A 57054-nucleotide genomic window follows, 5' to 3' on the forward strand; every position below is an offset into this window, starting at 1 on the left:
CCACTTCCCGGCTCTCGCGGCTCGGAGCCGCCTCTCTGCTCACCGCAGCGGCCGTCGCCGTCCCGATCCTGCTGCCGGGCAACGCCCAGCGGGCCCGCGGAGGCAGCGGCGACAGCGTGGGCAGGTGGGAGAGGAAGCCCCCGTCGACCGGCAGCACCTGACCGGTGATGAAGGACGCCGCCGGAGAGGCGAGGAACGCCACCAGCTGCGCGACGTCGTCCGGCGTGCCCAGGCGCGGGATCAGGTTCGCGCTCTGGAACATCTGCTGCACCGGCACCGGCATGTCCGCTTCCAGCGCCGGGGTGCGGACCAGCCCGGGCGCGACGGCGTTGCAGCGGATGCCGTCGGCACCGTAGGCGGCGGCGACGAAGCGGGTCAGCGAGACGAGCCCGCCCTTCGAGCTGCCGTACGCGACCATGACCCGGTCGCCGGACAGGCCCTGCCCGCTGGTGATGTTGATGATGGAGCCGCCGCCGCGCTCGATCATCACCGGCACGGTGTGCTTGCACAGCAGCATCGGGCCACGCAGGTTCACCGCGAGCACCTGGTCCCACAGCTCCACCGACATCGACACCACGTCCCGGTCGGCCCGGATCGCCGATGTCAGGGCCGCGTTGTTGTCCAGCACGTCGATGCCGCCGAACGTGTCCACGGTGAAGTCCACCAGGGCACGGACACTGTCCTCGGAGGCGACGTCGACCGTGCGGCCCACCACGGAGAGCCCCTTCGCGGCCAGCCGGCCGGCGATGTCCTGGACGGGGGCGTCCTCGACGTCGGCCAGCACGACGTCCGCACCCGCCGTCGCCAGCGCCTCCACGGTGGCGACACCGATGCCTCCCGCGCCGCCGGTGACCACGGCCACCTTGCCCGCAAGGGACTGCGTTCCGTTGCCCATCGATGGACCACCTCTCGTTCGAGCCGGGATGTGCTCCCGATCCTGGCGGACACGTGTGACGGCGGCGCTGCGGAGTTGTGTCGGGATCTCGGTCAACGCGCCATCATGTGAAGGAATATGACGGTCCGTCACATAGGGTGAAGCGCAGACCCGAACTCGGACCTCGACCCCGACTTCCGGTCATCCGGTCATCCGGTCATCCGGTCATCCGGCGACCGGCTCCCCGAGGCCGAACAGGTCCGCGTAGCGGCCCACCAGGAGGTCGCCGCCCTTGTAGCGCGCCGTGTCCTGCGCGCCCAGGACGACCGGTCCGTCCGGCCCCGGCACCTGCGACGCGCCCCCGGTGGAGCCCAACGGGACCAGGACGCCGTCCCCGCCCGGCTGGTAGACCCGCTGCGGGGGGCGCCCGGCGGCGAGCGCCGCGATGTTGTCGGCCACCACGGCGGCGTGCTCGGAGGCGGCCTTGGACCGCTTGGGCTCGGGCACCGCGGTGACGTCGCCGACGGCGAAGACGTTCGGCGCCCCGGGCACCCGCAGGTGCTCGTCCACCTCCACGAAACCGTCGGGCCGGCGCGCGGCGGCGAGGGCGCCCCGGAGCATGTCGCTCAGCGGCGAGACGCCGTAGCAGCGGAACCACAGGTCCGCCTCGATACGGACGCCCGCGAGGGTGTGCACGGTGAACGGCGCGTGCTCGCCGGAGGGCACCGGCGGGGGCGAGGCCAGCGCGCTGCCCAGCACGAGTTCCACGCCCAGCGCGGTGAGTTGCTCGCGCAGCGCGTCGCGCAACCGGGGCAGGTAGCGTCCGCCGAGCACGTCGTCGGCCGGGTCGACCAGGACGACCTGCCGACCGGGCCAGCGCTCGGTGATCTCGCCGGCCAGTTCCAGCCCGACCGGCCCCGCGCCGAGCAGCAGGACCCGCTCGGCGGCGGCCAGCGCGTTCCGCGTCGCGGCGTGCCGGGCGCGCGCGACCGCGGAGTCGTCGGTCTCCGGTTTCGCCGGATACGGGTAGGAGGAGCCGGTGGCGAGCACCACGTAGTCCGCGTCCAGCCGTACCCCGCCCGCGGTGGTCACCCCGCGCTCGTCGACCGCCACGGCCCGGTCGCGCAGATGGCGGCCCCGCCGCAACAGCCCGTCGAAGGGGAAGTAGATCCGCTGTGACCAGTCCTCGTCCACCAGCCCGCGCAGGGCGGCGACCGTGTGGACGAAGGCGTCCTTGGGGTCGACCAGCACCACATCGAAGTCCGCGTCGAGTTGACGGGCCAATGCCGCCCCGCCGTATCCGCCGCCGACGACCACGACCGTGCTTGCCATTCGCTGTGCTCCTTGTCCGTGTCGCCCGCCGCCGGGAATCGCGCCGGTACGGCCGAGGGGGCTCGCCGGGCGCGCGGCGCGGGCCGAATGCCGTGCCTTCGACGGAGAACTGAGGCTCCGTCGTACTTCGGTGGAGCCTAGCCAGCGCCTTAGGTAAAATGCAATCTGCATGGCATTTTCGCGGGAGTCGCGGACGAACGGAGTCTTCGTTGCCGGGAACCCGCACGGATCGGTGGTGGATCGGTCCTGGATCGGTCATCGTTCAGCCGCCGATCGGCAGAAGGAATCGCCCTGCAGGGGAAGTCGTCGGACCGGTTTCCGTATGGCGCGGAAACCGCTTGGGAAGACCGGGGAAACACATGCCGTTGGCCTATGTACACGCTCGCTTCGGGGGCCCGGAGGTCGAGCACTTCGCGGACCTGCCGCGCCCCGCGCCGGGGCCGGGGCAGTTGCTCGTCGCGGTCCGCGCGGCCGGCGTCAACCCGGTGGACTGGAAGCGCCGTTCGGGCCGCCGGCCGCGCGGGGCGCCGGTCGTGCGCCTGCCGGCCGTGATGGGCGGCGAGGCGGCCGGTGAGGTCGTGGCGGTGGGGTCGGGGGTGGCCGGGTTCGCGGTCGGCGACGCGGTCCTCGGCGGTCCGCTGACCGGCGGGTACGCCCGGTTCACGCTGTTCGCCGCGGACGCGGTGGTACGCAAGCCCCCCGAGGTGGCCTGGACGGACGCGGCGGTGCTGCCGATAGCGGCGGCGACCGGGTACGGCGCGGTGCGCCAACTGGGGCTGCGGGCCGGGGCGACGCTGCTGGTGACCGGGGTCGGCGGCGGGGTGGGGGTGGCCGCCGCGCAGGTCGCCGCCCATCTCGGCCTGACGGTGGTGGGCTCCGCGTCCGCCGGCAAACGGGAGTTCGTCGAGTCGCTGGGCGTACGGCACGTCGCCTCCGGGCCGGGGCTCACCGCGAGGGTGCGGGCGGCCGCGCCCCAGGGCATCGACGGCGTGCTCGACCTGGTCGGTGGCGAGGTGCTGCGCGAGGCCGCGGCCCTGGTGGCGGACCCGGCGAAGGTGGTCAGCGGGGCGGACCGGGAGGCGGTCGGCGCGCTGGGCGGCGCGCCGGTGGGACCGGTTCGCGACCCCGCGCTGCTCGGCGCGGTGGTGGAACTGGTGCGCGCCGGCTCGCTGGACCCGAGGGTGACGCGAGTGGTGCCGTTCGCTCAGGCGCCGGAGGCGGTACGGGTGGTGGAGGGCGGTCACACCGTGGGGAAGGTGGTGCTGGAGATGCCTCCCGCACCGTGAGTCGCGCCGGGCCGCGGCGGGGCCGCGAGGGAACCACGGCGGGGCGACGGCGGCGCGACGTTGGGGCGGGGCTTGGGGCGGGGCTTGGGGCGGGGCTTGGGGCGACGGTTGAGGCGGCGGTTGGGGGCGGCGGTTGGGGGCGGCGGTTGGGCGTCAGGAGCCGCCACTCCGGGGGTCCGGCAACAGCGGAGACCGCACCTGTGAGGGCGTCTCGCCGTAAAGGGGAATCCGCGGGCGCGGGCGTTCCGCGAAATACCGCTCAGGAACCCCTCGCACCCGGCGGCGCGACGCGCACTCACCTCTCACCGGCAGGCGCCGCAGTCGACTTCTCCACGGAGGCCGTCCTCGATATGCGTATCGGATGCTCCACCGATTTCATCTCCCTCGGATACGCGGTCTTCCGAGGGATTGTCAGCCGGAATTTCCCGATTGCCGCCATCGGCCAGTTCGAAGAGTTCGTCGAGGTCGTATTCCGCGCGCTGCGGAGTTCCGTACCGGGTGATCTTCCCGCGGCTCGCCCATTTCCTTATGGTCGCCTCGGAAACGCCCATCGCGAGTGCGGCGAGTTCCGTGGGCACGGTGCGCGCGCGACGCCGGTCGGCGCTCACCGCACGGCGCCTTCCCGGGCCGGGCGGCCGGGGCGGGCGGGCGTGGCGGGTCCCGGTCGCCGGTCGCCGGGCCCGCGGCGTATCCGCTCGGCCAGCAGGAACCACTGGCGCGGAGGGATGGCGTGGCCGTGCTCGCAGCGGACCTGATCGGCGGCGGGCAGCGCGTCGCCCGCGGCGGTGGCCGGTCCGCGCAGCGTGCCGCCGCAGCCGGGCTGCGAGCAGGGTCCCAGCGGCGCCGACGCCTGCGGCGCCGGGCCGGCGGGCACGCCCGCGGACGCCAGCAGCTCGGCCACCTCGTCGGCGAGGTCCTGCGCCGCCGGGTGGCCGCAGAGCCAGTCCAGATGGCACACCAGGAACCGGAGCAGCCCTCTGACCTCGGTGTCACCGGCCCCCGGCACCCCCCGCTCGTCGGCGACCAGCCGCGCCCACGACTGGAGCACGGAGCGGATCGCCGAGCGCACCGCCACCGTCTCGTCGTCGAGCACGATCCCGACCGAGCGGCTGCCGCTGACCCGCTGCCGCAGTCCCACCGGGGAGCGCACCAGGGCGCGTTCGGACTCCTCGTAGAGGGTGAGCACCCGGCACAGGTCGGTCCGCAGCCGCTCCACGCACCGCCCGCACAGCCGTCGGCCCGAGGGGGAACCAGGTCTGCCCGGCCGGGCCTCGCCGCCGCAGCGCGCACACGCGGCGACGCGGTCGGCGGGCGTGGCGGGTGCATGCCGCGGTGCACGGGCCTGCGTCACGAGCGGGGGCGGGCACATGAGGACACCCTTTCTGGTCGGCCGGCCGGGTGGTCGAAATTCTCGTCCCGGCCGGAGGGGTGAATCGAAGGGCTGTTCGCAGCTGAGTCCGGCAGAACACTAGGCAGTCCTGCGGCGGGACGTCAAGGAAATAGGGGCGGGGCGGGCAGCGGCCGACCGGGGGAAATGTTTCGCCCAATGACATGCGGATGAAGGACGTGTGTGGAGACCCCGCCGGGCAGCGATCACCGGCGCGGCAACCGGCCGCCGACCGGCTTTGCACGGTCGCGCCAACCGGTCGCCGTCCAGCTTTGCGCCGGGCGTATGATCGCGATTCAGATCGGCTATTGACATTGCCGGAAGGGCACTGTCACACTTTTTCCGCGGCACACCTGTGCCCACATCGGGAAGCCTTCCTGGCTCCCGCGGGAGACCCGGAGCGCTCTCCTCGCCCCGAGCGCGACGCCGCGCCCCGGGCGGTCCCCCGCCCCTTCCCTTCCCTTCCGGTCCGGCCCGGCGCCCTGTCCGCCCGGCACCCTTGCGCCCGGCGCCCTTTCCCTGCCGGCCCCGGTGCGCCCGGAACCTCCCGGCGGTCCGCGGCCCGGCTACGGCTGCGGCCCGGCTACGGCTGCGGCTGCGGCTGCGGCTGCGGCACGACCGTCGCCCCGATCCCTCCCCCGTCGCCCCTTCGCTTCCACCTGCCGTGGAACACACCGAGAGGAGGCACCACCATGGACGCTGCCGTCATCGTCGTCGGCGCGGGCCCCACAGGACTGATGACCGCCGGCGAACTGCGGCTGGCCGGCGTCGACGTCCTCGTGCTGGACCGGCTGCCCCGGCCCAGCGGCGAGTCGCGCGGGCTCGGCTTCACCCCGCGCACCATGGAGGTCTTCGACCAGCGCGGGCTGCTGCCGCGCTACGGACCGCTCGACACCAGCCCGCTCGGCCACTTCGGCGGCGTGCCGGTGGACTTCGGCGTGCTCGACGGCGCGCACTTCAGCGTGCGGGGCGTGCCCCAGCACCGCACCGAGGCGGTGCTCGGCGACTGGATCACCGAACTCGGCGCGCGCGTGCTGCGCGGCACCGCGGTGGTGGGGCTTCGCGCGGACCCCGACGGCGTCAGCGTCGACGTGGACGGGCCGCGGGGCCGCCGCACCCTGCGGGCGGCCTGGCTGGTCGGGTGCGACGGCGGCCGCAGCACCGTACGCGGGCTCGCCGGATTCGCCTTCGACGGCACCGAGTCCACGATGGAGATGTTCCTCGCCGACATCGGCGACTGCGACATCGCGCCGCGCCCCATCGGCGAGTCGCTGCCGGGCGGCATGGCGATGTCGGTCCCGATCGGCGACGGCGTGCACCGGATCATCGCCTGCGAGCGCGGCGCCCGCCCCCGTGCCCGGCCGGAGGGACTGCGGTACGGCGAAGTGGCCGCCGCCTGGCAGCGGTTGACCGGCCAGGACATCGCCGGGGCCACGCCGCTGTGGATCAGCGCCTTCGGCGACGCCGCCCGGCAGGCGACCGAGTACCGCCGCGGCCGGGTGCTGCTGGCCGGCGACGCCGCCCACATCCACCTGCCCGCCGGGGGCCAGGGCATGAACACCGGCATCCAGGACGCCGTCAACCTCGGCTGGAAGCTCGGCGCCGTCGTACGCGGCGACGCCCCCGAGACCCTGCTGGACACCTACCACGGCGAGCGCCACCCGGTCGGGCGCCGGCTGCTCACCAACACCCGCGCGCAGGGCCTGCTCTACCTCAGCGGCAGCGAGGTGCAGCCGCTGCGCGACGTGCTCACCGGCCTGGTGGTCCACGACGAGGTGGGCCGGCACCTGGCCGGGATGGTCAGCGGCCTCGACATCCGCTACGACGTCGGGCCCGGCACGCACCCGCTGCTGGGCCGGCGCCTGCCGCACCAGGAACTGGCCACCGCCGGCGGCACGGTGGGCACCACCGAACTGCTCCACCCGGCCCGCGGCGTGCTTCTCGACCTCGCCGACGACCCGGGGCTGCGCCGCCGCGCCGCCGCCTGGCGCGACCGGCTGACGATCGTCACCGGCACGCCCCGGCACGGCGGTTCCGCTCCTCCGACCGGGACGAGGGCCGTCCTGGTCCGCCCGGACGGCCACGTGGCCTGGACCGCGCCGGGCACCGGCGTCCGGCTGGACGAGGCGCTGACCCGGTGGTTCGGCCCCGCCCACCGGCCCGTCCGCGCCGCCGCGGCCTGACCCGTACCCGAGGCCGCGGCCGCCGTATCCGAAGTCCGCCCCCCGAGCACCCGTCGCAGCCTCCCCCCGGGCCGGCCCCGTCACCGAACCCGCCCGACCGGCCGACCCCCTCAACCCGCCGCTCCCGTAAGCGACTTCGCCCCCGTCACCGGCCCCGTCCGCCCGACCAACCGTCCCCTCAACCCGCCGCTCCCGTAAGCGACTCCGCCCCCGTCACCGCGCAACCCGTAAGCGGCTCCGCCCGACCGACCGTCCCCGTAATCACCCCGCACCGCAGGGCCCGACGACGTGCCCCCCGCTCTCCTGTCACCCCGCCAACGGAACGACCGAGAGAAGGCCCCATGCACAGCACCCTGATCGTGGCCCGGATGGAACCCGGCCACGCCGCCGACGTCGGCGCGCTCTTCGCCGACTTCGACCGCACCGACGTGCCGCACCGGATGGGCACCCGGCGCCGCCAGCTGTTCTACTACCACGGCCTCTACTTCCACCTTCAGGACTTCGACGACAACGACGGCGGCACCCGGATCGAGGAGGCGAAGACCGACCCCCGCTTCGTGCGGATCAGCGCCGACCTCAAGCCGTTCATCGGCGCCTACGACCCGGCGACCTGGCGGTCCCCCTCCGACGCCATGGCCACCCGGTTCTACGACTGGGACGGTTCGGCATGAGCGGGCGGCGCGTCGTCATCACCGGTATCGGCGTCCTCGCCCCCGGCGGCGTGGGCGTCAAGAACTTCTGGAGCCTGCTCAGCGAGGGCCGCACCGCGACGCGGGGCATCACCTTCTTCGACCCCGCGCCCTTCCGTTCCCGTATCGCGGCCGAGATCGACTTCTGCCCCGAGGCGCACGGCCTCGGCCCGCAGGAGATCCGCCGGATGGACCGGGCGGCCCAACTGGCGGTGGCCGCCACCCGCGAGGCGCTCGACGACAGCGGCCTCGACATCGGTGCCCTGGACCCGCACCGGGTCGGCGTCACCGTCGGCAGCGCGGTCGGCGCGACCACCGGGCTCGACACGGAGTACCGCGTCGTCAGCGACGGCGGCCGGCTGGCCGAGGTCGACCACACCTACGCGGTGCGGCACCTGTACGACTACCTCGTCCCCAGTTCGTTCGCCGCCGAAGTGGCCTGGACCGCGGGCGCCGAGGGGCCCTCGGCCGTGGTCTCCACCGGTTGCACCTCCGGCATCGACTCGGTCGGCCACGCGGTCGAGCTGATCCGGGAGGGCAGCGCCGACGTCATGGTGGCCGGCTCCTCCGACGCCCCCATCTCCCCCATCACGGTGGCCTGCTTCGACGCCATCAAGGCCACCACCCCCCGCAACGACGACCCCGCGCACGCCTCCCGCCCCTTCGACGGCACCCGCAACGGGTTCGTGCTCGGCGAGGGCGCGGCCTTCTTCGTCCTGGAGGAACTCGGCAGCGCCCGCAGGCGAGGCGCCCGGGTCTACGCCGAGATCGCCGGCTACGCCTCCCGCTGCAACGCCTTCCACATGACCGGACTGCGGCCGGACGGCGCGGAGATGGCCGAGGCGATCCGGGTCGCCCTGGACGAGGCCCGGCTCGACCCCTCCGCCGTGGACTACGTCAACGCCCACGGTTCGGGGACCAAGCAGAACGACCGGCACGAGACGGCCGCGTTCAAGCGCAGCCTCGGCGAGCATGCCCGCAGGGTCCCGGTCAGCTCGATCAAGTCGATGGTGGGCCACTCGCTGGGCGCCATCGGCTCCATCGAGATCGCCGCGTCGGCGCTCGCGATACGGCACGACGTGGTGCCGCCCACCGCGAACCTGCACACCCCCGACCCCGAGTGCGACCTCGACTACGTCCCGCTCACCGCCCGCGAGCACCGCACCGACACCGTGCTCACCGTCGGCAGCGGCTTCGGCGGCTTCCAGAGCGCCATGGTGCTCGCCGAGCCCGACCGGAGCGCGGCGTGACCGGGGCAGCGGCGACCGGGGCCGTGGCGACCCGGGCGCCGGTGACCGGGGCGGTGGTCACCGGTCTCGGCATCGTGTCGCCCACCGGCCTCGGCACGCGCGAGTACTGGTCCGCGGCCGTCGAAGGGCGCAGCGCCATCCGGGCGATCACCCGCTTCGACGCGGACCGTTATCCCGCCCGGCTGGCCGGGGAGATCTCCGGCTTCGTCGCCGAGGACCACCTGCCGGGCCGGCTGATCCCGCAGACCGACCGTATGACGCGGCTGGCCCTGGTCGCCGCCGACTGGGCGCTGGACGACGCGGGGATCGACCCGTCGCAGCACGCCGCGTTCGACATGGGTGTGGTCACGGCCAGCACCTCCGGCGGCTTCGAGTTCGGGCAGAACGAGCTGCGGAAGCTGTGGAGCCAGGGCGGGCAGTACGTGAGCGCGTACCAGTCCTTCGCCTGGTTCTACGCCGTCAACAGCGGCCAGATCTCCATCCGCCACGGCATGAAGGGGCCCTCCGGCGTGGTCGTCAGCGATCACGCCGGCGGCCTGGACGCGCTCGCGCACACCCGGCGGCTCATCCGCAAGGGCACCCCGGTGATCGTCTCCGGCGGTGTGGACGCGGCGCTGTGCCCCTGGGGCTGGGTGGCCCAACTCGCCAGCGAGCGGCTCAGTACGAGCGACGACCCGGCCGGCGCCTACCTGCCCTTCGACGCCTCCGCCGCCGGCCACGTCCCCGGCGAGGGCGGGGCCATCCTCCTGGTGGAGGACGCCGCCTCGGCGCGCCGCCGCGGGGTGCCCGGCTACGGCGTCATCGCGGGCTACGGCGCCTCCTTCGACCCGCGGCCGGAGACCGGCCGGGAGCCGGGGCTGCGGCACGCCATCGACACCGCCCTCCGCGACGCGCGGGTGACGGCCGAGCAGATCGACGTGGTCTTCGCCGACGCCGCGGGCCTGCCCGCGCTGGACCGGGTCGAAGCGGACGCCCTCGCGGCGGTGTTCGGCCCCGGCGGCGTCCCGGTCACCGCCCCCAAGACCGCCACCGGCCGGCTCGGCTCCGGCGCGGCCCCGCTGGACCTGGCCGGTGCGCTGCTGGCCCTGCGGCACGGCGTGATCCCGCCGACCGTCCACGTCCGGCCCGACCCCGCGTACCGCATCGACCTGGTCACCGGCGCGGCCCGTGAAGTCCCGCTGCGCACGGCCCTGGTCCTGGCGCGCGGCTACGGCGGCTTCAACTCGGCCGTGGTGGTCCGCGCGGCGGAGCCGATCTGAACCGATCCGAGCCGATCCGAGCCGCTCGGATCTGAACTCGTCCGAGCCGGTCCGAGCCGGTCCCGGCGGCGCCCGGCGCGTGGCCGTCCCGCCGCGGTCCGGGCGCCCCGGAGCCCTCGGCCCCGGCCGGCACCGTGCCCCCGCACCCCCACTCCCCCGCACCGATGAGAGGACGTCATGCCCCAACTGCCCTTCCACCTCGATGACCTGCGCCGAATCCTGCGGGAGGGGGCCGGCGCCGACGAGACCGTCGACCTCGACGGCGAGATCCTCGACACCGACTTCGACGCGCTCGGCTACGAGTCGCTCGCCCTGCTGGAGACCGGCAGCCGGATCGAGCGCGAGTACGGCATCGCGCTCGCCGACGACGCGCTCGCGCCGGACACCACCCCCCGGGCGCTGATCGCCGCCGTGAACGGCGAACTGGCCGCGGCCCCGCCCGCGTGACCCGCATCCCCCGCGTACCCGGGCCCGGGTACGCCTCGACACCCGTCGCCCGCGAGGGCGCCGCCAGGACCAAGGAGCAGGACGTGGCACCAAGCGAACAGCCGGACCGGCAGGGCCGGTCCCAACAGGCCGAACGCAGCGAACGCACCGAAGGACCCGAAGGACCCGACCGTGACGAACGCGTCGCCGTCGTCACCGGCGGAACCAGCGGCATCGGCCTGGCCGTCGCCCGCCAACTCGCCGAGCAGGGGCACCGGGTCTTCCTCGGCGCACGCACCGGCGAAGCGGTCACCACCACCGTCAAGGAACTGCGCGCCGCCGGGCTCACCGTGGCCGGTGCCGAGGTCGACGTGCGCGCCCCCGGCTCGGTGCGGCTCTTCGTCGAGGCCGCCGTCGCCGCGTTCGGAAACGTCGACATCCTGGTCAACAACGCCGGGCGCTCCGGCGGCGGCGTCACCGCCGACATCGCCGACGAGCTGTGGTACGACGTGATCGACACCAACCTCAACAGCGTCTTCCTGGTCACCCGGGAGGTGCTGACCACCGGCGGCCTGCGGGACCGGCCGTGGGGCCGGATCGTCAACATCGCGTCCACCGCGGGCAAGCAGGGCGTCGTCCTCGGGGCTCCGTACTCCGCGTCCAAGCACGGCGTGGTCGGCTTCACCAAGGCACTCGGCAACGAGCTGGCCCCCACCGGCATCACCGTCAACGCCGTCTGCCCCGGCTACGTGGAGACGCCCATGGCCCAGCGGGTGCGGGCCGGTTACGCCCAGGCGTGGGACGTCAGCGAGGGCGACGTCCTCACCCGCTTCCAGGCGAAGATCCCGCTCGGCCGCTACTCCACCCCGCAGGAGGTGGCCGGCCTCGTCGGCTACCTGGTCTCCGACGCGGCCGCGTCGGTCACCTCGCAGGCCCTCAACGTCTGCGGCGGCCTGGGCAACTTCTGACCCGGCCCCGTACCCGCCCCGTACCCGGGCCACCCGACCCCTCACGGAGGTTCCCATGCCGCCGAGCGGCACACACGAGACCGAGCACACCGTCACCGTCGCGGCCCCGGCGGCCGCCGTCTACCAGTTGCTCGCCGATGTCGAGAACTGGCCGCTGATCTTCCCGCCCACCATCTACGTCGACCACCTGGAGCGCTCCGGAGACCAGGAGCGCATCCGTATCTGGGCCACCGCCAACGGCGAGGCGAAGAGCTGGACGTCGCACCGCTCGCTGGACCCGGACGCCCGCCGGATCGACTTCCGCCAGGAGGTCTCCGCCCCGCCGGTCGCGCGCATGAGCGGCACGTGGATCGTCGAGGAGGCGGGCGAGGGCTCCCGGGTCCGGCTGCTGCACGACTACCGCGCCGTGGACGACAGCCCGCAGGGGCTGGAGTGGATCGACCGCGCGGTGGACCGCAACTCCCGCACCGAGCTGGCCGCGCTGCGCGAGAACGTCGAACGCGCGCACGGCGCCGCGGAGTTGACGTTCACCTTCGAGGACGTGGTGCAGATCGACGGCTCGGTGAAGGACGTCTACGACTTCGTCAACGAGGCCGACCAGTGGGAGCACCGGCTGCCGCACGTCGCCCGGGTCCGGCTCACCGAGCACACCCCCGGCCTCCAGACGCTGGAGATGGACACCCGCGCGAAGGACGGCAGCACCCACACCACCGCGTCCCACCGGGTCTGCCTGCCCCCGCACCGGATCGCCTACAAGCAGGTCACGCTGCCGGCGCTGCTGTCGCTGCACACCGGCCTGTGGACGTTCACGGACACCGGCCGCCGGGTCACGGCGGCGTCGCGGCACACGGTCGTCCTGGACCCCGGGGCGATCCGCGGCGTCCTGGGTCCCGAGGCGGACGTGGCGTCGGCCCGCGAGTACGTCCGCGGGGCGCTGAGCGCCAACAGCCTGGCGACGCTCGGCCTCGGCCGGGACTACGCGGAAAGCAGGCGCTGAACGATGACCACCGTGAACGGCACCTCCTCCCCGAAGCGCACCCCCGCGACCGGCACCGCCGCGAACGATGCCCCCGGCCTCGACGCCGACGCCGACGTCGTCGTCATCGGCGCCGGCCCCGTCGGGCTGCTGCTCGCCGACGAACTGCGGCTGGGCGGCGCCGACGTGCTCGTACTGGAGCGGCTGGCGGAACCCACCACCGAGTCCCGCGCCTCCACCCTGCACGCGCGCACCATGGAACTCCTCGACAGCCGGGACCTGCTGACCCGGTTCGGCGTCCTCCCCCAGGACCCGCGCGGCCACTTCGGCGGCATCCCGCTGGACCTCACCGTGCCGGGCCCCTACCCCGGCCAGTGGAAGGCGCCGCAGACCGTGACCGAGAAGCTGCTGGCTTCCCTGGCCGCGGACCTGGGCGTGCGGGTGCTGCGCGGCCACGACGTGCACGCCGTCGAACCCGGCGCCGACCACGTCGCGTTGCTCGCCCGGACCCCGGACGGCACCGACACGCGGATACGGGCCCGCTACGCCGTCGCCTGCGACGGGCAGGACAGCGCGCTGCGCGGCCTGCTCGGGGCGGACTTCCCCGGCCGGCCCGCCGAACGCGAACTGCTGCGGGCCGACGTCGCCGGCCTCGACATCCCCGACCGCCGCTTCGAACGGCTGGATCGCGGACTGGCCATCGCCGCCCGGCGCGGCGACGGGGTGACGCGGGTGATGGTCCACGAGTTCGGCACGCAGCCCTCCCCCGGCCGCGCCACGGACTTCGCGACCGTCGCCGACGTCTGGAAGCGGGTCACCGGGGAGGAGATCGGCCACGGCACCCCGCTGTGGTCCGGGTCCTTCGACGACTCCGTCCGCCAGCTCACCCGCTACCGGCACGGACGCGTGCTGTTCGCCGGCGACGCCGCCCACCGGCAGCTCCCGGTCGGCGGGCAGGCACTCAACCTCGGCCTCCAGGACGCCTTCAACCTCGGCTGGAAACTCGCGTCGGCCGTCCGGGCCGAGGCCGCCGGGCCGGGCACGTTCGCCGACGCGCTCCTGGACACCTACCACGCCGAGCGGCACCCGGCCGGGCAGCAGGTGCTCACCTCGATCACCGCGCAGGCGCTGCTGCTGCTCGGCGGCCCCGAAGTGGGCCCGGTGCGGGCGGTGTTCGAGGAGCTGATCGCCCTGGCCCCGGCCCGCCGGCACCTCGCGGGCGCGGTCAGCGGCCTCGACACGCGCTACGACCTGGGCGGTGGCCACCGGCTGACCGGCGCGCTGCTGCCGCACGTCCCCCTGCACACGTCCGAGCGCGCGGGCGAGGATACGGGCACGGGCGGCGGCGCGGCCCCGTCGCGAACGGTCACCCACAGCGCCGCGCTCCTGCGCGACGGGCGCGGCCTGCTGCTGGACCTCACCGGCGACGACGCGCACGGGGAGCGGCTGGCCCGCGCCGTCGCGCCCTGGCTCCCGCGGGTGCGGCACGTCCGCGCGCGGACGGCGGGGCCCGGGGCGGTCCGGCTGGACGACGTCGGAGCCGTGCTGGTCCGCCCGGACGGCCACGTGGCCTGGGCGACCGGCCCCGACGCCACGCCGGCCCGGGCGCTGGCCGGCGCGCGGAGAGCCCTGCGCCGCTGGTTCGGCCCGCCGGCCCGTTGAACCCCCGGCCCGCCGACCCGCCGACCTGCCGGCCCGCTACCGAAGAGGCGGTACCGCCATGACCCGTCCCCTCCGCGCCACCACCCGCGCCGCCGCCCCCGGCACGCCCGGCGCGCCCTCGCACGAGGACGCCGCCGGCCTCGCGGACCTGCTCGACCGCGCCGAGATCGGCGGTCTCCTCGACCGCTACCTGCTGGACTTCGACAGCCGCCCGGACCCGCCGCGCGACGACTCCTTCTACCGCTCGCTGTTCACCGAGGACCTGGACCTGCGGTTCCCCGTGGGCGGTCACCGCGGGCTGGCCGGCCTGGCGCAGTTCCAGCACGCCGCCAAGCGGAACTGGGCGCGCACCCACCATGCCAGCACCAACCACGTGGTGGAACTCCTCGGCGACAGGGCCGAGGTGTCCGCCAAGCTCCTGGTGACCCATGTGCACCCGCCGCTGTCGGGCCGGGCCGACCTGCGGACCGGCAGCCGGATCGAGGCGGAGGCGGTCCGTACTGCGGACGGCTGGCGGTTGCGCGCCTTGGCGATCCACCTGGTGTGGAGCCGCGGCGACCTGCCGTCGGGTGCGGGCCGGCGGTGAGCGCCGCCTCCGCCGCGGCGGTCGCACGGGGCCCTCCCGCCTCCGGCGTCACCTCGCTCCCACGCGCTGCCGGGCCTCGCCGGACCGCTCCATGTCGCCTGTCGACGGCGCGTGTTGACGCTCCGCTTCGGCATGTGTCACGCTTTCCAGGCGGCTTCGCCCTGCCCGGAAAACGACGGTTCGTCGACGACCTGCCGAGCAGCGCCTCTCGGAATCTCGGAATCTCCCACTCCGCACCTTGCCGCAGTCCACCCCGCCCGGTGCCCCCGCGTCTCCTCGTCGTGCGCTCTCGCGCGAACGCCGCAGGCGCGGACGGTTCCGGACGCGGTGCGCCGCCATCCGCCCCGCGCGCCGACAGCGCGCCGGTGGGGCGGTGCGCCGGTGGACCGGCAACCCCATCTTGGAGGCAGCTTCGCCATGTCCGCTCCGCTTCCACCCCCCGTCCGGATACTCCAACTGGCGACCGCCGGCTGGATGTCCCAGGTCGTCAGCGCCGCCGCCGAGCTCGGAGTCGCCGACGCGCTGGCCGCCGGCCCCCGTACCGTCGAGCAGATCGCCGTGGACATCGACGCCCACGCCCCCACGCTCTACCGGCTGCTGCGTGCCTGCGCCGACATCGAGCTGTTCGAGGAGCGACCGGACCGGGTCTTCGCGCTCACCGAGCTCGGCGACGCGCTGCGCAGCGACTCACCGGTCTCCCTGCGCGACTTCGCCATCTGGACCGGCCTGCCCGCCGAGCGCCACACCTGGACCCAACTGGCCCGCAGCGTCCGCACCGGCGCACCCGCCTTCGAGGGCGTGCACGGCGTGCCGGTGTGGGACCACATCCGTGAACACCCCGACGTGCTGGGCGTGTTCGACCGGGCCATGACGCAGACGTCCCGGCAGATCATCGGATCGATCGTCGCGGCCTACGACTTCGGCGGGCTGCGCACGCTTGTCGACGTCGGCGGCGGGCGCGGCGCCCTGCTGTCGGCGATCCTGGCGGCCAACCCCGATCTGCGCGGGGTGCTGTACGACCAGCCGGAGGTCGTCGCCGAGTCCGGGCCGGTGCTGAAGGAGGCCGGTGTCACCGAGCGCAGCACGACCGAGGGCGGCGACTTCTTCGACTCCGTGCCCGCCGGCGGCGACGCCTACCTGCTCTCCAACATCATCCACGACTGGGACGACGAGCCGTCGGTCCGCATCCTGTCGCACGTGCGCGCGGTGCTGCCCGCGCACGGACGGGTGCTGCTGGTCGAGGCGGTGCTGCCGACCGACCGTCCGGCGCTGAACGTGAAGCTGATGGACCTGGACATGCTCGTGCTGTGCGGCGGACGCCAGCGCACCGAGGCGGAGTTCGCCGCCCTGCTGGCCCGCGCCGGACTGCGGCTGACCCGGGTCGTCCCCGGCGGCCACTGCAGCGTGGTCGAGGCCGTTCCCGCCTGACCGCGGCCCCGGCCCGACCCGCCCGCCCCCGAGCACGTCCCGCGCCCGACCGCGCCCCGACCCCACGGAGACACCATGCCTTTGCTCTCGCCCGACGACGGCTATCTGACCGTGTTCAACCTCTTCCGCACCGAGACCGAGCAGGGCCAGGACCGGCTGCTCGACGCGATGCGGGACATCATCGACCACGCCGACTACCCCGGGTGGATCTCCTCGACCCTCCACGCCGGCCGGGACGAGCGCGGCACCGCCAACGTCATCCAGTGGCGCAGCCTCGAAGACCTCCAGGCCCGCTACGCCGGCGAGGGGTTCAAGCACCACACCGTGCCGCTCTTCAACGAACTCGCCACCTCCATCCGCCTGTTGCAGACCGAGGTGGTCGCCTCGCAGCTGCACCCGGACCTGGAGCAGGTGGAGTTCTCCACCCGCCGCGACGACTACACGGTGATCATCGTCTTCGACGTCGACCCGCAGAACCAGAAGGACCTGGTCGACACCCTCGCCCAGCCGGAGGAGTGGGTCCGCACCCGGCCCGGGCACCGCTCCCACACCATCCTGCGCGGCCTCGACGGCACCACCGTCGTCAACTACGCCCAGTGGGAGAGCAAGGAGGCGTACGACGCCTTCCACCGGCTGCCGGAGGAGGACCGCCCGGTCAGCGTCCGGCAGGGCCGGGAGCACGCCCGCTCGCTGATCACCGCACGCGACGCCAACACGTACACCGTCGTGCACGACCGGTCGGCGGCCGGCTGACCCGGGCGCCACCGCAGCACCGCACCACCCGTCCACGAACGAGGAGAACGCACCGATGCCGCAGCACACCACGTTGTTCGGATTCGCCCCAGGGACCGAGACCGCCCGGGCGGCCGAGATCGTCCGGCTCGGCGTGCAGGCCGACCGGGCCGGCCTCGACCTGTTCTCCACCTCGGACCATCCGTACTACGGGCACCGGCTGGACGCGTACTCCACGCTGGGCTTCGTCCTCGGTGCCACCTCGGGCATCGCCGGGCTGGCGAACGTGACCAACCTGCCCAGCCGGCCCGCGCCGGTGCTCGCCCGCGCGCTCACCTCCCTGTCGGCCCTGTCCGGCGGCCGGATCGTGCTCGGGATCGGCGCCGGCGGGCTGTGGGACGACATCGAGCGGTTCGGCCGGCCCCGGCTCGGCCCCGGCCAGGCGGTGCGCGCGCTGGAGGAGGCGATCACGCTGGTGCGCGCGCTGTCCGGCGGGGGCGAACCGGTCACCTTCCTCGGCGAGTTCAACGAGGTGCGCGGGATCGAACCGGCCGACGTGCCGGCGCCGCTGATCTGGACCGGCTCGCTCGGCGAGCGGTCGCTCGCCGTGACCGGCCGGCTCGCCGACGGCTGGATACCCGGCCACGCCTCGGACTGGGTGAGCGAGCGGTACCGCGCGTCCCGGCCGCTGGTCGACCGGGCCGCCGAGCAGGCCGGTCGCGATCCGTCCGCCGTCGCCACCGTCTTCAACCTGCCGGGGCAGATCACCGAGGCGCCCCTGGCCCGGACCCGCGACGACAGCGGCCGCTGGGTCGGCGGCTCGGTGCGGCAGTGGACGGACGAACTCACCGGCGCCGTCCTGGAACACGGCGCCGCCGGCTTCATCCTCTTCCCCACCGGCGACGCCCCCCTCGACACCGCCCTCGGGCGGTGGGCCGAGGAGGTCGTGCCGGCCGTCCGCGAGAACGTCGCCAAGGGCTGACCGCCGCGACGCCCGCACCACCCCGCCACCCGCCGCCGTACGGCATCCACCCGTGCGACCGGCACGACCCGCAACGGACCGCACCACCGCACCACCGCACCACCGCACCACCGCACCACCGACACACCCTGACGGCCGGGCCGCGCCACGCGGTCCGGCCGCCGCCATGCCACCACCAGGTACCTCCGGGAGACCCGCATGTCCCGCCTCAGCCGCAGACCCGTCCCGCTCGCCGTCGCCACCGCCGCCGTGCTCCTCGCCGCGGCCTGCGGCTCCGGTTCGGGGTCGGGCGGCAGCACCTCCTCCGCCGGCAAACCCGTCTCCGGCGGTTCCCTCACCTACGCGGTGGACACCGAACCGGTCTCCTGGGACATCGACGTCAGCCAGCAGGACATCACCGGCTCCATCCAGCGCAACGTCTTCGACTCCCTCGTCTACCAGGACGACAAGGGGCAGTTCCACGCCTGGCTCGCCTCGTCCTGGACGGTCGCCAAGGACCTGCGCACCTACACCTTCCACCTGCGCAAGGACGTCACCTTCACCGACGGCACCCCGTTCAACGCCCAGGCGGTCAAGGCCAACTTCGACCGGATCGTGGACCCGGCGACCAAGTCGCAGTACGCCGCCGGGCTGCTCGGCCCCTACACCGGAACGAAGGTCGTCGACCCCTACACCGTCCAGATCACCTTCTCCAAGGCGTTCGCCCCCTTCCTGCAAGCGGCCAGCACCCCCTACCTCGGCTTCTACTCGCCGGCCGCGATCGCCAAGTACGGCTCCAAGCTCGGCGCCGGCGGCCCCGCCGACGTGGGCACCGGCCCGTTCGTGTTCTCCTCCTACACCAAGGGCCAGAGCGCCGTGCTGACCCGGAACCCCAAGTACCGGTGGGCGCCGTCCACCGACGCCCACCAGGGCCCCGCCTACCTCGACAAGCTCACCTACCGCTTCCTCAGCCAGGACTCGGTCCGGGTCGGAGCGCTGCGCAGCGGACAGGTCCAGGTCGCCAAGTCCATCCCGCCGACCGACGTCAAGACCCTCACCCCCGGCGCCGGCCTCACCGTGATCTCCAAGCAGGCGCCCGGCGGCGTGTACAACCTGGTCCTCAACGCCTCCCGCGGACCCTTCACCGACCAGCGCGTCCGCCAGGCGGTGCAGCGCGGCATCAACGTCGACGCCGACGTCAAGAGCGTGTACTTCGGCGCCTACCAGCGCGCCTGGAGCCCGCTGTCCCCGGCGACCATCGGCTACGACTCCTCGCTGACCGGCACCTGGCCGTACGACCCGACCCTGGCGGCGAAGCTGCTGGACCAGGCCGGCTGGACCACGCGGGACTCCGCGGGCTACCGCACCAAGAACGGCAAGCGGCTGTCCCTGGTCTGGCCGCTGATGCCGCAGAACCTCGTCAGCCAGCAGCACGACATCCTCGGCCAGGCCGTGCAGGCCGACCTGAAGAAGCTCGGCATCCAGGTGGAGCGGCCGCGGCAGGACGTCGGCACCTTCGTCAAGCAGCTCTTCGGCGGCAAGGACGACATCTCCGACTACAGCTGGTCCCGGGCCGACCCGGACGTGCTGCGGCTGTACTTCAACAGCGCCGAGACCCCCGCGAAGGGCGGCGCCAACGGCACCTTCATCAAGGACGCCGACCTCGACAAGTGGACCGAGCAGGGCCAGACCACCCTCGACCCGGCCGGCCGGGCCAGGTACTACACCCAGGTCCAGAAGCGCGCCGTCGACCTCTCCCTGGTGGTGCCGATGTACGTCGTCTCCTCGGTGTACGGCGCCTCCAGCCACGTGCACGGCATCGCCGCCGACGCCAACACCTGGCTGGAGTTCCACGACGCCTGGCTCGGGAAGTGACGTGAAGGCGACACACCTGCTCCGGGCGGTCGCCCGGCGGGTGGCGGCGGCCGTGGCAGTGCTCCTGGGCGCCGCCACGGTCGCGTTCGCCGCTCTGCAACTCATCCCCGGCGACCCGGTGACCACCATGCTCGGCCCGTTCAGCTCCGCCTCACCGGAGGTCCGCGACCGCATCCGCGCCCAGTACGGCCTGGGCGAACCGGTGTGGCAGCAGTACCTGCACTACCTCGGCCACCTGCTGCGCGGGAACCTCGGGGAGTCCTACCAGGTGCAGCGCCCGGTCAGCTCGCTGATCAGCGGCCAGCTCGCCCCGACCGCGCAACTGGCCCTGGCCGCGCTGGCGGTGGCCCTGCTGCTGGCCGTGCTCAGCGCCACCGCCACCGCCGGACGGCGCCCGGTGCTGCGCGGCGCCGCGTCGCTGCTGGAACTGCTCACCGTCTCCAGCCCGTCGTACTGGACCGGCATCCTGCTGCTCACCGTGTTCTCCTTCCACTGGCAGCTGTTCCCGGTGGCCGGCGCGCAGAACGGCACCGCGCTGGTGCTGCCCGCGCTGACCCTGGCGCTGCCCATGACCGGCGTGCTGGCCCAGGTGCTGCGCGAGGGGCTGGAGACCGCGCTGCACGAGCCGTTCGCGGTGACCGCGCGCTCCCGGGGGCTGAGCACCACCGCGGTACGGCTGCGCCACGCGCTGCGGCACGCGGCGCTGCCGCTGATCACCCTGACCGGCTGGCTGGCCGGTTCGCTGCTGGGCGGCGCGGTGCTGGTCGAGACGGTGTTCGGCCGGCCCGGCATCGGCGCCCTCATCCTCCAGGCGACCACCAACAAGGACATGCCCCTGGCGATCGGTCTGGTGCTGCTGTCCGCCCTGGTGTTCGTCGTGCTCTCGACCCTGGTGGACCTGCTCTACCTGGTCATCGACCCCCGGCTCAGGACGGACCAGGTGACACCGTGACCGTGCTCCCCACCCTGGAGTCCGCTCCGCATCCGCCGGCCGCGCCCGCGGCCCGCGCCGGGCGCCGACCGCGCCCCCGTACCCTGCTGCTCGGCGCGGCCGTGCTCTTCCTCGCCCTGCTGGTGGTGGCCGCCGCGGCGCCGGGACTGTTCACCGGGAACGCGCCCGACACCACCGACCCGCTCCAGGCGCTGCGGCCGCCCGGCTCTGGCCACTGGTTCGGCACCGACCAGCTCGGCCGCGACCTCTACACCCGGGTCGTCTACGGCACCCGGCTGTCGCTGCTGCTCGGCGCCGGCGCCACCGCGCTGTCCGTGCTGGCCGGCGCCGCCCTCGGCCTTGCCGCCGGGCTCGGCGGGCGGGTGGCCGACCAGGTCCTCATGCGGGTCGCCGACGTGCTGCTGGCCCTTCCGCCGATCCTGCTGGCCCTGCTGGCGGTCGCCGTCCTCGGCAGCGGCACCGTGAACGTCGCGATCGCCATCGCGGCCGCGTTCGCCCCCGGTTACGCCCGGATCGTCCGCGCCGAGACCCTGGTCGTGCGCCGCTCCGGCTACGTCGAGGCCGCCACCACCCTGGGCCTGTCCCGGCCGGTCCTGGTGTGGCGGCACGTCGTGCCCAACGCGCTCGGCCCGCTGCTGGTCCTGGCCACCGTCGGCTTCGGCTCCTCGCTCATCGCCGCCTCCGGGCTGAGCTTCCTGGGCCTGGGACCGCAGCCGCCCACCGCGGAGTGGGGCGCGATGCTCGACCAGGGCCGCGACTTCCTGCAGACCGCCTGGTGGCTGGGCATCTTCCCCGGCGCCGCCATCACCGCGACCGCGCTGGTGGTCAACATCGTGGGCCGCCAGGCCCAGGCCCGCTTCACCCGGAGGACCGGCCGATGACGCCCCTGCTCACCGTCGACGGCCTCGACGTGTCCTTCGGCGCGCTGCGCGCCGTACGGGAGGTCTCCTTCACCCTCGACGCCGGCGAATGCCTCGCCGTGGTGGGCGAGTCCGGCTCCGGCAAGAGCGTCACCGCCCGCGCCCTGGTCGGGCTCGCGGGAGACGGCGCGCGGGTACGCGCCGGGACGCTGTCGTTCGACGGCCACGACCTCACCCGGCTGCGCGAGCCGCAGTGGCGGCGGCTGCGCGGGCGGCGGGTCGGCCTGGTCCTCCAGGACGCCCTGTCCTCGCTCGACCCGCTGCGCACCGTCGGCGCCGAGATCGCGGAGCCGCTGCGCGTGCACGGCGTGGCGGCCCGCCAGGACCGCGCCGAGCGGGTGCGGGAACTCCTCGCCGATGTCGGCGTACCCGAACCCGGGCGCCGCGCCGCGCAGTATCCTCACCAGCTCTCCGGCGGGCTGCGGCAGCGCGCCCTGATCGCCTCGGCCATCGCCGCGGGCCCCGACCTGCTCGTCGCCGACGAGCCCACCACCGCCCTCGACGTGTCCGTGCAGGCACAGATCCTCGACCTGCTCGACCGGCTGCGCCGCGAGGGCACGGCGCTGCTGCTGATCAGTCACGACCTGTCCGTGGTGGCCCGGCTCGCCGACCGGGTGGCGGTGATGTACGGCGGGCGGATCGTCGAGACGGGCACCGGCCGGCGGGTGCTGGAACGGCCGCGCCATCCCTACACCCGGGCGCTGCTGGACGCGGTGCCGGCCCTGCACGCCAAGGGCACCCGGCTCTCGGTGCCCGCGGTGCCGAGACCGCACGCCGGCCCGGACGGCTGCCCCTACGCCCACCGGTGCGCGGCCGCCGACGAGACCTGCCGCACCCTGCTGCCGGTCGTCTCCGGCGCGGACACCGCGGTCTGCCACCACCCGCTGGACGGGCCGGAGTCGGAGCAAACGCCGGTACGCACGCCGGTGCGCACGCCGGCCGTGGCGCGAAGCGCGGCGCGCGACCGCAGGCCGCCGGGCGCGGCCGGGCGCGCGGAGGACCTCGCGGAGCGGGCGCCGCTGCTGGAGGTCGACGCGGTGTCGAAGGGCTTCCGCGGCCCGGACGGCTCGGTGCACCACGCGGTGCGTGACGTCTCGCTCCGCCTGGGCGCGGGCGAGGCGGTCGGCGTGGTCGGCGAGTCCGGCTCGGGCAAGACCACCGTCGCGAGGATCATCCTCGGCCTGCTGCCGCCCGACACCGGGCAGGTGCGGTTCGACGGGCGGCCGTGGAGCGGGGTGCCGGAGCGGGAGCGCCGCGCCGCGCGTCCCCGTATCCAGGCGGTGCAGCAGGACCCGCTGGGCTCGTTCGACCCCCGCTACAGCGTGGAGCGGGTGGTCGGCGAGGCCGTGGCCCGGGCCGGGGTGCGCGGCCGCGCCGGACGCCGCACGCGGGCCGCTGAGTTGCTGGACCGGGTGGGGCTGCCCGCCGCGGTGCTGCAACGCCGTCCCGCCGAACTGTCCGGCGGGCAGCGCCAGCGCGTGGCCATCGCCCGCGCGCTGGCCACCGCGCCCGACGTGGTGGTCTGCGACGAGCCGGTCTCGGCACTCGACGTGTCGGTGCAGGCGCAGATCCTCGATCTGCTCGCCGACATCCAGCACGACCTCGGGGTGGCGCTGCTGTTCATCTCCCACGACCTCGGCGTGGTCCATCACGTCAGCGACCGGGTCGTGGTGATGAAGGACGGGCAGGTGGTGGAGAGCGGTCCGGTGGAAGCCGTCTTCGCCGCACCCTCGCACGCCTACACCCGCACGCTGCTGGCGGCAGCGGCGCCCACCGCCACGTCTCCGGCTGACGCCGAACCACCGGCGACCGCGGCGTCCCGGCCCGCCGGTTCCGCCTGACCCCGGGCGGGGACACGGCAGCGGCCGAGGCCGCGCCTTCGGCTACGACCGCACACCTCAAGGGCCCTGGGGCCACGGGAACATCCGTGGACCCAGGGCCCTTTGCGCTGTCAGCCGCCACTCGGGAGCCGCCCGGGACGCCAGGTGGACGCCGTACGCACGCCGCTCGGGCGCCGGTCGGACAGCGTACGCACGCCGTACGCGCGCCGCTCGGGCGCCGGTTCCGCTCCGGTCGCGGTGCCGTCAGGCCCCGGCGGCCTCGGGCTGTGCGGCGGTGTCGGCCGGGGCCGGGCGGGCGGGCGGCGGCACGAAGTCCTTCTGCCGGATCAGCAGGGCGCTGAGCACCGCCGACACCAGCGCCACGACCGCGCCGATCCACAGGATCAGGTTGAGCCCGCTGGCGAAGCCGTGGTGCTCGCTGCGGGTGGTGAACACGGTGCCGAGCACCGCGATCGCGGTGGCCAGCCCGACCTGCCGGGCGGTGGCGTTCACCCCCGACGCCACACCCGCCTGGGCCGGGGCGACCACACCGACGGCCGTGGAGGCCAGCGGCACGGTGACCATGCCCGCGCCCGCGCCGGAGACGATCATCCCCGCCAGCAGGTGCGTCCACGTCGAGGAGTCCTTCACCCCGGTCATCAGGGCGATGCCGACGGCGATGAGCACGAAGCCGACGCTGATCATCAGCCGTACCGGGACCGCGGAGCTGAGCCGCCCGGCGGTCGTGGACGCCACGAACATCGCCCCGGTCAGCGCGAGCAGCCGCAGGCCCGCCTGGGCGGGGCTGAAGTGCAGGTCCTGCTGGAGGTAGAGCACCAGGTAGGTGATGAGCGCGTAGATCGAGGCGTTGAGCCCGAACGCGGCCACCAGCCCGCCGTTGAAGGTGGGCTTGCGGAACAGCGACAGGTCCAGCATCGGGTGGGTCGCCCGCCGCTCCAGCAACAGGAAGGCGGCCAGCAGGACCGCGGCACCGACCAGCGTCCCCCACACCTTCGCCTGCGACCAGCCGTCGGCGGCGTTGATCAGGCCGTACAGCAGGAGCGAGAGCCCGGCGCTGAAGAGGACGAAGCCGGTCCAGTCGGGGCGGGCCGCGGTCGGGTTGCGGGACTCCTCCAGCTTCAGCAGGGTGATCGCGACGACCGCGATGCCGATCGGGACGTTCACCCAGAAGATCCAGTGCCAGCTCAGCCCGCTGGTGAGCGCGCCGCCGAGCACCGGTCCGACCGCCACCGCGATGCCGAGGACCCCGCCGTAGATCCCGAACGCCAGGCCGCGTTCACGGCCCTGGAACGCCTGGCTCAGCAGTGCGAGCGAGGTCGCCCACACCACCGCGCCGCCTATGCCCTGGCCGGCCCGGGCCAGCGCCAGGAACAGCGGGCCGGTGGCGAGGCCGCACAGCAGCGAGCCGATCGTGAAGACCGCGGTGCCCACCGCGTACAGCCGGCGCCGCCCCCACAGGTCCGCGAGCGAACCGCCCGTGAGCAGACCCGCCGCCAGCGCCAACGCGTAGGCGTCGATGACCCATTGCAGATCCGACAGCGACGAGTGGAAGTCGTCCCGGATGTCGGGGAGTGCCACGTTCACGATGGTGATGTCCAGGACGAGCATGAACACTCCGGCCACGACGGCCACGAGCGTCCACCATTTGCGTGCCATGCGTGATCTTCCTTTCGTGTCCGGGCAGGCCGGATCGGCCGGCCTGCCCGGCTGGGTGTGGGTGTCGCGGGTCTGCGCCCGTCCGGCTCTCGGGCCCCTCGGCCCCCAACGGGACGGCGCGTCGGCGCGCGGGCGTCACGCGTCAGGGGTCGGGCGTCGGGTGACGGATGTCAGGGGTCAGTGGTCAGTGATCAGGCGTCCAGGCGTCAGGCGTCAGGCGCGGACGAACTCGGCGCGCACCAGGGGCATCACCTCGGTGGCGAAGCGCTCCCGGGTCTCGGGGTGGGTCAGCCCGAACAGCAGCGGGAAGGTGAAGCCGGCCCGGACGACGGCGACCAGCTGTTCCGCCACGTCCTGCGAGGAGCCCGCGAGGACGTGGCCGGGGACGCCGCGCCGGCGTTCCAGCAGCACCTGCACGTTGCAGGCACAGGTGATGGTGTCCGGGTCGCGGCCGGCCGCGCGGGCCGCGGCCCGCACCTTGTCGCGCAGGCCCACCGCCTCGGCCAGGCCCAGGCGTTGCAGCGACGGCAGCCAACCGTCCGCCAGCCGCCCGGTGACCTCCAGGGCCCGCGGGCCGTAGGTGCCGAGCCAGATCGGGACGGGGTGCGCCGGCCGCGGCTCGATCCGCGCGTCGTAGACCGCGAAGTGCCGGCCCACGAACGTGGTCGTCGGCCGCTGCCACAGCGAGTTGATGACCTGCACCGCCTCGTCGAGGGCGGCGACCTTCTGCCCCGGGGTGCGCGTGCTCAGGCCGAACGCGGCGAACTCCGCGTCGTAGCCGCCGTTGCCCAGCCCGAGCACCAGTCGGCCGTGCGAGAGCCGGTCGAGGGTCTCGGCCATCTTCGCGAGCACGGCCGGCGCGCGGTACGGCAGCCCGAGCACGTCCGTGGCCAGGGTGATCCGCTCGGTCGCCGCGGCCAGGAAGCTCAGCGCGGTCCACGGCTCCCAGGTGTCGCGGTCGCCGTGCAGGTGGTCGCTGAGCGCGAACAGGTCGAAGCCCAGCCGTTCGGCGTCGCGCGCCTCGGCCACCAGGTGCTCGGGGTCGGGCCCCTGGTAGTGCGAGACGACGCCGAAGCCGAGGTGCTGTCCGGTGAGGGTGCTCATCGCGCTGCCCCTTCGGTACGGGACGCGTCGGGCGCGTCGGCGGTACGGGACACGTCGGCGGCATCGGCACGGCCCGCCCGCGGACCGGCCGGGTCCTGGGCGTCCGGGCCGTCCGGGCCGTCCGTGGCGAACGGGTACGGGCCCGCCACCACCGGCCGGTCCGGGTCGGCCGACCACGCCGACCACGAGCCGGGGAAGAGGGCGGCGTCCGGCAGGCCGGCACGCTCGACGGCCAGCAGGTTGTGGCAGGCGGTGACCCCGGAACCGCAGGAGAACACCACCTCCTCGGCGTCGGCGGCGCCCAACTCCTCGAAACGGCGGCGCAGTTCCTCCGGCGAGCGGAAGGTGCCGTCGGCGGCCAGGTTCTCCTGCCAGGGAGCGCTGAGTGCCCCGGGCACGTGGCCGGACCGGGTCTCCCCGGCGTGCGCGTCGGCTCCGGAGTAGCGGCCGGCGGCGCGGGAGTCCAGCACCAGCGCGTCCGGTGCGCCCGCCGCCCGGGCGACCTGGTCCGCGTCGCGCAGCAGCGCGGCCGGCCACGGCGTCACGCGGCGCGTGACCGGCGCCCGGCGCACCGGGCCGGTGTCCAGCACGCCGGGCCATCCGGCCAGGCCGCCGTCGAGGAGCGCGGCGGCGCGGCCGGTCCGCCGCAGCAGCCACACCAGGCGGGCGGCGAACCCGCCGCCCTGGTCGTCGTAGGCCACCACCACGCTGTCGTCGGCGATGCCGAGCCGCCCGAGCCGTGCGGCGAACTCCTCGGGGGCGGGCAGCGGATGGCGCCCGCCGGACGGGGTGGCCGGTGCGGCCAGGTCGGTGTCGACGTCCACCCAGAGGGCGCCGGGGATGTGCCCGCCGAGGTAGGCGTCGTATCCGGAGCGCCCGTCGAGGTACCAGCGGACGTCGGCGAGCACCAGCGCGTCGTCCCCGTCGGCCCTTTCGCGTACCCATGCGGCCGGGACCACCGGCGGTACCGGCTGTGCCACCGCGTCCGCCCGTATCGCGCTCACGCCTTCCCTCCGACCGGCTCGGCCGCCGCGGCCGCGAGCGCCGAGGGCGCCGGGGGCCGGCCGCCGACGGTGCCGCCCGTGGGGCGGTCCGCGCCCAGACCGGCCACCTGCGGGATCACCTCGGCGGCGACCAGTTCCATCGCCCGCGCCACCTTGCCGTGCGGGATGCCGCCGATGTCGATGGACAGCAGGTGGAGGTCGTGACCCCACAGGTCGTGCAGCCGGCCGAGCTTGTCGACCACCTCCGCCGGGCTGCCGCAGATCGCCGAGCCCGGTCCGACCAGGTCGTCGAAGTCGAAGGCGAACGGGCGGGCGCCGGCCGGCAGTTTCGCGCCGCGGAAGTAGTTGCCGTAGTACTCCCGCCACTGCTCGCGGGCCTCGGCGGTGGTGTCGGCGACGAAGACATGGCTGGCGGCGCCGGTCCTGGCCTGCTCCGCCGGGCGGCCGGCGCGCTCCCACAGCTCGCGGTAGAGCCGGAACATCGGCGCGTGCGTCTCGGGCGGCCGGGCGGTGGTGCCGAAGACCATGGGCAGCGCGGACTCGACCGCCAGGTGCACCGACTCGGGGCGGGAGCCCCCGCTGACCCAGATCGGCGGCCGGTCCTGGTGGAGGCGGGGCTGTACGCGCACCGCGTCCAGCGGCGGGCGGAACGCGCCCTCCCAGGTCACCTCGGGCTCTTCCTCGGACCACAGGCGCAGCAGGAGTTCGAGGTTCTCCCGCTTGCGGTCGGCCTTGCTCTCCGGGGGCTGGGCGAAGACGGTGTAAGGGTCGGGGAAGAACGAGGCGCCCGCGATGAGCTGGAGCCGCCCGTGGGAGAGCAGGTCGAGCGTGGCGTAGTCCTCGGCGACCAGGACCGGGTCGCGGTTGGCGACCAGCGTGGTGCCGGTGGCCAGGGTGATCGTGGAGGTCCGGGCGGCTATCGCGGCCAGCACCACCGGCGGCGCCGATATGACGTCGCGCTCGCCGAAGTGGTGCTCGCCGACCGTGAACCAGGAGAAGCCCAGCCGCTCGGCGAGCACCGCGGCACGCACCACCTCGTCGAGGCGTTCCGCCTGGGAGACGCGGTGCCCGGTATAGGGGTCGCTGAGTAGGGTGCCGAAAGTGATAGTGCCGATGTCCATCGCACGGTCCTTAGCCAGGTGAAGGAAAGCCCTGAAAGTAAAGTACAACGTGCATGGTAAATTGGGCAACGGACGACCGACCGCAGGAGGCCCCCCTGAGCACCTCACCGACAGCCCACGCCACCCCCGCCGCCCCGGCGACGCCGGTGCGCCCCGGTCCGGCCCGCACCGGCGGGCGGGCGGGGAAGCGCCAGGCCATCACCCAGGGCGCCCGGACCGTCTTCGGCCGGGAGGGCTACAGCCGCACCAGCATCGAGGCCATCGCGGCCGAGGCGGGCGTGTCCACGCGCACGATCTACAACCACTTCGAGGGCAAGGAGCAGCTCTTCTCCGACGTGGTCCACGACAGCGCCGGCCAGGTCGCGGACGCCTTCATCGCGACGGTCGAGCAGCACGTGACCGGGACCGACCCGCGGACCGATCTGCTGGCGCTCGGCCGCGCCTTCGTCGGCCAGCGCACCCAGTTCCCCGAGCACTTCGCGATGGTGCGGCAGATCAAGGCCGAGGTGCAGCACTTCCCGCCGGCCGTGATCGACGCCTGGCAGCAGGCCGGACCCCAGCGCGTGCAGCGGGAGGTCGGCCGCCGGCTCCAGCAGCTCGCCGACGGCGGCCTGCTGCGCATCCCGGAACCGGCCCGGGCCACCGTGCACTTCATCGCCCTGGTGACCTCGGAGATCACCATCCGCCCCTACGGCAGCCCGTCCCTGAGCCCGGCCCAGGTCCAGGACCGCGTGAGCCGCGGGGTCGACGCCTTCCTGCACGGATACGGCGCCGGCGCCCCGACCGCGTGAACGGACGCGTGCGGGCGCGAACCCGGAGCCACCGGGTGCGCGCCCCGCTCATCCGCGGTCGGGCGACACGCTCCAGGGTCAGGCGCCGTGCTGGGACAGGTAGTCGGTCAATCCGGTGTCCGCGGCGTCGCGCGGCGCCGCGGCGGTGGTGTTGACCGTCGCCTCCCAGGAGTGCGCGCCGCCGGTCACCACGACCACACCGGCGTACACACCGGTCCGCGCCCCGGCGTCGTTCGTGCAGCTGAAGCGGGTCTTGCGCCGATCGCCCCAGCGGCAGGACCGGCCGAGCCGGTCGAAGGAGCCGAAGACCGACCGGGTTCGGCCGGCCGAGGACGTGAGCCGCTGGATCGTGACGGTGTCCCCGCGGCCCATCGCGTCGATGCTTCCGGTGTAGGCGCAGCCGAAGCCCTTGGTCTTCCGCGACGTCACCGTCAGCCCGCTGATCCGGCTGACCTGCGCCGGGGTGAGGCCGACCGCCGCGCAGCCGGTGGCGCCCGAGGGCACCGCCGGAGTGCTGCCGGACGGCGACCCCGACGGCGACCCCGACGGCGAGCGATCCCCGGGCGCGGACGAGCCGGTCGCGCTCGGGCCGGCCGGCGAACTCGCTGCGGGGGCGCCCGCGGAGTGCGAGGACCCGCCGCCCCCGCCGCTCCCACCGCACCCGCTCGCGGCGATCAGAACGGCGCACCCGGCGATCACCCGGTTCCAGCGGCCCACCCGCATGGCCGGGAACACTACCAACCCGAACATCGCCGTGCCGCCCTCTCCCCGCACCGCACGATGGTCGCGGCCGCGGGGAAGGAGCCGCAGGGGTAGGAGCCGCGGCCGGGGGAAGCCAGCCGGGCCTTCGTGGACGCGCCACCGACCGGCCTTCGTGGGCGCGCCGCCGACCGCGTCCTCGTGGACGCGCCACCGACCGGCCTTCGTGGAAGCGCCGCCGCTCAGTCGTCCACCGGCCGCCGCACCCCGGTCGTGGACTCCCCCACCTCCAGCCGGTACGGCGCCAGGTGCACCGCGTGGCGCGGCGGGGTCGCCGCCCCGATCCGGTGGGCCAGCGAGGTGACGGCCAGCGAGGCGATGGCCGCCTTGTCGGGGACCACCGTGGTCAGCGAGGGGGTGGCGTACCGGGCCTCCTCGCTGCCGTCGACGCTGGCGACGGCGATGTCTCCGGGCACCGCGAGACCGGCCTCGTGGAAGGCCCGGATCGCGCCGACGGCCAGCAGGTCGTTGAAGCAGAACACCGCGTCCGGGCGGGCTTCGGCCGGGAGGGCGGCGAGCGTGCGGCCGGCCCGCAGCCCGCTGCGCCGGTCGAACTCCTCCACCGGCGGCGCGAGTCGGGGGTCGAAGGGGATACCCGCCTCGTGCAGGGCGAGTTGGAAGCCCTCCAGGCGCTGCCGGCTGGTCGCCGAGCCCTGCCGGTCCACGCCGACGGCGGCGCACCGGGTCCGGCCGAGGGAGGCGAGGTGGGCGGTGGCCTCGCGGGCGGCGGCCACGTTGTCGATCAGGACGTGGTCGGTCTCCAGCCGCTCCCGGCCGTCCTCCCGCTCGCCCAGCAGCACCAGCGGGAAACCGGCCGTGGTGGCGGCGAGTTGGTCGAAGGGCACCCGGAGCGGGGAGAGGATCACCCCGTCCAGCATGGCCGCGCCGAGCCCGCTGGCCAGCCGCAGCTCCTCCCGGGCGTCGCCCAGCGTCTCCTCGATCAGGACGGTCAGCCCGATCCGGGACGCCTCGGTTCTCACGTGGTGGGCGAGTTCGGCGAAGTAGGGCGTGGCCAGGAACGGCACCGCCAGGGCGATCAGCCCGCTGCGGCCGGTGCGCAGCCGCACCGCCGACGGGTTGGGGCGGTAACCCAGTTCGCTCACCGCGGCCATGACGCGCTCCCGGGTGGCGGGTGCCACTTTCGACATCCCGCGTACAACGTTGGAAACGGTCTTGACGGAGACGCCCGCACGGTCGGCGACATCCTTGAGCCTCACTGCCGTCACGTACCTGACCCTTCTCGAAGTGGCCTCATTGTAGGGCAGTTCATGGCAGACCGCGCCGGTGGCGACCATGTGGGGAAGTCGGCGATGCCCAAAGGGTTGACCCGCGGCACGCGCGCTGGTTACAACGTTGGAATAGCCGGGCGAAGGAGCCGCCGGCCCACCCTTCCGGTGGCTCCGCGCGCCCGCATGCCGTGGGCGCGGGGGCCGACCGCCGCCGTGCCCGCGGTGATCGAGCGGCCGGCCGGCACCCCGCTTCCGCGCCGTTCATGACGTACCGCCAGCCTCACGAGAGGGCCCGTATGTCCCCGCACCGTCCGAAACCCCCGTTGCGCACCGCTGTGGTGGGCACCGGAAGCATCGCCCGAGGAGCCCACCTGCCCGCGCTCGCCACCCTGGCGGGCGAGGGCGCGGTGGAGATCGTCGCCGTCGTCGACGTCGCCGAGGAGGCGGCCCGCGCCGCCGCCGAGGAGTTCGCCGTGGCGAGCGCCTTCACCGACCTCGACACCATGCTGGGCGAGCTGCGCCCCGACCTGGTGGTGCTCTGCACGCCGCCCTCGCTGCACCGGGAGCAGGCGATCGCCGCGGTGCGGGCCGGCGCCCACGTGTGGTGCGAGAAGCCGCCGTGCCCCTCGCTCGCCGACTACGACGCGATGACCGCCGCCGCCGGTGAGGAACCCGGCTCTCCCGCCACGTCGTTCGTCTTCCAGCACCGGTTCGGCTCCGGCGCCCGGCACGTCCGCCGGCTGCTGCGCGAGGGCGCCTTCGGCCGGCCGCTGGTCGCGCACTGCCAGACCACCTGGTACCGGGACGCCGCCTACTACGCGGTACCGTGGCGTGGCCGCTGGGACACCGAGGGCGGCGGCCCCGCCATGGGCCACGGCATCCACCAGACCGACCTGCTGCTGGACCTGTTGGGCCCGTGGCGGGAGGTCCGCGCGATGGCCGCCCGGCTGGTGCACGACGTGCAGACCGAGGATGTCTCCACCGCCCAGGTCCGGTTCGCGAGCGGCGCGGTCGCCACCGTCGTCAACAGCGTGCTCAGCCCCGACGAGGTCAGCCGGGTCCGGATCGACTGCGAGCTGGCCACCGTCGAGCTCACCCACCTCTACGGCTACCGCAACGCCGACTGGCGGATCACCCCCGCCCCCGGCGTCCCGGAGCGGAAGGTCCGGGACTGGAACGACTTCGGCCCCGACGAGCCCAGCTCCCACCTGGCCCAACTGCGCGCCCTGGTGGCGGACATCGAGGCCGCCGCGCCCCACCCGACCAGCGGCGAGGGCGGTCGGCGGGTGGTGGAGTTCACCGCCGCGCTCTACAAGTCCGCCTTCACCGACACCACCGTCCGGGCCGGCGAGATCGGCCCCGGCGACCCGTTCTACGCCGCCATGCACGGCGGCGCCCCCGACCGGCTGCCGGTCGGCGCCCGCGAGGAGGAGCAGGCCGTATGACGCTCTCGCTGACCCACGTGCACGGCGACCGGATCACCGTGGCCCACCAGGCCACCGGTACCGAGCTGTTCGCCTACGTGTACCGCCCGGAGGCCCCCTGGGAGGCGCCCAAGCCGTACCTCCACCCGATCCGCACCCTCGGCGGCGCCCTGGTCACCGACTACCGCCCCAACGACCACCGTTGGCACAAGGGCCTCCAGCTGACCGCCTCGCACCTGTCGGGCCAGAACCTGTGGGGCGGCAACACCTACGTCCACGGTGAGGGTTACCTGGCGCTGCCCGAGCGGATCGGCTCGATGGATCACGTCGGCTTCGACGAGGTGTCCGCCCGGCCGGACGGCGTGGTGATCGCCGAACGCCTGACCTGGCACCCGTACGACGGCTCGCTGTGGGCCGAGGAGGAGCGCCGGATCGAGGTCCGGGCCGACGCCGAGGCCGGCAGCTGGAGCCTGACCTGGTCCTCGGCCGTCACCAACCGGCGCTCCGAGCCGTTGCGGTTCGGCAGCCCCACCACCACCGGGCGCCCCGCCGCCGGCTACACCGGGCTGTTCTGGCGCGGCCCCCGGGCCTTCCGCGACGGGCACGCCTTCACCGCGGACGCCGACAGCGCCGAGCGCGACCTGATGGGTGACCAGGCGCCGTGGCTGGCCTACTGCGGCGAGCACGACGGCCGCGACGGGCACGCCACCGTCGTCTTCGAGCACGCACCCGGCAACGACCACACCGGAGCGAAGGGCACCCACCCCGCGCACTGGTTCGTCCGCACCGACCCGTTCGCCGCCGTCGCCCCCTCCTTCGCCTTCCACGAGGAACTGGTCCTCGATCCCGGCGAGGAACTGGCCCGCCGCTACCGCGTGCACGTCGCCGACGGCGCCTGGGACCGCGCGGCGGTCACCGCGCACCTGGAGCGGCACCCATGGTGACCACGGCCTACGACGGGTTCCCCGGGGCGGTCGCGGTCTCCCGGCTGACCGTCTACGACTGGCCGACCGTCGACGGCCGGCCCGGCGGCGGCACCCCGCACCTCCACCTGACGTGCAGCGAGGGGTATGTGGTGACGGACGGCGAGGGCGCCGTGCAGACCCTGACCACCTCCGGCTTCGAGGAGACCCCGCTGCGGGCCGGCACGGTGGCCTGGTTCACCCCCGGCACCATCCACCGGCTGGTCAACCACGGCGGCCTGCGGATCACCGTCGTCATGCAGAACAGCGGGCTGCCCGAGGCGGGCGACGCGGTCCTCACCCTGCCCCCGGACCGGCTCACCGACCCCGACACCTACGCGGCGGCGGTCCGGCTGCCCACCGCGGGGAGCGAGCAGGACCAGGTCGTCGCGGCGCGGGCCCGCCGTGACCTCGCCACCCGCCGCTTCGTCGAGCTGCGGGAGGCGGTCGCCGCCGGCGACCCGGAGCCGCTCGCCGCCTTCCACCGCGCGGCGGCGGAGCTGGTGCGGCCCCGCCTCGCCGAGTGGGAGCGCCGCTGGCGCGAGGGCGCCCACGCGGCCGCCACCGCCACCCGCGACCAGCTGGCCGCCCTCGGCGGCGGCGACCCCAGCCACCTCGCCGCCGCCCGCACCCGGGCCGGCGGGCCCACCGCGACCGGACGGTTCGGCATGTGCGGCCGGCTCGACGTCTACCACGACGCCTGAGCCGACCCGTTCCCTCACGTCCCCGTTCCCGGCGGGGAGTCGACCGGCCGGTCCGCACCCGGCGCCCGCCCAGGCGCCTGAGCCGACCGGCCGGTCCCCCACCAGGCCCCGGCCGGCGGCGCCCGCCCGCCGCCTCGCGCCACCGCTCCACCCACCCACCCCGGAAAGGCCACCATGCCCGAGCCCCGAAGCGGCCGGCGTCGGTTCCTCCGCCGCCGGGCGGTCGCCACGGCGGTCGCCGCCGGCTGCAGCACCGTCCTGCTGGCCGCGCTCACCTCCTGCGGTGCCTCCGGCGCCGCGGGCCACCACATCACCCTCACCTTCACCTGGTGGGGCAACGACGACCGGCAGGCCCGTACCGAGAAGGCGGTGCGGCTGTTCGAGAAGGCGCACCCCGACGTCACCGTCCAGATGTCCAACGCCGACTTCGGCTCCTACAAGCAGCGGCTGGCCACCCAGGCCGCCGGCGGCGGCATCCCGGACCTGGCGCAGCTGGACTACCGCCAGATCTCCCAGTTCGCCACCGGCGGCGCCCTGCTCCCCCTGGACAGCTACGTCAAGGACGGCACCGTCCACACCGGCGAGATGGACCCGTCGCTGGTGCACACCGGCCACCTGGCCGGCAAGCAGTACGCCCTGCCGATGGGCCGCGGCATCACCGGCTACGTCTACGACGCCACGGTCTTCGCGCAGGCCGGCATCCCCGCGCCGCAACCCTCCTGGACCTGGCAGGACTACGCGGAGGTCGACGCGAAGATCGCCGCGATGAAGCTGAAGTCCCCCGACGGGCGGACCGTGGCGGGCTCCAACGACGGGGGCAGCAACGAGGACGTCTTCGAGGACTGGCTGCGCAGCCACGGCAAGCAGCTCTACGCCGGACCCACCAAGCTCGGCTACACCGAGCAGGACCTCGCCGCGTTCTGGTCCTTCTGCCACCGGCTGCAGAAGTCGGGGGCGCTGGTGTCGGCCAAGGACAGCGCGCAGGCCGACGCGACGGGCATCAGCGCCTTCAGCCGCGGCCTGGACGCCCTCGACTACTCCTGGGACGCCACCTTCACCGGCTTCACCAGCCCGACCGGGCACACGATGCGCTACGCCCCGGTCCCCGGCGTCGACGGCAAGGCGGGCGCCTACTTCAAGCCCACGATGCTGATCGGCATCGGCGCCCACTCCAAACACCCCCAGATGGCAGCCGAGTTGATGGACTTCCTCCTCAACGACCGGCAGGCCGGCGACGTCCTGGGCGTCACCCGGTCCCAGCCGCCCAACCGCTCGATCGCCGCCGAGGTGGACCGGAAGCTGAGCGGGCCGGACCTGAAGGTGTGGCAGTTCGACGAGCAGATGCAGAAGTACGGCGTGCAGCCCCCGCCTGCCGCGCCGCCCAAGGGTGACGTCGCGATCGAGAGCGCCTTCGTCCGCGAGTACCAGCGGGTGGAGTTCGGCCTGGCCTCGCCCGCGAAGGCGGCCCACGAACTCGTCGTCCAGGCGAAGCAGGAGCTGGAGTCATGAGCGTCTCGCAGATCGACGTGCCCAAGCCCGCCGGGCCGGCGGCGGACCGGGCGGACGCGCGCCGGCGCGCCCGCGGCCGCCGCGAGGCGCGCTGGCCGGCGTATGTCTTCCTCACCCCGTGGATGATCGGCGCGGTCGCGGTGACGCTGGTGCCGATGGCGGTGTCCCTCTACCTCTCCTTCACCAGCTACGACATGTTCAACGCCCCGCACTGGGTGGGCCTGCGCAACTACCGGGAGATGCTGTTCGACGACCCGCGGTACTGGCGGTCGGTGCTGACCACCCTGAAGTACGTGGTGATCGCCGTCCCGCTCAAGCTGGCCCTGGCGCTCGGCGCCGCGCTGCTGCTCAAGCGGCTCAGGGCCGGCCGCGGCTTCTACCGTTCGGCGTTCTACGCCCCGTCCCTGCTCGGCGCGAGCATGTCGATCGCCCTGGTGTTCCGAGCGCTGTTCAACGACGGCGGCACCGTCGACAACGTGCTCGGCACCTTCGGCATCCACCTCGGCGGCTGGGTCGGCGACCCGCACCTGGCCACCTTCGTCGTGGTGATGCTGACCATCTGGCAGTTCGGCGCCCCCATGGTCATCTTCCTGGCCGGCCTCCAGCAGATCTCCCCTGAGCTGTACGAGGCGGCGGGGCTCGACGGGGCGGGCGCCTGGCGGCAGTTCGTGTCCATCACGGTGCCGATGCTCTCGCCGGTGGTCTTCTTCAACCTGGTGCTGGAGATGATCCAGTCCTTCCAGGTCTTCACGCCCGCCTTCGTGGTCAGCGGCGGCAACGGCGGGCCGGCCGACTCCACCCTCTTCTACACGCTCTACCTGTACGAGCGCGGGTTCACCGCCTCGCACATGGGCTACGCCTCGGCCATGGCCTGGCTGATGCTGCTCGCCATCGCGGCCGTCACCGCGGTGATGTTCAAGGTCTCCCGGGCCTGGGTGTTCTACGCGGACGAGGCGGAATGATGAACCTGACCATGCGACGCTGGCTGCCCCACACGGTCGCCCTGATCGCGCTGCTCGCCCTGCTCTACCCGCTGCTGTGGCTGCTGGTGACTTCCGTGAAGCCGGCCGACGAGGTGGTGACCAGCGTCAACCTGTGGCCCAGCCACTTCGAGTGGAGCAACTACAGCACCGCGCTGGACGGCGTCTCGGGCGTCTCGGTGACCCGGCTGCTCGGCAACAGCCTGCTGATCAGCCTCGGCGCGGTGATCGGGAACGTGATGTCCTGCTCGCTGGCCGCCTACGCCTTCGCCCGGCTGCGGTTCCGGATGCGCGGCCCGATGTTCGCGTTCACCGTGGCCACGCTGATGCTGCCGCAGCACGTGGTGCTGATCCCGCAGTACATCATCTTTAACAAGCTCGGCATGACCAACACCTTCTGGCCGCTCATCCTGCCGAAGTTCCTCGCGGTGGACGCGTTCTTCGTCTTCCTCATCGTGCAGTTCATGCGGAACCTGCCCAGGGAACTGGAGGAGGCGGCCCGGATCGACGGCTGCGGCCCGTTCCGCTCGTTCTTCCACATCGTCCTGCCGCTGAGCCGCCCCGCGCTGATCACCACCGCGATCTTCTCGTTCATCTGGTCCTGGAACGACTTCTTCGCGCAGATGATCTACCTGTTCTCGCCGCAGAAGGCCACCATCACGCTGGCGCTGCGGAACTTCGTCGACCAGTCGAGCACGTCCGCCTACGGGCCGATGTTCGCGATGTCGGTGATCTCCGTCCTGCCCATCGTGCTGTTCTTCTTCGTCTTCCAGCGCTACCTGGTGCAGGGCATGGCCACGTCCGGACTGAAGAGCTGAGGAGGGTTCCCGATGACGTCGACCCACGTACCCGATCAGGCCCGCCGGGCCCGGCGCGAGCCGGGCGAGGTGTTCGGCTCCGGCTTCACCCTCTTCGCCGACATGCTGCTGGTGGGCGTGGTCACCGCGGTGGCCTGCCTGCCGGTGGTCACCGCCCCGGCCGCGCTCTCCGCCGCGAGCGCCGTGCTGCGCCGGTCCGCCGGCAGCGGCGTCCAGGTCAAGGTGGGCGACCTGTCGGCCGAACTCCGGACCCGGCTGACCCTGGCCACGCTCGCCAAGGGCCTGGTGCCGCCCGCGTTCGGCGTGCTGTTCCTGCTCGACGAGCGGCTGCTGCGCTCCGGGCTGCCTGGGGCCGCCGCGATGGCACCGGTCCTGCTGCTGCTCGCGCTCGGCGCCGCCGCCGTCGGCCTGCGCGCGGTCGCCCTGGACGGGCCGCACCGGCTCTCCGGACGGGAGGCGCTGGCCCGCTCGCTGGCGGACCCGCGCGGCACCGCGCTGCTGGCCGCCGCCGTGGTGCTGGCGGCGCTGCTGCTGTGGGCCCTGCCGGTGCTGCTGCCGCTGCTGCCCGGGCCGCTGGCGTTCGCCGCCACCGCGGTGGACCTGCGGGACTCCGCCGCCCGGCAGGACGGATGACCGGTCCCGCCGGTCGGCGGCCCGGTAAAATTCCCCGCCATGACCTCCGCGCGCACGTTCGCACTGGAACCCACCCCGATCCACGTGCCCGACGAGGTCCTCGACGACCTGCGCGCCCGGCTGCGGCTGACCCGGCCGCCGCTGGACGAGGGGAACGAGGACTGGTCCTACGGCGTACCGGCCGGCTATCTGGGCGAGTTGGTCGCCTACTGGCGGGACGCGTACGACTGGCGCGCGGCCGAGCGCGCCATCAACGCCTACCAGCACTACCAGGTGGACGTGCGGGGTGTCCCGGTGCACTTCCTGCGCAAGCCCGGCCGCGGCCCCCGCCCGATCCCGTTGATCCTCACCCACGGCTGGCCGTGGACGTTCTGGCACTGGTCGAAGGTGATCGACCCGCTCGCCGACCCGGCCGCGTTCGGCGGCGACCCCGCCGACGCGTTCGACGTCATCGTGCCCTCCCTGCCCGGCTTCGGCTTCCCCGGCCCGCTCACCGGCTTCCCCGACGTCAACTTCTGGAAGGTCTCCGACCTCTGGCACACCCTGATGACCGAGACCCTGGGGTACGCGAAGTACGCCGCCGGGGGCTGCGACATCGGCGGGATCGTCACCAGCCAGCTCGGCCACAAGTACGCCGAAGAGCTGTACGGCATCCACATCGGCTCCGGCCTGCCGCTCGACTTCTTCACCGGCCCCCGCGCCTGGGACTTCGCCCGCAACCGGCCCCTCACCGACGACCAGCCCGCCGACGTACGCGCCCGAATCCTCGCGATGGACCGCCGCTCGGCGTCCCACCTCGCCACGCACATGCTCGACGGCGCCACCCTGGCCCACGGGCTGAGCGACTCCCCCGCCGGACTGCTCGCCTGGCTGCTGGAGCGCTGGAACGCCTGGAGCGACAACGGCGGCGACGTCGAGTCCGTCTTCAGCAAGGACGACCTGCTCACCCACGCCACGATCTACTGGGTGAACAACTCCATCGCCACGTCGATGCGTTACTACGCCAACGCCAACCGCTACCCCTGGGCCCCTTCCCACGACCGCACCCCGGTGGTGCAGGCCCCGGTCGGCCTCACCTTCGTCACGTACGAGAACCCGCCCGGCGTGCACTCCGCCGACGCACGCGTCCAGGCGTTCGTCTCCGGCCCGCAGGCGCGGTGGTTCCACCACGTCAACGTCAACGCCCATGACCACGGGGGCCACTTCATCCCCTGGGAGAACCCCGACGCGTGGGTGGGCGACCTGCGCGGCACCTTCCGGGGCCGCAGGCCCTGAGCGCACGGGAGCGCCTGGGGGTACCCGGGAGCACCCGTGAGCTCCCGTGGGCGCCCGGCCCGGCGGTCACGGGCCGGGCCGGGGCTGATTCGCTCATGCGTATGAGCTTGGAAAGGGCACGTCGCGGGGAGGTACCGAGACGACGCGCGGGAATCCCCTCGCGGGGCGGCCGTCACCCCTCGGACGTCAGGAACTCCCGCTGGGCACGCAGCAGTCGGGCCTCGTCCCGGGCCAGTCCGGGGTGGTCGAAGTGGCCGGCCGCCAGGACGAACAGCTCCTTCGGCCCGGCCAGCGCGTTGTACACCGCGAACTGCCCGGGCGGCGGCACCGAGGGGTCGAAGAGCGCCGCACCGACGTGCACGGGGACCCGTATCCGCGTGGCCGCGACGGCCGCGTCGAAGTAGCCGAGCACGTCGGTCACTTCGGGATGCCGGGCGTGGTGGCCGCGGACCGCCTCACCGCTGCCGGTGCAGGGCAGGGTCAGCCGCAGCGGGTGGTTGCCGAAGCTCGGCACCACCAGCGCCCCGCGCGCGAACCGCTCGTCCCAGGGCAGCGCGAGCGCGCCGATCCCGCCGCCGAAGCTCACCCCGGTCAGTGCCAGCCGGTCCGCGGCCGGCGGCACCAGCTCCAGCAGGGCGGAGGCCGCGCACCACACGTCGGCGGCGCATCCGCCGTGCACGTAGCTCTCCCGCGAGCCGATGCCGTGCAGCACGTGCCCGGCCGAGACCGGCGGAATGTCCGGGTCCAGGCTGCGCGTCCCCAACCCCCGGGCGCACGGCCAGATCGCGGCCGTGCCCGGCGGCGGGAGCGGCACGTCGACCGCGGCCCTGCCACCGTAGCCGTGCAGCACCACCATGCCGCGCGTGACGTGGCCGTCGGCCGGCACCGTCAGCCAGCCGCCCACCCGGAAGCCGCCCGCCGAGGTGTACGACACCGCGTGGACGCGGACCCCGTCCCGCTCCTCCTCCACGGTGCCCACCCGCGGCGCCGTGTCGACGGCCCGCGCTTCGGCGTACCTGCCGCGCCAGAAGTCGTCGAAGCCGGGCGGCGGTTCGGGCGCGCCGACCTCCAACAGCCGATCCAGGTCGTAGCCGTGGGTGGGGTCGAACGGGAAGTCGTGGGTGCGGATGGTCTCGACGGTCACGGGCGGGCGTCCTCTCCTCGGTGCTTCTGGTCGGACCTGCTGCTCGGTCCTTCTGCCCAGCTCGGGACCACCCTGCCGGGCCCGGCGAGTGCGCCGCCAGTCGGGATGATCGACGCGCGCGGTGGAGGCGGCTCCCCTCGGCGCGTCCACACCTCGATCTCTCGCGTCCACCCTCGATTTCCCGCGTCCACGTCGAGCCCCGGGCGCGCTCGTCCCGCTCCCGGCGAGGTGGTGGTCGTCCAGGAGGACCCCGCGCCCCGGGCCACGCGGCGGCGGACCGGGGAAGGCGTCCAGGTGAGCCCGCCGACGGGTCACCCTCGCTCGCCCGAGCGGCGGTGACCGGCACCGTGCGGCCCCGGTCCGCGCTACGAGGCCGCCCCGGCGTCCTTCCGCGGGGCGGCCGACGTCCGGTAGGGGCAGGCGAGTTGGCGCCGGATCGCCGGCGCGAGCAGATCCTCGGGGCCCTTCAGCGCGTCCGCCAGCTTCCGGTCGGTGGGGAAGACCAGCTCCGCCGCGACGTTGTCCTGCACGATCCGGGCCAGGTTGTCGAGGGCCACGAGGACCGGGTCGGCGGGGAGTTGGGCCGTCGGCAGGTCGATCAGGTGCACGTCCGCCGTCGCGGGGTCCAGGAACCGCTTGACGATGAGCGAGTTCTGGTTCGGCGCGGACGTCGTCCAGATCGACAGCACGACGACGTACAGGCCGGGCCAGTCCGCCTCGCCGACCTCGGCCCGCCACCGCTTCATGAGCCCTTCCACGCCCGCGATCTGCGCCCGGGCCGCGTAGCTGAGGTTGGTGCCGATGGCGTCGTCCAGGCCGCTCGTGAAGTGCTCGAACGACCGCATGTCGAAGGCGCCGCGCCGGACGGACCCCTCGGCGAACTCCACGGCGGCATCGAGGATCTGCGCACTGGACGCCGCCAGCTCCCGTGGCAGGCGCGCGTCGCCGAGCTGCCGCCGGGCGGTGGTCAGGGTGGCGCCGAACTCGCGGAGCGGGCCGACCCAGTCCTTCGTCCGGGGCCCCTTGAACGCCACCATCCGCAGGTCGTGCCGGTCGGGGCGGGGCGCGCCGGGCAGGCCCGGAACCCGGTGGTCCAGATACGGCGCGACGATCGAGTAGATGCCCAGCGGGGCGTGGGCGATCGACTTGGCCAGCGCGAAGAGCGCGGGGACCGGGTGCGCCGACTCCCGCGTCCCGTGGTGGACCAGGGTGTACAGGCCGCCCCGGTCGTCGTTCTGCACGACGATCACCGGGCCGAGCCGCCGGGCCAACTCGGCCCGGAGCGCGTCGTAGTGGCGCTGGGTGGCGGTGTCGACCGCGAGAACCGCGTGCCGGGCGGGCAGTTCCGGCGCCGCCGCGTCCGGTCCGGCCGCGGCCGCGGCGTCGGCGCCGTCGAGGAGTGCCAGGGCGCCGACCGCGGTGGCGGTGCCGAGAAAACTTCTGCGCGTGCTCACCCTCCGTCCATTCCCGCCACTCAATGCGAACATTCCCGTACGAACGCCGCTGCGAGGGTGAAATATGGGTCAAGTCTCAGAAAAGCGGAGGAAACGGAGCCAACGAGGGCATGAAGCCAGCCCGGCCCGGAGTCATCAGAGCGCGCGCCAGCGGGCGCTGGCCCAGGAGAAGCCGCCGAAGGCGACCAGGCCCACGGCAACGAGCACCAGCAGCCACGGGCCCGCGGGCGTCCCGGCGAACGACCTCAGCGTGTCGTCCATGCCCTTGGACTCGCCCGGCCGGTGCTGGACCGCGGCCACCACCGCGAACACGCCGGCCGTCGCGAAGAGGACGCCTCGCGCCGCCCCGCCGGACACCCCGAGGAAGTCCACGACGCGACGCTGCCGTACTGACATCTCGCCCATCTTCAGGTGCTTGTGGAACTTGCGCATCACCGCACGGGCGGCGATCCACGCGCCGGCGCAGGCCACCGCGACCCCGGCGACGCCGGCGATCCACTGCCCGCCCGGCCAGTCGAGGACCCGGGCCGTCACGTCGTCGGTCCGCTTGTCGGTCGAGCCGCTCCCGCTCCCCTTGTCGCCCACCGCGTAGGCGAGGACGGAGTACGACACGAACGCGTAGAAGACGCAACGCCCCGCGGCCGCCGCGCGCTTGGCGGGCTTGCCGCCGTCGGGGCCCGCCTGGCCGAAGGCCGCCTCGGAGAGCCGCCACAGCGCCATGCCCGCCAGCCCCGCGCCCAGCAGCCACACCAGCACCTCGCCGAACGGCTCGTGGGCGATCTCCGCGAGCGCGCCGCCCCGGTCGGCCTGCTGCCCGCCCGCGTCGGAGAACGCGACGCGCACCGCCAGCACGCCGACGAGTACGTAGATCACGCCGCGCGCCGCGAAACCGGCGCGCCCGCCCCACTCGACGGCCGTGCCACCGGCCGTTCTCCCGATGCCGCGCCGGCCGGCCGCTGTCCCTGCTGAAGTGTTCACGCCGTCCGCGTGCCCGCGACCCGGACGTTCAGACCTGCCCATCGCCGGCCGGCCGCTCCGATCGGCGCACCGGAGCGGCCGGCCCGCCGCGGCTGCCGGTGGCGGGCACCTCAGCCGAACGCCTTGCCGGAAAGGTCGTCCCATGCCTCCCACTCGGCGATCCGCCGGGCGTACTCGGCGCGCATCAGCGGGAGCGGCTGGTCACCCAGGAAGACCCGCAGCGGCGGCTCGTCGGCGTCGGCGATCGCCAGGATCGCCGCGGCAGTCGCGTCGGGGTCGCCGCGCCGGGCGGAGGCGCTGACCGGCAGGTTCGCACGGAACTCCGCGTACGCGGGCGAGTGTTCGGCCTGGTCCGCCGAGGCGCCCTGCCAGTCGGTGGCGAAGCCGGCCGGTTCGACCAGGGTCACCTTGACGCCGAACGGCCGGACCTCCATGGCCAGGCTGGACGTCATACCCTCCAGGCCCCACTTGGAGGCGTGGTAGAGCCCGAGGCCGGGCAGCGCGAACACGCCGCCGACCGACGACACCTGGATGATGTGCCCGCTGCCCTGGCCGCGCAGCACGGGCAGCGCGGCCTGCGTCACCCACAACGGGCCGAACAGGTTCGTATCGATCTGGCGCCGCGCCTGCTCCTCGGTCACCTCCTCCACCATGCCGAACAGCCCGTAGCCGGCGTTGTTGACGACCACGTCGAGCGTGCCGAACCGGGCGTGCGCCTGTGCGACGGCGGCGAAGCAGGCGTCGCGGTCGGTGACGTCGAGCCGGATGGGGAGCACCGCGTCGCCCCACTTCTCGGCGAGCGGGGCGAGCGCGCCGGTGTCGCGGGCCGTCGCGGCCACCCGGTCGCCGCGCTCCAGCGCCGCCTGCGTCCACACCCGGCCGAAGCCGCGCGAGGCGCCGGTGATGAACCACGTCGTGCCTGTCGTGGACTTTTCTGTCATGCCGACCTCCCTGAAGTAACCATATAGATACTTTTATAGGCAGGGCTTCTCTCATTGTCAATAACTGTCTGGTTATTTACGATGGGGGCATGGCACGGGACCCGGACAGGACCAGGGAGAAGCTGCTGCACGCGGCGGTGGCCGAGTTCGCCGCCCACGGCGAGGCGGGCGCGCGGATCGACCGCATCGCCGAGCACGCGGGCGTCAACAAGCGGATGATCTATGCCTACTTCGGCAACAAGGAGGCGCTGTTCGCCGCCGTCCTGGAGCACTCGCTGGGCCAGCTCGTCGAGACGGTGCCGCTGACCACCGACGACCTGCCGGGCTACGCGGGCCACCTCTTCGACTACCTGATCGACCACCCCGAGCGGCACCGGCTCGCCCTGTGGCGCGTGCTGGAGGGCTCCCGGTCGACCGAGGCGGAGGAGCGTTCCACCGCCGAGAAGCTGTCGGCGCTGCGGGACGCCCGCGCGCATGACAGCGGCCTGGACGCGGCCTCGCTGCTGGTGTTCATCATGGCGCTGGTACGCGCCTGGCCGAGCACCTACGACAGGATGACCCGGCCCTCCTTCGCGGACGCCGCCGCCCAGCGCGCCGCGGTCGTCGAGGCGGTCCGCCGGCTGACCGCGACCTAGGGTCCGCCGCGCCGGGGCCCGGCGACCCGCCCCGTACGGACCCCGGCACCCGCCGTACGCGGCAGGCCCCGGTGGCCGCGGGAGCTTCGCATCGCGGCCCCGCAGATCGCGGCCCCGCAGGAGGTCGTCGCCGCGTACGAGGGCGGTGACGAGGCCCAGCGGAAGCCGGCCGGCTCCGTGATCCGCGTGAGGTACGCGCCCGTGGTCGATGTCCACCGGGTCACCGTCAAGCAACTCGCCGTGCTGGAACCGACGTTGGTCGAGACCACCGCCTGCATGGCGGGCGCGCCGCTGACGGAGGCCCTGCACGAGACCGTGCGCACCCTCGGCGTGCCGGAGAAGGCCGCCCGCGCGATGCCGCTGGGCCGCACCCAGGTCGCGCCGGCCAACACCCTCAAGGGCTTCCACCCGTTCTCCGACGCCTGCCTGATCGCCACGGACCACGGCCGGGAGTCGATCGTGCGCGACGACTGGAAGCGGAGATCAGGCGCTGACCCTCGCGCGGACCGCGGGGAGCGGCGGACCCGCCTCGGTACGAGCCGGACGTCTCTTCCGCCGCCTCAAGGGTGCCGGTGGTACACCTTGTTGGCGATACGCCAACCGTCACCGTCCCGGACCAGCAGGAAGAGGTCGGTGAAGGTGTCCGGGCCGTGCCGGAGCGTCATGGTCGCGGTCGCCACGGTGCCGCGGACCTCGACGGAGTCGATACGGCGCGAGCGGGCCGGCTCGTCCGGCGCCGGCCGGCCGCCGAACAGGGCGCAGTACTCGTCCAGTCGCCACGACACGAACGCGCCGTCCCGCAGGCCCTCGATGTGCGCGGTGGGCAGGAACGCGTCGCGGAAGTGGCCGGGGTCGCCGGTGGCGTGCCCGCGCTGGTAGGCGCGCAGCGGGGCGAGCACCGCGTCACCGGGGGCGGGCACGGTGGCGGCGAGGGCGATGTCGGCGTCAGAGCCGGCCGGGCAGGCGGCCAACTCGGCCGCGCCGCGCAGCGGGACGTCCGACGCCGCCGCCAGCAGCGCCATGTCCTTGGCGAGCGTGCCGATGGTGAACTCGGCGGCTGCTAGGGCCGGTTGGTCGTCGAGAAAAGCTCGCTTGCGGGTGACGAGACCGCCGAGGTGCCCGAGTTCGAGGACGTCCAGCGCCTGGGCGCGGGGCACGCACAGGGCGTCGGCCTGCCGCAGCGACTCGCCCAGCGCGAGCACCGCGCCGGCCAGCGAGCTGTTGGCAACCAGCTTGAGCGCGGCGGCGGTTGCCGCGTCGTCCACCGCCCGCACGGTGCCGAGCGCCGCCAGGACCGGTCGCGCCCGGTCCAGCGCGGGGCCCTCGGCGGCGGCGAGAATCCGCAGCGTCCCCGCGGTGGCCGCCGGCACCGAGCCGAGCACCGGGGCATGGACGTAGGACGGGCCGAACTCCCTTGCCAGCAGCGCTGCTTCGGCGGGGGCGATAGTGCTGGTGTTGAGCACGAGCGTGTCGGGGCGCAGCGACGCGCGGACCCGGTCGGCGACCTCGCGGCAGGCCGGGCCGTCGTACAACGCCAGGAGCGTCACGTCGGCCTTCGCCACGGCGTCGTTCGGGTCGCCGGTGGTACGGACGGCGCCGGCCGCGCGCCCGGAGCGCGTCCAGCCGACGACGTCCCAGCCCTCTCCGGCCAGCCGTGCGGCGATCGCGGCGCCCATCCGGCCCAGGCCGAGGACCGCGACCGTGTGCGGTGTGGTGGTCATACGTCCAGCCTGGTATATCGCGATGGCTGCGACAAGCGCAGATCTCGCAGGTCAGCTCTGCGCGATGCGCATGGCAGCGGGCATACTGGCGTCATGGATCTGCTGGTGTGGCGGGCGTTCGTGACGGTGTGCCGGCTCGGCTCGCTGTCGGCGGCGGCCGAGGAGCTCGGGCACACCCAGTCGGCCGTCTCCCGGCAGATCGCCGGGCTGGAGCGCCGACTCGGCGTGCCGCTGGTGGAACGCCACGCGCGCGGGGTGCGCCCGACGCCGGCCGGCGAGGTGTTCCGCCGCCACGCCCTGGTCGCGCTCAACGAGGCCGAGCGCGCGGTCCGCGCCGTCCGCGACCTGCGCGACGGGGTGGCCGGCCGGCCGCTGGCCGTCGGTGCGACGCCGTCCCTGGCGGCCGGGGTGGTGCCCGCGGCGATCCGCCGCCTGCTGGACGCGGAAGGCCCCCTCGGCTGGAGCCTGTCGCCCGGGCTGAGCGCGGACCTGCACGACCGGGTGGCCGCCGGCGATCTCGATGTCGCCGTGGTCACCGACGCGCCGCCCGGGCTCCCCGACGATCCGCGGGTCGAGCGGCGGTTCCTCGGGGTGGACGCCATGGTCGTCGTGCTGCCGGCCGGCCATCCCCGCGCCGGGCGCGGCCCCGTACCTGTCGAGGCGCTGGCCGGCGAGACCTGGGTCGAGGACAACGACGGCTCCGCTGCGCTGCTGCGCCGGCACGCCGCCCGCGCCGGCGTCACCGCCCGCATCGACCTGACCGCCGCCGATCTGCCCGGCAAGATCGCCCTGGTGGCGACCGGCCACGCCGTCGCGCTGATCCCCGGGGTGCTGAGGTCCGCGCTCCGGACCGACGTCACGACCGTGGCCCTCGTGGACCCTCCGACCCGTGGCGTCTACGCCCTCGCGCCTCGTCGCGACCCGCACCCGTCCACCGCGGCGCTGCTCGACCGGCTCGCGACGGCCTTCACCCCTGGGGCGCCCTCCGCCCCGCCCGCTCAACGGACTTGAGCCGACCCCGCCCGTCCCGCGCCTTCCGGTGCCGCCTGGCGGCGGTGTGCGTGGGCGCCGGCGATCCGGGCGCCGGGCGGTACGACGGCCCGACCCGAGCGCGGACCCGGACTCGCACCCCGACGCACACGCCGCCCCGCCCCGCACCCCCGCGTACGGATCGGCGGGCCCCGGGCCCGGGAAGGAACGGGAGGGAACGGGAGGGGCCGTTCGGGCGCTGGTGCCCGGTGCCGGTCGCGGTGGGCCCGGGCATGGGGTAGGAGTGGCCCGAGGGCCCGGACCGGGCCCGGTCGGCATACGGCATACGGCACACCGGCGCACGGCACCGGGTACGAGAAGGGCGACCGTCGGATGACGGCATGGCGCAGGACACTGACGGAGCACGCGGACCGCTTCCTCCCGCAGCGGCGGACCGGGGCCGCGGGCCGGCGCGGGCGGGGCACCGCGGTGGGCGCCGCCGCGGTGGCGGCCGTGCTGCTCGCCGGCTGCTCGTCGGGATCGGGCGGCAGCACGTCCACCCCGTCCGGCGACGCCGGCGCGTCGTCATCGGCGTCACCGTCGGCGAGCGCGTCGGCCCCTGCCGGTACCGCGGGTTCCGCCCCCGCCTCGGCGCCCGCGACCGCGACGCCGACCGCGACCGCGGGCGCTGCCTCCGGGTCGGCGGCGGTCACTCGCACCGTCGCCAAGAACCTGGACGTGCCGTGGGGCATGGCCGCGCTGCCCGGCGGCGACCTGCTGGTGAACTCGCGCGACACCGGGGTGATCCAGCGGATCGCGGCCGGCACCGGCAAGCGCACCGTGGCCGGCACGGTGCCCGGGGTGGTCTCCACCAAGAGCTCCGCGGGCGAGACCGGCCTGCTCGGGCTGGCGCTCTCCCCGGACTTCGGCGCGAACCAGCTGATCTACGTCTACTTCTCCACGGCGACCGACAACCGCATCGCGAGGCTGACGTACACGCCCTCGGCGACCGCCGGACACCAGCTCGGCAAGCTCGACGTCATCCTCAAGGGCATCCCGCGCAACATCCACCACGACGGCGGCCGGATCGCCTTCGGCCCGGACGGCTTCCTCTACGCGGGCACCGGCGACGCCGAGAACAAGGCCCTGCCGCAGAACAGGTCCTCGCTCGGCGGCAAGATCCTGCGGATGACGCCGGACGGCAAGCCGGCACCGGGCAATCCCTTCGGCCACTCCGTCGTCTACACCCTCGGCCACCGCAACGTGCAGGGCCTGGCCTGGGACCCGTCCGGGAACCTGTGGGCCTCCGAACTCGGCGACAAGAAGGCCGACGAGCTGAACCTGATCAAGGCCGGCCACAACTACGGCTGGCCCGCCACCCAGGGAAAGACCAGCCACCCCGGATACACCTCGCCCGTCGCCCAGTTCGGCACCGAGCAGGACTCCCCCAGCGGCATCGCCTGGGCCGACGGCTGCATCTGGATGGCGGCCCTGAAGGGCGAGCGGCTGTGGCGCATCCCGCTGAACGGCACCAAGCTGGTCGCCGCGCCGCAGAGCAAGCTGGTCGCCACCTACGGCCGGCTGCGCACCGTCCTGGCCTACGACGGCGGGCTGCTGGTGACCACGAGCAACACCGACGGCCGGATCAGTCCGAAGCCGGGTGACGACAAGATCCTGATGGTGAAGGTCAGTTGACGACCCGTCAGCGCGTAGGGATCAGGCCGGCGCGCTGACCGCGGCGGGTATGCGGCGGTGGACGTCCTGGAGCATGTGCGCCATCGCCATCCGGAAGATCTCGGCCTGGCCGTCGCCGATGAACGAGGTCTGCCCGAAGACCTCCAGGACGACGAGGCCGTGCACCCGCCCCCACGCGTCGACGAAGAGCGCGATCGCGGGCGGCGGCAGCTCGCCCGGCCCTTCGGCCGGCAGGCTCTCCAGGTGTGCCAGGAGTTCGGGCGAGAGCGCGGAGGTGTCGGCCGCCGCGAGTTGCTCCCTGCTGAACCCGTCGAACAGCTCGCGCTGGAAGATGCCGGCTATCCGGCGCATCGCCTTGGTGGTGGCGCCCTCGGCGGGGGCCGCATACCCGCGCAGCGGCGTGCCGAAGAGGAGTTGGAACCGCTCGGGGTGGGCCATGGCCCAGCGGCGGTAGCCCTCGGTCGCGGCCACCAGGCGCGGCACGTCCGAGGAGTCCGGCACGCCGTCGAGGGCGGCCTGCAGCGCGTCGGCCAGGTCTTCGTACTCCTTGGCGACCAGCGACGTGACGAGGGCTTCCCGCTTCGGGAAGTAGTGGTAGAGGGCCTGCACGGTCATGCCGAGGCTGCGGGCGACCGCCCGCAGGGACAGGGCCGCGGGGCCGTCCTCGGCGATCTGGCGCTCGGCGGCCTCCAGGATCTCCCGGACGGCGGCGGCCCGGCGCCGCTCGCGCAGGGTGGGCCGGGCCGTGGCGTGCTCTTCTGCGGGCATGGAGTCACCGTACGGCCTGCGACTCCTGGCGGTCTTCAGGAATTCGAACACTGTCAGGTAAATCTCACACTGCCAACTCCCGCTCCGTCTCACTAACGTCGTTGCCGCGACGAAGAGCGCGGTGCCGGTGCCGGTGGCGCGCCAGGTTCCGACGCGCGCCCAGCCGCCGTCGAGCGCCGCGTGGTCCCCCCTGCCTCCCGGCCGCCGCCACGTCGCCTTCACCGCAAGCGCAAGCGCAAGGACAAAGAGGAGATCCCGCGTGTTCCAACGCATAGCCGAACTGGCGATCCGCCGGTCCCGGCTGGTACTCATCGTCGCTGTCGTGGCAACGGCCCTCATGGGTGCCGCGGGCAGCGGCGCGTTCACCAAGCTGCTGGGCGGTGGATTCGACGACCCCTCCTCCCAGTCGACCCGGGCGAGCAACGTCATCGACCGGAAGTTCGGCGGTGAGACGAACCTGGTGCTGCTGGTCCGGGCCGGCGGCGGCCGCATCGACACCCCGGCCGCGGAGCGCAGCGGCCGCGCGCTGGAGGCCGACCTCAAGCACGAGAGCACCCTGGCGAACGTCGTCTCGTTCTGGGACACGCACAGCGCCCGACTCCGTTCGCGGGACGGCCGCGAGGCCATGGTGCTCGCCCACGTCAAGGGCGACGAGACCCAGCAGAAGAAGAGCGCCGAGCACCTCATCGACACCTACAGCGGCGCTTACGGGCACACGCTCACCGTCAAGGCCGGCGGCGGCGCCGCGGTGAACTCCGACATGTCCAAGCAGGTGGTGAGCGATCTCTTCCTGGCCGAGAGCATCGCCATCCCGCTGACCCTCGTGCTGCTCCTGTTCGTCTTCGGCAGCGTGGTCGCCGCGCTGCTGCCGCTGGCGATCGCCACCATCGCCGTGCTGGGCTCGTTCGCCCTGCTCTCCCTGCTCGGCAGCCTCACCAGCGTGGCCGACACCGCGACCAACCTCACCACGGCCCTCGGCCTGGGACTGGGCATCGACTACGCCCTGCTGATGATCAGCCGCTTCCGGGAGCAGCTCGCGACCGGGGCGAGCGTGGACGACGCGGTCCGGCGCACCGTGCACACCGCGGGCCGCACCGTCGCGTTCTCCTCCGCGACCGTGGCCGCCGCGCTGGCCGCGCTGCTGGTCTTCCCGCAGTACTTCCTGCGCTCGTTCGGCTACGCCGGGGTCGGGGTCGTCGCCATCGCGGCCCTCAGCGCCCTGTTCGTGCTGCCGCCGCTGCTCGCCGTCCTGGGCCACCGGGTCAACAGCGGGCGGCTGCCGTGGCTGAAGTCCGAGCGCTCCGGCGTGCGGGAATCCGCGTGGGGTCGGCTGGCGCGCACCGTCATGCGGCGGCCCGCGCTCACCGCGCTGCCCGTGCTCGCGGTCCTGCTGGTGGCGGCGAGCCCCCTGCTGGGGATCACCTTCGGCACGCCGGACGAGCGCGTGCTGCCCACGAACGCCGAGAGCCGCCAGGTGTCCGCGGCGCTGCAGAAGAACTTCGACGGCAACGACGACACGGCCTTGCAGATCGTCATCGACCAGCGGGTGGGCGAGGGCCCGTTGGGCGCGTACGCGACGGAGCTGTCCCGTCTCAAGGGCGTGGAGCGCGTCGAGACCAGCACCGCGACCTACGCCGGCGGGCAACGCTCGGCGGCCGACCCCGGCAGCGCCGGCCTCGGCCGACCGGACGCCCAACGGATCAGCGTGGTCAGCTCGTTGACGCCGAGGTCGGACGACGCGCAGGACCTCGTCCGCGAGGTGCGGGCGCTGGCTCCGCCGCCCGGCGCGCACCCGCTGGTGGGCGGGCAGGACGCCGAACTGGTCGACGCCAAGCACTCCATCAGCAGCCACCTCCCGCTCGCCATCGGCCTGGTCGCCCTCACCACCTTCGTGCTGCTCTTCCTGTTCACCGGCAGCGTGGTGCAGCCGCTGCGCGCCCTGGTGCTCAATGTGATCACCCTGGGAACGACCCTCGGCGCCATGACGTGGATCTTCCAGAGCGGCCACCTGTCGGGCCTGTTCGGCTTCACCGCGCAGCCGATGGAGGTGTCGATGACGGTGCTGATGTTCTGTATCGTCTTCGGTCTGTCGATGGACTACGAGGTGTTCGTCACCAGCCGGATCAAGGAACTCCACGACCAGGGCGAGGACACCGGGTCCGCCGTCGCCAACGGCCTGGGGCACACCGGCCGCATCGTCACCGCGGCCGCCTGCCTGCTCGCGGTCAGCTTCTTCGCCTTCGGCACGGCCAAGGTCAGCTTCATGCAGATGTTCGGCCTCGGCAGCGGACTGGCCATCCTCATCGACGCGATCGCCGTCCGCGGGGTCCTGGTCCCGGCCGCGATGCGGCTGCTGGGCCGCTCGGCCTGGTACGCGCCCGGGTTCCTGCGCACGCTGCACGGACGGATCGGCCTCAGCGAGGGCGGGCCCGAACCCGTCGCCGCCGCACCCGAGTTGCCCCAGGTGAAGGACGCCTCGGCAGTCTGACGGCCGGCCCGGACCCGCACGTGGGGCGCCCGACCTGGCAGTTGCCGGGGCGGGCGCCCCTCGGGCGTGCGACGGGCGCCGTCATCGCGGCAGGTCGGCGAGGAGCCGCTCGGTCGTCTCGTGCAGGCGGGCGGCGTCCGCCGGGTCGAACGCCTGCCCGTCGATGGGGACTTGGCGGCCCTCCAGTACGGCGGTGAGGCGGGCGGGCGGCTCGTCGAGGAACGGCTGGATCTGCGCGAGGGCCTCGGTGACGGGCTTGCCGGTCGCCTTCAGCCGGTCGACGGCGGCCGCGGTGGCCGGGTCGTACTCCCCCGCGAAGCTGGTGGACACCACCCCGGGGTGGTTGAGGACGTAGTGCACGGGGGTGTCGGCGTGCAGCCGGGCGAAGTGGACGCCGAGCAGGTCGCAGAGGGCGCCGCCGTGGCCGAGGGCGCCGGTGCCCGGGTAGCCGTGGCGCAGTTGCAGGTCGTTCCAGCGGACCGGGCCGGCCTGGCCGGAGCCGCCGAAGTTGAGCACGACGGCTCGCTCGGCACGGCTGAGCGGTGCGATCAGCCCGTGGCTGAGCAGGTGGCGGCTGAGGTAGTACAGCGCGAAGTTGCTCTCCAGCCCGTCCGGGGTCTCCGCCCGGGTCGAGCGGTGGAAGCGCGCGCCCAGCACCAGCAGGTCGACGGCCGGGTAGCCGCGCGTGATCTCGGCGATGACGCGGTGGTTCTCCGCCACCCGGCTCAGGTCGGCCCGGAGGAACCGTGCCCGGTCGCCGGCGCCGCGACGCTCGGCGGCGGCCAGGAACGCCTCGCCCTTCTCGGCGCTGGTGCCGACGATCAGCACGTCGTGGCCGCGCTCCAGGTAGCGGTCGGCCAGCGCGCGGCCGATGCCGTCGGTGCCGCCGGTGATGACGGTGGTCCCCATGGTCTCCCCCAGGCTCTCTTCAACTAGTTTGATCAATCAAAGCAGATTGCCGGGAGGCGGGCAACGCGCTTGCGGGGGTGGGGACTTCGGCACACCTCGGGGACGCGGGGCGAACTTCCCTGGCGGCGGGGGCCGTCGGGTGCGGGTGCGGGTCAGTGTGCGGGTGCGGGTCCGTGTGCGGGTGCAGGGAGACTCGGGCGCGCTCGGGGCCGGGGGCCGGGGGCCGGGGGCCGGGGGCCGGGGGAGGTCGGCGCGGAGGCCAACGCGGCGGTCAGTCGAGCGACTTGACGTAGCCCGCCTCGACCATGCCCGCGAGCATGTGGTCCTGGACCTGGATCAGGGTGTCGGCGGCCTGGCCGAGTTCGTCCGGCACCGCCTCGGTGAAGACGGTGGCGAGCAGTTCGCAGCGTGCGGCCCGGACCCGCGCGAGGGCCTCGCGGCCGCGTTCGGTGATCGCGATGACCCCGGAGCGGCCGTCGGACGGGTCCCGGAGCCGGCTGACCAGCGCGTCGGCCTTCAGCTGGCGAAGCTGGAGGGAGACCGTCGAGATGTCGATCCGCAGGCACTCCGCGATGTCCGACACCCGCATCGCGCCGGCGACGTCGAAGTGCTCCAGCAGCCGCAGCGCGCTCGCCGGGATGTCGCACCCCGACCTGCGGGCCACCTCGGCCCGGATGTACTTGCTCTCGCTCCACCGCATCAGCGCCGACAGCGCCACTTCCAGGCGGGCCAACTCCGGCGCGGCGGAAGGACTCCTCGGTGCGCCCGCGGACACCGGCGTGGATGGGGCCATTGCTCCAGGCTACAAGGGCGGCGCTTCCCGCGGGGCGGTGCTCCGGCAACGATCGGCGCCGCGCGCCAGGCTCGTGTCAGGCGCGTGTCAGTCGGCAATGCGGGCGTCCGTGCGAGCCTCGACGGGCCTCCCGGGCCGACCGAACCGACCGGGCGCCGGTCGCGCCCCGCGGGCCGCCGCACCTGCCGCTACAGGGGCGACGGCGCCGGCCTCGCGGGACCGTGTGGAGCCGCCGACGACGCCCTTGCGGACGGGCCACGGCCGTACGCGCCCGGCGCCACGCGAAGGCCGGCCGGTGTCACCGGGGCGGCCAGGGACAGCGCGGCCATCAGCGGCAACGTCGGCCCGAGCAGCACCGGTCCGAGCGGCACCGGCAGCACCGACAGCGGCAGCACGGCCACCGCCGCCACCAGGCCGAGGGTGCGCCGCGGCGAGCCGAACGCGAAGACCGCCGCCGCCCGGTGCAACTCCTTTCGCTTCGCGTCCGGTTGGAGCGTCGTCGTCACCGCGAGGGCGACGGCGTAGACCGCCGCGGCGGCGAGCAGGACGGCCTGCACGGGCAGCAGCGCCAGCGCGGGACCGCTCCGCCCCACCAGGAACACGGTGTTGGAGACGCAGAGCAGCAACACCGCCGTGCCGACGAGCGCTTCGCCCCGCAGCCGCCGCCACTGCGCCGGGAAGGCCCGCAGCGTCGCGGTGAAGCAGCGGCCCGAGCCGTCGGTGCGCCAGCTCTGCAGCGCGGTGGCGGCCGCCGCCAGGGCCGGCAGCCAGGTGACGACGCCGAGCGCGAGCACGCAGAACGCGGCTCCGGCCAGGGCCGGGTAGGCGACGAACTCCGCGGCGCGCAGCGCCTTGCGTTCCCAGCCGTCCATGAGTGTGCTCCTGCCGATCGGTGTGCCGTGGATGTGCGGTGGAGGGAGGTGGAGAGTCGGAGGTGGTGGGCCGGGCGTCCGGCCGCCGAAGGCCGCGGCCGGCGCCGGCTCGCGGTCAGCTCAGGATCGCGGTGACCGGCTCGCCGGACGCCAGGAGTCGCTGCCCTCCTCGGTGCACCGTGCGCGCCCCGACCACCGCGGTGCGGCCACCCGACATGACGACGGCGGCCGCGTCCGCCCGTACACCGCCCGCGTCGATCCGCCGGGTGAGCGGGGCGAGCAGCACCGTTTCGGCGTCCTCGCCCCGGCCGACCCGGACACCCCAGCCCTCGGCCGTATCGAGCGCCACTGCGGCCGCCGGTGTGGCGTCGAAGGCGTCGGCGCACTCGATGACCGTCAACAGCGCTGTCTCCCGGGCGGGTTCGGTGGTCAGGTGCAGGGTCTGGAGGGTCTTCTCGATCCGCAGACTCGGCGTGCTGGACGTGGGGTTCGCCTCGATCGGGGTCGCGAAGCGCGTGGCGCGCACCGTCCGCGGGGCCAGCCGGGTCAGCCGCGCCTGGGCCGGGCCCGACGCCAACAGCCAGCTCTCGCCGTCGAGTTCCTCGGCCGGCCAGTCGGAGTGCAGCACGAACGTCCACTCCCGGGGCTGCCCGGCCGCGAGCAGGTCGAGCACGACGACCCGGCCGCGCGGGGTCGCCACGAGCGTGCGGTCCAGCCGGGTCACGCCGAGTTCGGCGGGGAACATGCAGGCCGTCTCGCTGGTGGCGTGCGCGAACCCGCCCTCGGCGAGCACGTCCCGCACCCGCGGCCGCCGCTCGTAGGGGATGTCGCGGTAGACGTGGTAGCGGTCCTCGTCGGCCCAGCCCTGTCCGTCGACCAGCACCAGGTTGTGGTGCGCGGCGCGCTTGCGGTTGCTGTAGCCCTCGTCCACCGCGAGGAAGGCGCCGCGCGAGGCGATGACGAACGCGCCCGCGTCGGGGTGGTGGTGTCCCGCGCTGGCGGCCTCCCAGCCGGTCGCGCGCCGCAGCCGCTCGCCCTCCTCCCACGCGTGGTGGCCCCCGCCGGGTGCCGCCTTGAAACTGACGACGGTGGCCGGGGCGTCCCAGCCGGTGCGGGCGGTGATCTGCCCGAGGTCCGGGAAGTACGCGGTGGCCGGTGTCTCCCCGCCCGGGGCGCGGGCGGGTATCCGCGGGTCGTACCAGAGCAGTTCGAGGTACGCCTCGGGCATCACGCCGGGCCGGACCCCCGAGGCGTACGCCTCGCGCCAGAAGTGCCGTTCGGCGACGAGGGCGCCGAGCCACTGGGCGGTGGGGTCGGCGTACGCGGCGGCGAGCCGGTAGTACAGGGCGACGCTGTGGCCGCTGCGACGGTCGTGGCAGTCGCCGTGGTCGATGTTCTCCTCGAAGGTGCCGCCGGCCGACTGGTGCAGCCGCCAGTTCGTGGTGTTGCGCAGGAAGTCGCACGTCTTGAACAGGTCGGCGCCCTCGACCCGTTGGACGAGGTCGGCGTGGATGGCCAGCCAGGGCACGCCGTAGCGCCAGTAGACGACGCCCTCGGAGTCGGAGCCGTCGCGGGCGAGATGGGCCAGCACCGTCTCCAGGTTGGCGCGGGCCGCGTCGGACCACTCGGGGCGGCCGAGCGCGTAACCGGCCGTGGCCAGCCCGGCCCAGCAGATCCAGTTGTGGTTCTGCCAGTAGGCGTCCGTCCACCAAGTGCCCTTGTTCTGCTGGACGTACGCCCAAAGCCGCTCACCCTGGAGGGTCAGCTTCTCCCGCAACTCCGCGCGCCGGTCCGGTTCCAGGTCCTCGCCCAGCCAGGAGTACGCCAGCGACAGCCCGTGCAGCAGCCAGCCGGCGTCGAGGTCGTGGTCGGGCATGTTGGCCTTGCCCCAGTGCGGGTAGGCCACGCACGCGGAGATCCAGCGCCGGCACTCGTCGAGGTAGCCGCGCCGGCCGGTGAGGCGGTAGGCGAGCGCGAGGTTCGCGGCCGCGGGGCCGAAGTACGTGATGCTGGCGGTGGGATGCTCGGCCGGCGGCGTCTGGCCGCGGTACCAGTCGCACTGCTCGTACAGCCTGCGCCACTGCGCGGCCCGCACGGTGCGCAGTTCGGCCCGCAGCGTCTCCAACTCGCC

At 74.1% G+C, this 57054-nt stretch carries 50 protein-coding genes and 1 pseudogene (1 of these 51 only partly in view); 31 read left to right on the forward strand and 20 right to left on the reverse strand.

Going from position 1 to position 57054, the window contains the following annotated elements; genetic code table 11:
* Positions 1-895: SDR family NAD(P)-dependent oxidoreductase (locus AB0399_RS16020; RefSeq protein ID WP_366411700.1), on the reverse strand; the 895-nt coding region annotated here is incomplete at its 3' end.
* Positions 896-1099: 204 nt separating this feature from the next.
* Positions 1100-2206, reverse strand: coding sequence for an FAD-dependent oxidoreductase (locus AB0399_RS16025; RefSeq protein ID WP_329361989.1), 1107 nt, complete (start codon positions 2204-2206; stop codon positions 1100-1102).
* 359 nt (positions 2207-2565) lie between these two features.
* On the opposite strand from AB0399_RS16025, the gene AB0399_RS16030 reads away from it, so the two are divergent.
* On the forward strand, positions 2566-3492 hold the full coding sequence (locus tag AB0399_RS16030) for an NADP-dependent oxidoreductase (RefSeq protein WP_366411701.1): 927 nt from the start codon (positions 2566-2568) through the stop codon (positions 3490-3492).
* Between the two features lie 302 nt (positions 3493-3794).
* Here the strand turns inward: AB0399_RS16030 and AB0399_RS16035 are convergent, their stop codons facing one another.
* A complete protein-coding gene (locus tag AB0399_RS16035; protein ID WP_329374589.1) occupies positions 3795-4100 on the reverse strand; it encodes a hypothetical protein in 306 nt (101 codons plus the stop codon).
* Positions 4097-4708: an OvmZ protein gene (locus AB0399_RS16040; RefSeq protein WP_329361994.1), complete on the reverse strand. Its 612-nt coding sequence runs from the start codon at positions 4706-4708 to the stop codon at positions 4097-4099. The genes AB0399_RS16035 and AB0399_RS16040 overlap by 4 nt, the downstream gene beginning before the upstream one ends.
* An 863-nt stretch (positions 4709-5571) precedes the next feature.
* Between AB0399_RS16040 and AB0399_RS16045 the strand changes: the two genes are divergently transcribed.
* From AB0399_RS16045 to AB0399_RS16120, 16 genes are all read left to right on the forward strand, one after another.
* Positions 5572-7062: an FAD-dependent monooxygenase gene (locus AB0399_RS16045; RefSeq protein WP_366411702.1), complete on the forward strand. Its 1491-nt coding sequence runs from the start codon at positions 5572-5574 to the stop codon at positions 7060-7062.
* A gap of 341 nt (positions 7063-7403) precedes the next feature.
* Complete coding sequence (locus AB0399_RS16050) at positions 7404-7733, forward strand: TcmI family type II polyketide cyclase (protein ID WP_366411703.1); 330 nt, start codon at positions 7404-7406, stop codon at positions 7731-7733.
* Complete coding sequence (locus AB0399_RS16055; RefSeq protein WP_366411704.1) at positions 7730-9001, forward strand: beta-ketoacyl-[acyl-carrier-protein] synthase family protein; 1272 nt, start codon at positions 7730-7732, stop codon at positions 8999-9001. The genes AB0399_RS16050 and AB0399_RS16055 overlap by 4 nt, the downstream gene beginning before the upstream one ends.
* Before the next feature lie 41 nt (positions 9002-9042).
* Positions 9043-10260: a ketosynthase chain-length factor gene (locus tag AB0399_RS16060; protein WP_366411764.1), complete on the forward strand. Its 1218-nt coding sequence runs from the start codon at positions 9043-9045 to the stop codon at positions 10258-10260.
* Positions 10261-10437: 177 nt separating this feature from the next.
* Entirely contained in the window at positions 10438-10707 is a 270-nt protein-coding gene (locus AB0399_RS16065) for an acyl carrier protein (protein ID WP_328472751.1), read from the forward strand.
* An 83-nt stretch (positions 10708-10790) separates the two neighbouring features.
* Positions 10791-11654, forward strand: coding sequence for a 3-oxoacyl-ACP reductase FabG (fabG, locus tag AB0399_RS16070; protein WP_366411705.1), 864 nt, complete (start codon positions 10791-10793; stop codon positions 11652-11654).
* Between the two features lie 55 nt (positions 11655-11709).
* On the forward strand, positions 11710-12651 hold the full coding sequence (locus tag AB0399_RS16075) for an aromatase/cyclase (RefSeq protein ID WP_366411706.1): 942 nt from the start codon (positions 11710-11712) through the stop codon (positions 12649-12651).
* 3 nt (positions 12652-12654) lie between these two features.
* Positions 12655-14292, forward strand: a complete 1638-nt coding sequence (locus tag AB0399_RS16080) for an FAD-dependent monooxygenase (RefSeq protein WP_366411707.1) — start codon at positions 12655-12657, stop codon at positions 14290-14292.
* Positions 14293-14350: 58 nt separating this feature from the next.
* Positions 14351-14878, forward strand: coding sequence for a nuclear transport factor 2 family protein (locus AB0399_RS16085; RefSeq protein ID WP_366411708.1), 528 nt, complete (start codon positions 14351-14353; stop codon positions 14876-14878).
* A gap of 417 nt (positions 14879-15295) precedes the next feature.
* Complete coding sequence (locus AB0399_RS16090; RefSeq protein ID WP_366411709.1) at positions 15296-16306, forward strand: methyltransferase; 1011 nt, start codon at positions 15296-15298, stop codon at positions 16304-16306.
* 75 nt (positions 16307-16381) lie between these two features.
* Positions 16382-17059 carry an antibiotic biosynthesis monooxygenase family protein gene (locus AB0399_RS16095; RefSeq protein WP_366411710.1) on the forward strand — a complete coding sequence of 226 codons (678 nt, stop codon included), beginning with the start codon at positions 16382-16384 and terminating at the stop codon, positions 17057-17059.
* 55 nt (positions 17060-17114) lie between these two features.
* Positions 17115-18020: an LLM class flavin-dependent oxidoreductase gene (locus AB0399_RS16100; RefSeq protein WP_366411711.1), complete on the forward strand. Its 906-nt coding sequence runs from the start codon at positions 17115-17117 to the stop codon at positions 18018-18020.
* 198 nt (positions 18021-18218) lie between these two features.
* Positions 18219-19874 carry an ABC transporter substrate-binding protein gene (locus AB0399_RS16105; RefSeq protein ID WP_366411712.1) on the forward strand — a complete coding sequence of 552 codons (1656 nt, stop codon included), beginning with the start codon at positions 18219-18221 and terminating at the stop codon, positions 19872-19874.
* 1 nt (position 19875) lies between these two features.
* Positions 19876-20826, forward strand: coding sequence for an ABC transporter permease (locus AB0399_RS16110; protein WP_366411713.1), 951 nt, complete (start codon positions 19876-19878; stop codon positions 20824-20826).
* Complete coding sequence (locus AB0399_RS16115) at positions 20823-21707, forward strand: ABC transporter permease (protein WP_328472732.1); 885 nt, start codon at positions 20823-20825, stop codon at positions 21705-21707. Before AB0399_RS16110 ends, AB0399_RS16115 begins: the two co-directional genes overlap by 4 nt.
* The gene (locus AB0399_RS16120; protein WP_366411714.1) at positions 21704-23587 is read left to right on the forward strand and encodes an ABC transporter ATP-binding protein; all 1884 of its coding nucleotides are present in this window, start codon (positions 21704-21706) and stop codon (positions 23585-23587) included. The genes AB0399_RS16115 and AB0399_RS16120 overlap by 4 nt, the downstream gene beginning before the upstream one ends.
* Before the next feature lie 243 nt (positions 23588-23830).
* Here AB0399_RS16120 and AB0399_RS16125 read toward each other — a convergent pair whose 3' ends face one another.
* From AB0399_RS16125 to AB0399_RS16140, 4 genes are all read right to left on the reverse strand, one after another.
* A complete protein-coding gene (locus AB0399_RS16125; protein WP_329362021.1) occupies positions 23831-25243 on the reverse strand; it encodes an MFS transporter in 1413 nt (470 codons plus the stop codon).
* Positions 25244-25456: 213 nt separating this feature from the next.
* Complete coding sequence (locus AB0399_RS16130; RefSeq protein WP_329362022.1) at positions 25457-26347, reverse strand: LLM class flavin-dependent oxidoreductase; 891 nt, start codon at positions 26345-26347, stop codon at positions 25457-25459.
* Positions 26344-27351 carry a sulfurtransferase gene (locus tag AB0399_RS16135; protein WP_366411715.1) on the reverse strand — a complete coding sequence of 336 codons (1008 nt, stop codon included), beginning with the start codon at positions 27349-27351 and terminating at the stop codon, positions 26344-26346. The genes AB0399_RS16130 and AB0399_RS16135 overlap by 4 nt, the downstream gene beginning before the upstream one ends.
* A complete protein-coding gene (locus AB0399_RS16140; protein ID WP_329362024.1) occupies positions 27348-28472 on the reverse strand; it encodes an LLM class flavin-dependent oxidoreductase in 1125 nt (374 codons plus the stop codon). The genes AB0399_RS16135 and AB0399_RS16140 overlap by 4 nt, the downstream gene beginning before the upstream one ends.
* Before the next feature lie 53 nt (positions 28473-28525).
* On the opposite strand from AB0399_RS16140, the gene AB0399_RS16145 reads away from it, so the two are divergent.
* Entirely contained in the window at positions 28526-29263 is a 738-nt protein-coding gene (locus AB0399_RS16145) for a TetR/AcrR family transcriptional regulator (protein ID WP_366411716.1), read from the forward strand.
* Positions 29264-29341: 78 nt separating this feature from the next.
* Here AB0399_RS16145 and AB0399_RS16150 read toward each other — a convergent pair whose 3' ends face one another.
* Positions 29342-30013, reverse strand: coding sequence for a hypothetical protein (locus AB0399_RS16150; RefSeq protein WP_366411717.1), 672 nt, complete (start codon positions 30011-30013; stop codon positions 29342-29344).
* 191 nt (positions 30014-30204) lie between these two features.
* Positions 30205-31248 carry a LacI family DNA-binding transcriptional regulator gene (locus AB0399_RS16155; RefSeq protein ID WP_366411718.1) on the reverse strand — a complete coding sequence of 348 codons (1044 nt, stop codon included), beginning with the start codon at positions 31246-31248 and terminating at the stop codon, positions 30205-30207.
* 299 nt (positions 31249-31547) lie between these two features.
* On the opposite strand from AB0399_RS16155, the gene AB0399_RS16160 reads away from it, so the two are divergent.
* The 8 genes from AB0399_RS16160 to AB0399_RS16195 all read left to right on the forward strand — a co-directional run bounded on the left by AB0399_RS16160 (position 31548) and on the right by AB0399_RS16195 (position 39556).
* Positions 31548-32696, forward strand: coding sequence for a Gfo/Idh/MocA family oxidoreductase (locus AB0399_RS16160; protein ID WP_366411719.1), 1149 nt, complete (start codon positions 31548-31550; stop codon positions 32694-32696).
* A complete protein-coding gene (locus AB0399_RS16165; RefSeq protein ID WP_366411720.1) occupies positions 32693-33619 on the forward strand; it encodes a PmoA family protein in 927 nt (308 codons plus the stop codon). Before AB0399_RS16160 ends, AB0399_RS16165 begins: the two co-directional genes overlap by 4 nt.
* Positions 33613-34341: a cupin domain-containing protein gene (locus AB0399_RS16170; RefSeq protein ID WP_366411721.1), complete on the forward strand. Its 729-nt coding sequence runs from the start codon at positions 33613-33615 to the stop codon at positions 34339-34341. The genes AB0399_RS16165 and AB0399_RS16170 overlap by 7 nt, the downstream gene beginning before the upstream one ends.
* 174 nt (positions 34342-34515) lie before the next feature.
* Positions 34516-35850, forward strand: coding sequence for an ABC transporter substrate-binding protein (locus tag AB0399_RS16175; protein ID WP_366411722.1), 1335 nt, complete (start codon positions 34516-34518; stop codon positions 35848-35850).
* Positions 35847-36812: a sugar ABC transporter permease gene (locus AB0399_RS16180; RefSeq protein WP_328472709.1), complete on the forward strand. Its 966-nt coding sequence runs from the start codon at positions 35847-35849 to the stop codon at positions 36810-36812. The genes AB0399_RS16175 and AB0399_RS16180 overlap by 4 nt, the downstream gene beginning before the upstream one ends.
* Complete coding sequence (locus AB0399_RS16185) at positions 36812-37648, forward strand: carbohydrate ABC transporter permease (RefSeq protein ID WP_366411765.1); 837 nt, start codon at positions 36812-36814, stop codon at positions 37646-37648. The genes AB0399_RS16180 and AB0399_RS16185 overlap by 1 nt, the downstream gene beginning before the upstream one ends.
* A 12-nt stretch (positions 37649-37660) precedes the next feature.
* Positions 37661-38281 carry a hypothetical protein gene (locus tag AB0399_RS16190; RefSeq protein ID WP_366411723.1) on the forward strand — a complete coding sequence of 207 codons (621 nt, stop codon included), beginning with the start codon at positions 37661-37663 and terminating at the stop codon, positions 38279-38281.
* A 39-nt stretch (positions 38282-38320) separates the two neighbouring features.
* Positions 38321-39556, forward strand: coding sequence for an epoxide hydrolase (locus AB0399_RS16195; protein WP_366411724.1), 1236 nt, complete (start codon positions 38321-38323; stop codon positions 39554-39556).
* A gap of 172 nt (positions 39557-39728) precedes the next feature.
* Here the strand turns inward: AB0399_RS16195 and AB0399_RS16200 are convergent, their stop codons facing one another.
* The 4 genes from AB0399_RS16200 to AB0399_RS16215 all read right to left on the reverse strand — a co-directional run bounded on the left by AB0399_RS16200 (position 39729) and on the right by AB0399_RS16215 (position 44073).
* Entirely contained in the window at positions 39729-40700 is a 972-nt protein-coding gene (locus AB0399_RS16200; protein WP_366411725.1) for an acetylxylan esterase, read from the reverse strand.
* 365 nt (positions 40701-41065) lie between these two features.
* The gene (locus AB0399_RS16205) at positions 41066-42154 is read right to left on the reverse strand and encodes a hypothetical protein (protein ID WP_366411726.1); all 1089 of its coding nucleotides are present in this window, start codon (positions 42152-42154) and stop codon (positions 41066-41068) included.
* Between the two features lie 135 nt (positions 42155-42289).
* A complete protein-coding gene (locus tag AB0399_RS16210) occupies positions 42290-43132 on the reverse strand; it encodes a DUF1206 domain-containing protein (protein WP_329362044.1) in 843 nt (280 codons plus the stop codon).
* Positions 43133-43242: 110 nt separating this feature from the next.
* The gene (locus AB0399_RS16215) at positions 43243-44073 is read right to left on the reverse strand and encodes an SDR family NAD(P)-dependent oxidoreductase (RefSeq protein ID WP_366411727.1); all 831 of its coding nucleotides are present in this window, start codon (positions 44071-44073) and stop codon (positions 43243-43245) included.
* Positions 44074-44162: 89 nt separating this feature from the next.
* On the opposite strand from AB0399_RS16215, the gene AB0399_RS16220 reads away from it, so the two are divergent.
* A complete protein-coding gene (locus AB0399_RS16220) occupies positions 44163-44708 on the forward strand; it encodes a TetR family transcriptional regulator (RefSeq protein WP_366411728.1) in 546 nt (181 codons plus the stop codon).
* A gap of 105 nt (positions 44709-44813) precedes the next feature.
* A pseudogene (locus tag AB0399_RS16225) lies at positions 44814-45185 on the forward strand (phosphogluconate dehydrogenase C-terminal domain-containing protein); the annotation flags it as partial.
* 83 nt (positions 45186-45268) lie between these two features.
* On the opposite strand, the gene AB0399_RS16230 reads toward AB0399_RS16225, so the two are convergent.
* Positions 45269-46429, reverse strand: coding sequence for a nuclear transport factor 2 family protein (locus AB0399_RS16230; RefSeq protein WP_366411729.1), 1161 nt, complete (start codon positions 46427-46429; stop codon positions 45269-45271).
* Between the two features lie 93 nt (positions 46430-46522).
* Between AB0399_RS16230 and AB0399_RS16235 the strand changes: the two genes are divergently transcribed.
* Entirely contained in the window at positions 46523-47440 is a 918-nt protein-coding gene (locus AB0399_RS16235; RefSeq protein ID WP_366411730.1) for a LysR family transcriptional regulator, read from the forward strand.
* A 351-nt stretch (positions 47441-47791) separates the two neighbouring features.
* Positions 47792-49093, forward strand: coding sequence for a PQQ-dependent sugar dehydrogenase (locus AB0399_RS16240; protein WP_366411731.1), 1302 nt, complete (start codon positions 47792-47794; stop codon positions 49091-49093).
* Between the two features lie 21 nt (positions 49094-49114).
* Here the strand turns inward: AB0399_RS16240 and AB0399_RS16245 are convergent, their stop codons facing one another.
* Positions 49115-49861, reverse strand: coding sequence for a TetR/AcrR family transcriptional regulator (locus tag AB0399_RS16245; protein WP_366411732.1), 747 nt, complete (start codon positions 49859-49861; stop codon positions 49115-49117).
* Positions 49862-50120: 259 nt separating this feature from the next.
* On the opposite strand from AB0399_RS16245, the gene AB0399_RS16250 reads away from it, so the two are divergent.
* Positions 50121-52349, forward strand: coding sequence for an MMPL family transporter (locus AB0399_RS16250; protein WP_366411733.1), 2229 nt, complete (start codon positions 50121-50123; stop codon positions 52347-52349).
* Between the two features lie 81 nt (positions 52350-52430).
* Here AB0399_RS16250 and AB0399_RS16255 read toward each other — a convergent pair whose 3' ends face one another.
* The 4 genes from AB0399_RS16255 to AB0399_RS16270 all read right to left on the reverse strand — a co-directional run.
* On the reverse strand, positions 52431-53258 hold the full coding sequence (locus AB0399_RS16255; RefSeq protein ID WP_366411734.1) for an SDR family NAD(P)-dependent oxidoreductase: 828 nt from the start codon (positions 53256-53258) through the stop codon (positions 52431-52433).
* 271 nt (positions 53259-53529) lie between these two features.
* Positions 53530-54051 (reverse strand): MarR family transcriptional regulator, encoded by a 522-nt coding sequence (locus AB0399_RS16260; RefSeq protein ID WP_366411735.1) that lies wholly within the window; start codon positions 54049-54051, stop codon positions 53530-53532.
* Positions 54052-54239: 188 nt separating this feature from the next.
* Positions 54240-54923: a hypothetical protein gene (locus tag AB0399_RS16265; protein ID WP_366411736.1), complete on the reverse strand. Its 684-nt coding sequence runs from the start codon at positions 54921-54923 to the stop codon at positions 54240-54242.
* Between the two features lie 115 nt (positions 54924-55038).
* A protein-coding gene (locus tag AB0399_RS16270; RefSeq protein WP_366411737.1) for a hypothetical protein crosses the window boundary here: on the reverse strand, positions 55039-57054 show its 3' portion. Its footprint extends 15 nt past the window's final position; the window shows 2016 of its 2031 coding nt (coding positions 16-2031); its start codon lies beyond the right edge, outside the window; the stop codon is at positions 55039-55041.

The organism is Streptomyces sp. NPDC088194, assembly GCF_040702025.1.
GTDB lineage: Bacteria > Actinomycetota > Actinomycetes > Streptomycetales > Streptomycetaceae > Actinacidiphila.

Bases quoted from the DNA above. Each gene is read 5' to 3' on its own strand.
- AB0399_RS16025 (WP_329361989.1), bottom strand. From the start codon at position 2,206: ATGGCAAGCACGGTCGTGGTCGTCGGCGGCGGATACGGCGGGGCGGCA.
- AB0399_RS16030 (WP_366411701.1), top strand. From the start codon at position 2,566: ATGCCGTTGGCCTATGTACACGCTCGCTTCGGGGGCCCGGAGGTCGAG.
- AB0399_RS16045 (WP_366411702.1), top strand. From the start codon at position 5,572: ATGGACGCTGCCGTCATCGTCGTCGGCGCGGGCCCCACAGGACTGATG.
- AB0399_RS16050 (WP_366411703.1), top strand. From the start codon at position 7,404: ATGCACAGCACCCTGATCGTGGCCCGGATGGAACCCGGCCACGCCGCC.
- AB0399_RS16055 (WP_366411704.1), top strand. From the start codon at position 7,730: ATGAGCGGGCGGCGCGTCGTCATCACCGGTATCGGCGTCCTCGCCCCC.
- AB0399_RS16065 (WP_328472751.1), top strand. From the start codon at position 10,438: ATGCCCCAACTGCCCTTCCACCTCGATGACCTGCGCCGAATCCTGCGG.
- AB0399_RS16075 (WP_366411706.1), top strand. From the start codon at position 11,710: ATGCCGCCGAGCGGCACACACGAGACCGAGCACACCGTCACCGTCGCG.
- AB0399_RS16080 (WP_366411707.1), top strand. From the start codon at position 12,655: ATGACCACCGTGAACGGCACCTCCTCCCCGAAGCGCACCCCCGCGACC.
- AB0399_RS16085 (WP_366411708.1), top strand. From the start codon at position 14,351: ATGACCCGTCCCCTCCGCGCCACCACCCGCGCCGCCGCCCCCGGCACG.
- AB0399_RS16090 (WP_366411709.1), top strand. From the start codon at position 15,296: ATGTCCGCTCCGCTTCCACCCCCCGTCCGGATACTCCAACTGGCGACC.
- AB0399_RS16095 (WP_366411710.1), top strand. From the start codon at position 16,382: ATGCCTTTGCTCTCGCCCGACGACGGCTATCTGACCGTGTTCAACCTC.
- AB0399_RS16100 (WP_366411711.1), top strand. From the start codon at position 17,115: ATGCCGCAGCACACCACGTTGTTCGGATTCGCCCCAGGGACCGAGACC.
- AB0399_RS16105 (WP_366411712.1), top strand. From the start codon at position 18,219: ATGTCCCGCCTCAGCCGCAGACCCGTCCCGCTCGCCGTCGCCACCGCC.
- AB0399_RS16120 (WP_366411714.1), top strand. From the start codon at position 21,704: ATGACGCCCCTGCTCACCGTCGACGGCCTCGACGTGTCCTTCGGCGCG.
- AB0399_RS16125 (WP_329362021.1), bottom strand. From the start codon at position 25,243: ATGGCACGCAAATGGTGGACGCTCGTGGCCGTCGTGGCCGGAGTGTTC.
- AB0399_RS16130 (WP_329362022.1), bottom strand. From the start codon at position 26,347: ATGAGCACCCTCACCGGACAGCACCTCGGCTTCGGCGTCGTCTCGCAC.
- AB0399_RS16140 (WP_329362024.1), bottom strand. From the start codon at position 28,472: ATGGACATCGGCACTATCACTTTCGGCACCCTACTCAGCGACCCCTAT.
- AB0399_RS16145 (WP_366411716.1), top strand. From the start codon at position 28,526: ATGGTAAATTGGGCAACGGACGACCGACCGCAGGAGGCCCCCCTGAGC.
- AB0399_RS16150 (WP_366411717.1), bottom strand. From the start codon at position 30,013: ATGTTCGGGTTGGTAGTGTTCCCGGCCATGCGGGTGGGCCGCTGGAAC.
- AB0399_RS16160 (WP_366411719.1), top strand. From the start codon at position 31,548: ATGTCCCCGCACCGTCCGAAACCCCCGTTGCGCACCGCTGTGGTGGGC.
- AB0399_RS16165 (WP_366411720.1), top strand. From the start codon at position 32,693: ATGACGCTCTCGCTGACCCACGTGCACGGCGACCGGATCACCGTGGCC.
- AB0399_RS16170 (WP_366411721.1), top strand. From the start codon at position 33,613: ATGGTGACCACGGCCTACGACGGGTTCCCCGGGGCGGTCGCGGTCTCC.
- AB0399_RS16175 (WP_366411722.1), top strand. From the start codon at position 34,516: ATGCCCGAGCCCCGAAGCGGCCGGCGTCGGTTCCTCCGCCGCCGGGCG.
- AB0399_RS16180 (WP_328472709.1), top strand. From the start codon at position 35,847: ATGAGCGTCTCGCAGATCGACGTGCCCAAGCCCGCCGGGCCGGCGGCG.
- AB0399_RS16185 (WP_366411765.1), top strand. From the start codon at position 36,812: ATGAACCTGACCATGCGACGCTGGCTGCCCCACACGGTCGCCCTGATC.
- AB0399_RS16190 (WP_366411723.1), top strand. From the start codon at position 37,661: ATGACGTCGACCCACGTACCCGATCAGGCCCGCCGGGCCCGGCGCGAG.
- AB0399_RS16195 (WP_366411724.1), top strand. From the start codon at position 38,321: ATGACCTCCGCGCGCACGTTCGCACTGGAACCCACCCCGATCCACGTG.
- AB0399_RS16215 (WP_366411727.1), bottom strand. From the start codon at position 44,073: ATGACAGAAAAGTCCACGACAGGCACGACGTGGTTCATCACCGGCGCC.
- AB0399_RS16220 (WP_366411728.1), top strand. From the start codon at position 44,163: ATGGCACGGGACCCGGACAGGACCAGGGAGAAGCTGCTGCACGCGGCG.
- AB0399_RS16230 (WP_366411729.1), bottom strand. From the start codon at position 46,429: ATGACCACCACACCGCACACGGTCGCGGTCCTCGGCCTGGGCCGGATG.
- AB0399_RS16235 (WP_366411730.1), top strand. From the start codon at position 46,523: ATGGATCTGCTGGTGTGGCGGGCGTTCGTGACGGTGTGCCGGCTCGGC.
- AB0399_RS16240 (WP_366411731.1), top strand. From the start codon at position 47,792: ATGACGGCATGGCGCAGGACACTGACGGAGCACGCGGACCGCTTCCTC.
- AB0399_RS16245 (WP_366411732.1), bottom strand. From the start codon at position 49,861: ATGCCCGCAGAAGAGCACGCCACGGCCCGGCCCACCCTGCGCGAGCGG.
- AB0399_RS16255 (WP_366411734.1), bottom strand. From the start codon at position 53,258: ATGGGGACCACCGTCATCACCGGCGGCACCGACGGCATCGGCCGCGCG.
- AB0399_RS16260 (WP_366411735.1), bottom strand. From the start codon at position 54,051: ATGGCCCCATCCACGCCGGTGTCCGCGGGCGCACCGAGGAGTCCTTCC.
- AB0399_RS16265 (WP_366411736.1), bottom strand. From the start codon at position 54,923: ATGGACGGCTGGGAACGCAAGGCGCTGCGCGCCGCGGAGTTCGTCGCC.